The organism is Antiquaquibacter soli (genome assembly GCF_030580675.1).
Lineage (GTDB): Bacteria > Actinomycetota > Actinomycetes > Actinomycetales > Microbacteriaceae > Rhodoglobus > Rhodoglobus soli.
In genome coordinates this window covers 1,179,613-1,236,791 of the sequence record NZ_JAUQUB010000001.1, presented here as the reverse complement: position 1 = coordinate 1,236,791, position 57,179 = coordinate 1,179,613, and the positions used below count along the sequence as shown (strand labels likewise).

General features: G+C 67.2%; 53 protein-coding genes, 1 tRNA gene and 3 rRNA genes (2 of these 57 only partly in view). 7 read left to right on the top strand and 50 right to left on the bottom strand.

The window, feature by feature from the left end:
• The 5 genes from Q5716_RS06085 to Q5716_RS06065 all read right to left on the bottom strand — a co-directional run.
• Positions 1-772, bottom strand: the 5' portion of a protein-coding gene (locus Q5716_RS06085) for a CPBP family intramembrane glutamic endopeptidase (protein WP_305002193.1). It extends 125 nt beyond the left edge of the window; the window shows 772 of its 897 coding nt (coding positions 1-772); it begins with the start codon at positions 770-772; the stop codon falls past the left edge of the window.
• 203 nt (positions 773-975) lie between these two features.
• Positions 976-1,710: an anti-sigma factor gene (locus tag Q5716_RS06080; protein WP_305002192.1), complete on the bottom strand. Its 735-nt coding sequence runs from the start codon at positions 1,708-1,710 to the stop codon at positions 976-978.
• Positions 1,697-2,251: an RNA polymerase sigma factor gene (locus Q5716_RS06075; RefSeq protein WP_305002191.1), complete on the bottom strand. Its 555-nt coding sequence runs from the start codon at positions 2,249-2,251 to the stop codon at positions 1,697-1,699. The genes Q5716_RS06080 and Q5716_RS06075 overlap by 14 nt, the downstream gene beginning before the upstream one ends.
• A 44-nt stretch (positions 2,252-2,295) precedes the next feature.
• Positions 2,296-2,910 (bottom strand): class F sortase, encoded by a 615-nt coding sequence (locus tag Q5716_RS06070; protein ID WP_305002190.1) that lies wholly within the window; start codon positions 2,908-2,910, stop codon positions 2,296-2,298.
• A 44-nt stretch (positions 2,911-2,954) separates the two neighbouring features.
• Positions 2,955-3,773: a DUF4397 domain-containing protein gene (locus Q5716_RS06065; RefSeq protein ID WP_305002189.1), complete on the bottom strand. Its 819-nt coding sequence runs from the start codon at positions 3,771-3,773 to the stop codon at positions 2,955-2,957.
• Positions 3,774-3,912: 139 nt separating this feature from the next.
• Here Q5716_RS06065 and Q5716_RS06060 point away from each other — a divergent pair, with 139 nt between their 5' ends.
• Positions 3,913-4,932 carry an LLM class flavin-dependent oxidoreductase gene (locus tag Q5716_RS06060; protein ID WP_305002188.1) on the top strand — a complete coding sequence of 340 codons (1,020 nt, stop codon included), beginning with the start codon at positions 3,913-3,915 and terminating at the stop codon, positions 4,930-4,932.
• Positions 4,933-5,311: 379 nt separating this feature from the next.
• Here the strand turns inward: Q5716_RS06060 and Q5716_RS06055 are convergent, their stop codons facing one another.
• The 8 genes from Q5716_RS06055 to Q5716_RS06020 all read right to left on the bottom strand — a co-directional run bounded on the left by Q5716_RS06055 (position 5,312) and on the right by Q5716_RS06020 (position 12,876).
• Positions 5,312-7,675, bottom strand: a complete 2,364-nt coding sequence (locus Q5716_RS06055; protein WP_305002187.1) for a hypothetical protein — start codon at positions 7,673-7,675, stop codon at positions 5,312-5,314.
• 37 nt (positions 7,676-7,712) lie between these two features.
• The gene (locus Q5716_RS06050; protein WP_305002186.1) at positions 7,713-8,702 is read right to left on the bottom strand and encodes a hypothetical protein; all 990 of its coding nucleotides are present in this window, start codon (positions 8,700-8,702) and stop codon (positions 7,713-7,715) included.
• A 93-nt stretch (positions 8,703-8,795) separates the two neighbouring features.
• Positions 8,796-10,259 (bottom strand): hypothetical protein, encoded by a 1,464-nt coding sequence (locus Q5716_RS06045; RefSeq protein ID WP_305002185.1) that lies wholly within the window; start codon positions 10,257-10,259, stop codon positions 8,796-8,798.
• Positions 10,256-11,263, bottom strand: coding sequence for a hypothetical protein (locus tag Q5716_RS06040; protein WP_305002184.1), 1,008 nt, complete (start codon positions 11,261-11,263; stop codon positions 10,256-10,258). The genes Q5716_RS06045 and Q5716_RS06040 overlap by 4 nt, the downstream gene beginning before the upstream one ends.
• Positions 11,260-11,505, bottom strand: a complete 246-nt coding sequence (locus Q5716_RS06035) for a hypothetical protein (protein ID WP_305002183.1) — start codon at positions 11,503-11,505, stop codon at positions 11,260-11,262. The genes Q5716_RS06040 and Q5716_RS06035 overlap by 4 nt, the downstream gene beginning before the upstream one ends.
• 95 nt (positions 11,506-11,600) lie before the next feature.
• Complete coding sequence (locus Q5716_RS06030; protein ID WP_305002182.1) at positions 11,601-11,915, bottom strand: hypothetical protein; 315 nt, start codon at positions 11,913-11,915, stop codon at positions 11,601-11,603.
• 17 nt (positions 11,916-11,932) lie between these two features.
• On the bottom strand, positions 11,933-12,517 hold the full coding sequence (locus Q5716_RS06025) for a hypothetical protein (RefSeq protein ID WP_305002181.1): 585 nt from the start codon (positions 12,515-12,517) through the stop codon (positions 11,933-11,935).
• Positions 12,514-12,876 (bottom strand): hypothetical protein, encoded by a 363-nt coding sequence (locus tag Q5716_RS06020; protein WP_305002180.1) that lies wholly within the window; start codon positions 12,874-12,876, stop codon positions 12,514-12,516. Before Q5716_RS06020 ends, Q5716_RS06025 begins: the two co-directional genes overlap by 4 nt.
• 209 nt (positions 12,877-13,085) lie before the next feature.
• Here Q5716_RS06020 and Q5716_RS06015 point away from each other — a divergent pair, with 209 nt between their 5' ends.
• Positions 13,086-13,565: a hypothetical protein gene (locus tag Q5716_RS06015; protein WP_305002179.1), complete on the top strand. Its 480-nt coding sequence runs from the start codon at positions 13,086-13,088 to the stop codon at positions 13,563-13,565.
• A gap of 146 nt (positions 13,566-13,711) precedes the next feature.
• On the opposite strand, the gene Q5716_RS06010 is transcribed toward Q5716_RS06015, so the two are convergent.
• Entirely contained in the window at positions 13,712-15,019 is a 1,308-nt protein-coding gene (locus Q5716_RS06010) for an AAA family ATPase (protein WP_305002178.1), read from the bottom strand.
• Between the two features lie 392 nt (positions 15,020-15,411).
• On the bottom strand, positions 15,412-15,645 hold the full coding sequence (locus tag Q5716_RS06005) for a helix-turn-helix domain-containing protein (RefSeq protein ID WP_305002177.1): 234 nt from the start codon (positions 15,643-15,645) through the stop codon (positions 15,412-15,414).
• 82 nt (positions 15,646-15,727) lie between these two features.
• Here Q5716_RS06005 and Q5716_RS06000 point away from each other — a divergent pair, with 82 nt between their 5' ends.
• From Q5716_RS06000 to Q5716_RS05990, 3 genes are all read left to right on the top strand, one after another.
• Positions 15,728-16,294: a hypothetical protein gene (locus tag Q5716_RS06000; protein ID WP_305002176.1), complete on the top strand. Its 567-nt coding sequence runs from the start codon at positions 15,728-15,730 to the stop codon at positions 16,292-16,294.
• A gap of 29 nt (positions 16,295-16,323) precedes the next feature.
• Entirely contained in the window at positions 16,324-16,599 is a 276-nt protein-coding gene (locus Q5716_RS05995; protein ID WP_305002175.1) for a hypothetical protein, read from the top strand.
• 65 nt (positions 16,600-16,664) lie between these two features.
• Complete coding sequence (locus tag Q5716_RS05990; protein ID WP_305002173.1) at positions 16,665-17,930, top strand: tyrosine-type recombinase/integrase; 1,266 nt, start codon at positions 16,665-16,667, stop codon at positions 17,928-17,930.
• Between the two features lie 133 nt (positions 17,931-18,063).
• On the opposite strand, the gene Q5716_RS05985 is transcribed toward Q5716_RS05990, so the two are convergent.
• Positions 18,064-18,137, bottom strand: a tRNA-Pro gene (locus Q5716_RS05985).
• Positions 18,138-18,298: 161 nt separating this feature from the next.
• On the opposite strand from Q5716_RS05985, the gene Q5716_RS05980 reads away from it, so the two are divergent.
• On the top strand, positions 18,299-19,810 hold the full coding sequence (locus Q5716_RS05980; protein WP_434056589.1) for a DHA2 family efflux MFS transporter permease subunit: 1,512 nt from the start codon (positions 18,299-18,301) through the stop codon (positions 19,808-19,810).
• A gap of 18 nt (positions 19,811-19,828) precedes the next feature.
• Here Q5716_RS05980 and der read toward each other — a convergent pair whose 3' ends face one another.
• From der to argC, 29 genes are all read right to left on the bottom strand, one after another.
• Positions 19,829-21,343, bottom strand: a complete 1,515-nt coding sequence (der, locus tag Q5716_RS05975) for a ribosome biogenesis GTPase Der (RefSeq protein ID WP_305002172.1) — start codon at positions 21,341-21,343, stop codon at positions 19,829-19,831.
• 10 nt (positions 21,344-21,353) lie between these two features.
• Entirely contained in the window at positions 21,354-22,019 is a 666-nt protein-coding gene (gene cmk / locus Q5716_RS05970) for a (d)CMP kinase (RefSeq protein ID WP_305002171.1), read from the bottom strand.
• On the bottom strand, positions 22,016-23,107 hold the full coding sequence (locus Q5716_RS05965; protein ID WP_305002170.1) for a prephenate dehydrogenase: 1,092 nt from the start codon (positions 23,105-23,107) through the stop codon (positions 22,016-22,018). The genes cmk and Q5716_RS05965 overlap by 4 nt, the downstream gene beginning before the upstream one ends.
• The gene (locus Q5716_RS05960; RefSeq protein ID WP_305002169.1) at positions 23,100-23,885 is read right to left on the bottom strand and encodes a pseudouridine synthase; all 786 of its coding nucleotides are present in this window, start codon (positions 23,883-23,885) and stop codon (positions 23,100-23,102) included. Before Q5716_RS05960 ends, Q5716_RS05965 begins: the two co-directional genes overlap by 8 nt.
• A complete protein-coding gene (gene scpB, locus Q5716_RS05955; RefSeq protein WP_305002168.1) occupies positions 23,872-24,462 on the bottom strand; it encodes an SMC-Scp complex subunit ScpB in 591 nt (196 codons plus the stop codon). Before scpB ends, Q5716_RS05960 begins: the two co-directional genes overlap by 14 nt.
• Entirely contained in the window at positions 24,452-25,330 is an 879-nt protein-coding gene (locus Q5716_RS05950) for a segregation and condensation protein A (RefSeq protein ID WP_434056588.1), read from the bottom strand. Before Q5716_RS05950 ends, scpB begins: the two co-directional genes overlap by 11 nt.
• The gene (locus Q5716_RS05945; RefSeq protein WP_305002167.1) at positions 25,314-26,204 is read right to left on the bottom strand and encodes a ParA family protein; all 891 of its coding nucleotides are present in this window, start codon (positions 26,202-26,204) and stop codon (positions 25,314-25,316) included. Before Q5716_RS05945 ends, Q5716_RS05950 begins: the two co-directional genes overlap by 17 nt.
• Positions 26,205-26,291: 87 nt before the next feature.
• A complete protein-coding gene (gene xerD / locus Q5716_RS05940; protein ID WP_305002971.1) occupies positions 26,292-27,212 on the bottom strand; it encodes a site-specific tyrosine recombinase XerD in 921 nt (306 codons plus the stop codon).
• Positions 27,209-27,832: an NUDIX domain-containing protein gene (locus tag Q5716_RS05935; RefSeq protein ID WP_305002166.1), complete on the bottom strand. Its 624-nt coding sequence runs from the start codon at positions 27,830-27,832 to the stop codon at positions 27,209-27,211. The genes xerD and Q5716_RS05935 overlap by 4 nt, the downstream gene beginning before the upstream one ends.
• Positions 27,825-29,513, bottom strand: coding sequence for a CTP synthase (gene pyrG, locus Q5716_RS05930; protein WP_305002970.1), 1,689 nt, complete (start codon positions 29,511-29,513; stop codon positions 27,825-27,827). Before pyrG ends, Q5716_RS05935 begins: the two co-directional genes overlap by 8 nt.
• A gap of 78 nt (positions 29,514-29,591) precedes the next feature.
• Positions 29,592-31,292, bottom strand: coding sequence for a DNA repair protein RecN (recN, locus tag Q5716_RS05925; RefSeq protein WP_305002165.1), 1,701 nt, complete (start codon positions 31,290-31,292; stop codon positions 29,592-29,594).
• A complete protein-coding gene (locus tag Q5716_RS05920; RefSeq protein WP_305002164.1) occupies positions 31,289-32,215 on the bottom strand; it encodes an NAD kinase in 927 nt (308 codons plus the stop codon). The genes recN and Q5716_RS05920 overlap by 4 nt, the downstream gene beginning before the upstream one ends.
• A gap of 148 nt (positions 32,216-32,363) precedes the next feature.
• The gene (locus Q5716_RS05915; protein ID WP_434056587.1) at positions 32,364-33,158 is read right to left on the bottom strand and encodes a TlyA family RNA methyltransferase; all 795 of its coding nucleotides are present in this window, start codon (positions 33,156-33,158) and stop codon (positions 32,364-32,366) included.
• Positions 33,151-33,318 carry a hypothetical protein gene (locus tag Q5716_RS05910; RefSeq protein WP_305002162.1) on the bottom strand — a complete coding sequence of 56 codons (168 nt, stop codon included), beginning with the start codon at positions 33,316-33,318 and terminating at the stop codon, positions 33,151-33,153. The genes Q5716_RS05915 and Q5716_RS05910 overlap by 8 nt, the downstream gene beginning before the upstream one ends.
• A 19-nt stretch (positions 33,319-33,337) precedes the next feature.
• On the bottom strand, positions 33,338-34,336 hold the full coding sequence (locus Q5716_RS05905; RefSeq protein WP_305002161.1) for an HAD-IIA family hydrolase: 999 nt from the start codon (positions 34,334-34,336) through the stop codon (positions 33,338-33,340).
• The gene (locus tag Q5716_RS05900; protein ID WP_305002160.1) at positions 34,329-34,937 is read right to left on the bottom strand and encodes a hypothetical protein; all 609 of its coding nucleotides are present in this window, start codon (positions 34,935-34,937) and stop codon (positions 34,329-34,331) included. The genes Q5716_RS05905 and Q5716_RS05900 overlap by 8 nt, the downstream gene beginning before the upstream one ends.
• Before the next feature lie 580 nt (positions 34,938-35,517).
• Positions 35,518-35,634, bottom strand: a 5S ribosomal RNA gene (gene rrf, locus Q5716_RS05895).
• A 121-nt stretch (positions 35,635-35,755) separates the two neighbouring features.
• Positions 35,756-38,872 (bottom strand): 23S ribosomal RNA (locus Q5716_RS05890).
• 386 nt (positions 38,873-39,258) lie between these two features.
• Positions 39,259-40,783 (bottom strand): 16S ribosomal RNA (locus Q5716_RS05885).
• Together the 16S, 23S and 5S rRNA genes form the textbook arrangement of a ribosomal RNA operon.
• A 532-nt stretch (positions 40,784-41,315) precedes the next feature.
• On the bottom strand, positions 41,316-42,623 hold the full coding sequence (gene tyrS, locus Q5716_RS05880; RefSeq protein ID WP_434056586.1) for a tyrosine--tRNA ligase: 1,308 nt from the start codon (positions 42,621-42,623) through the stop codon (positions 41,316-41,318).
• A 44-nt stretch (positions 42,624-42,667) separates the two neighbouring features.
• Positions 42,668-43,549, bottom strand: coding sequence for a DUF817 domain-containing protein (locus Q5716_RS05875; RefSeq protein WP_305002158.1), 882 nt, complete (start codon positions 43,547-43,549; stop codon positions 42,668-42,670).
• Positions 43,546-44,136, bottom strand: coding sequence for a DNA-3-methyladenine glycosylase (locus Q5716_RS05870; RefSeq protein ID WP_305002157.1), 591 nt, complete (start codon positions 44,134-44,136; stop codon positions 43,546-43,548). Before Q5716_RS05870 ends, Q5716_RS05875 begins: the two co-directional genes overlap by 4 nt.
• Before the next feature lie 4 nt (positions 44,137-44,140).
• Positions 44,141-44,284: a hypothetical protein gene (locus tag Q5716_RS05865; protein WP_305002156.1), complete on the bottom strand. Its 144-nt coding sequence runs from the start codon at positions 44,282-44,284 to the stop codon at positions 44,141-44,143.
• Positions 44,281-45,708 (bottom strand): argininosuccinate lyase, encoded by a 1,428-nt coding sequence (gene argH / locus Q5716_RS05860; protein WP_305002155.1) that lies wholly within the window; start codon positions 45,706-45,708, stop codon positions 44,281-44,283. Before argH ends, Q5716_RS05865 begins: the two co-directional genes overlap by 4 nt.
• Before the next feature lie 10 nt (positions 45,709-45,718).
• Positions 45,719-46,645 carry an ornithine carbamoyltransferase gene (gene argF, locus Q5716_RS05855; protein ID WP_305002154.1) on the bottom strand — a complete coding sequence of 309 codons (927 nt, stop codon included), beginning with the start codon at positions 46,643-46,645 and terminating at the stop codon, positions 45,719-45,721.
• Positions 46,642-47,793: an acetylornithine transaminase gene (locus Q5716_RS05850; protein ID WP_305002153.1), complete on the bottom strand. Its 1,152-nt coding sequence runs from the start codon at positions 47,791-47,793 to the stop codon at positions 46,642-46,644. The genes argF and Q5716_RS05850 overlap by 4 nt, the downstream gene beginning before the upstream one ends.
• Positions 47,790-48,674, bottom strand: a complete 885-nt coding sequence (gene argB / locus Q5716_RS05845; protein ID WP_305002152.1) for an acetylglutamate kinase — start codon at positions 48,672-48,674, stop codon at positions 47,790-47,792. The genes Q5716_RS05850 and argB overlap by 4 nt, the downstream gene beginning before the upstream one ends.
• A complete protein-coding gene (gene argJ / locus Q5716_RS05840; RefSeq protein ID WP_305002151.1) occupies positions 48,674-49,822 on the bottom strand; it encodes a bifunctional glutamate N-acetyltransferase/amino-acid acetyltransferase ArgJ in 1,149 nt (382 codons plus the stop codon). The genes argB and argJ overlap by 1 nt, the downstream gene beginning before the upstream one ends.
• Positions 49,819-50,865, bottom strand: coding sequence for an N-acetyl-gamma-glutamyl-phosphate reductase (gene argC / locus Q5716_RS05835; protein WP_305002150.1), 1,047 nt, complete (start codon positions 50,863-50,865; stop codon positions 49,819-49,821). The genes argJ and argC overlap by 4 nt, the downstream gene beginning before the upstream one ends.
• A gap of 280 nt (positions 50,866-51,145) precedes the next feature.
• Between argC and Q5716_RS05830 the strand changes: the two genes are divergently transcribed.
• A complete protein-coding gene (locus Q5716_RS05830; protein ID WP_305002149.1) occupies positions 51,146-51,700 on the top strand; it encodes a DUF937 domain-containing protein in 555 nt (184 codons plus the stop codon).
• A gap of 59 nt (positions 51,701-51,759) precedes the next feature.
• Here the strand turns inward: Q5716_RS05830 and pheT are convergent, their stop codons facing one another.
• The 5 genes from pheT to Q5716_RS05805 all read right to left on the bottom strand — a co-directional run.
• On the bottom strand, positions 51,760-54,273 hold the full coding sequence (gene pheT, locus Q5716_RS05825) for a phenylalanine--tRNA ligase subunit beta (RefSeq protein WP_305002148.1): 2,514 nt from the start codon (positions 54,271-54,273) through the stop codon (positions 51,760-51,762).
• Entirely contained in the window at positions 54,273-55,313 is a 1,041-nt protein-coding gene (gene pheS, locus Q5716_RS05820) for a phenylalanine--tRNA ligase subunit alpha (protein ID WP_305002147.1), read from the bottom strand. Before pheS ends, pheT begins: the two co-directional genes overlap by 1 nt.
• A gap of 11 nt (positions 55,314-55,324) precedes the next feature.
• On the bottom strand, positions 55,325-56,248 hold the full coding sequence (locus tag Q5716_RS05815; protein WP_305002146.1) for an ABC transporter permease subunit: 924 nt from the start codon (positions 56,246-56,248) through the stop codon (positions 55,325-55,327).
• Positions 56,245-56,892: an amino acid ABC transporter permease gene (locus Q5716_RS05810; RefSeq protein WP_305002145.1), complete on the bottom strand. Its 648-nt coding sequence runs from the start codon at positions 56,890-56,892 to the stop codon at positions 56,245-56,247. The genes Q5716_RS05815 and Q5716_RS05810 overlap by 4 nt, the downstream gene beginning before the upstream one ends.
• 61 nt (positions 56,893-56,953) lie before the next feature.
• Positions 56,954-57,179 carry the 3' end of a glutamate ABC transporter substrate-binding protein gene (locus Q5716_RS05805; protein WP_305002144.1) on the bottom strand. 650 nt of this gene lie beyond the right edge of the window, so 226 of the gene's 876 nt are visible here — the last part of the coding sequence; its start codon lies off the right edge, out of view; it ends in the stop codon at positions 56,954-56,956.

The window sequence follows — 57,179 nt, the reverse complement described above, 5'->3', positions numbered from 1 at the left end:
CCTGCACCATGACGACCGCGCTGATCGTCGAGGCGACGAGACCCGCTGACTGATCGGCCGCCGTCAGCAGGTCGAAGCCGGCGTGCCACAGCAGGACCGGCAGGATGCTCCCCCGCGCGCCGATCGTCAGCCACGCCAGGAGGAACGAACCGCACACGAGGGCGAGCATCCAGCCGACGATCCCCGGGCCCATCTGCGTGTAGGTCGGGTTGAAGAAGAAGGCCGGCAGGTGCCACGCGATCCAGACACCGGCGACGACGAGGGCCGACCAGAAGCCGGACAGGCGACGCATCAGCGCGGGAAGCAGCCAGCCCCGCCAGCCCGCCTCCTCCCCCAGGCCGAAGGTGAGGACCCACACCCCAGCGACGGCGGGCCACGGCAGACCCGGGAGTTTCTCGGTGACGCCGAATCCGCCCTGCTCGGGCCAGGCTCCGGTGACGACGAGCGTCACGACCCACGCGATGAGAAGGTAGGCGACGGGCATCCCGATTCCGGCCACCCACCACACCCAGCGGAACCGCACCGAGAAGGTGCGGCGCGCCCACTCGGCGAGTCCGAGTGGGCCGCCCTCCCACAGCGACGCCGCGACCGAGCCGCACAGTGGTCCCACGGAGGCGAGGAAGAAGGTCCACGGCATCGCGGCAAGCCCGGTGCCCTGGGCGTGCACGAGGATCGGCGTCCACATCGCCCACGTCACCGCGAAGGCGACGACGAGGAAGACCGCGACGCCGCCGCGGCGCGCAGGTCGACTCGCGCGCGGGGCGACGCTCACGCCGACGCCGGGCGAAGACGGACCGGACGGGGATACCCGCCGACCGAACCGGCCAGCAGCTGAACGAGAGGCCACGAGAGCATGCCCCAGGATGACTCGTCCGCCCACCGTCACGGCAGGGCCAGAAGTCCCCCGGGGTGCTCCGTTCGGCGCGGGATCGAGCCCCTCGGAGAGTAGCCGGCGCCCATCGCGGCGAGGCTGGGTCAGCTCGGTCGGGATGAGCCCGACGAGGCCAGTGGGCCGCGTACGATCGAGTCGCCCGAGTGCCCGGGATCGCCGTCGGCCCGCTCGAGCGACACGTCCACGAGCGAAAACTCGCCGAGGTCGATCGCGCGGGGAACGACGAATGTCGCAGCCGAACCGTCGATCACCCCGAGACTCACGAGCTTGCTCCCGTCGGTCGAGATCAGCCACGCCTCCCGGTAGCCGTCAGCCTCCTCCGGGGCATCCAGGTCGACGTGGAGCTCTCGAGTGCCGTCGGGCAGCTCGAGCACGGTCGCCGTGCCGCTCGATGTCGGCCACGCGGGGAACGGCTCGAGGGTGGCGCTCGCCACCTGAACCGTCGGGAGAGGACGCAGTATCTGCCAGCCCACGACCGCCACGACCGCCACGACCGCCGCCGCCGACGCGCCGATGAGCACGGGCAGGATGCGTCGACGTCGTCGCAGGGGAACGACGGGAGCACTGGTCGGCTCGACGCCCGGCCGCCCCTCGCCGTCGAGGCCGAGCTCGTGGGCGATGCGGTCCCAGACCTCCGGTGAGGGAGACTCCACGCGGTCGACGACGACGGTGGATCGCCCTACGGACGCGGTCGCGGTGAGCATCGCGAGGTCGGCACGGCACTGGCCGCAGTGCGCAAGGTGCATCCGCTCAGCATCCGACGGCTGTCCCTCTCCGAGGGCGAGGAGCGCGATCACCTCCGGGTCAACGTGCGACATCGGGCACCTCCAGCCGGTTCCTCATCTTCTGCAGACTTCGACGGATATGGCTTTTGACCGTGCCCAGGGGCATGTCGAGCCGGCGCGAGATCTCATCGTGAGTGAGGTCATCGTAGAACGCCAGCGTCATGACGGCGCGCGCGGCGGGTTCGAGTCGTGAGAGCTCGTCGGCGATCAGCACGGTGTCGGCAAGGTCGGGTGCGTCGGCGACTTCATCCGGCAGCGCGGTCGCCACGATCGAGTCGTGAAGGCGACGCACTCGCGCTCTCGCCTCGTGCACATCGGCAATGCGGTTCTTCGCGATCGCGATCAGCCATGTGGACAGCCGGGCGCGGCTCGGGTCGAAGCGCTCCCGCGAAGTCCACGCGGATACGAACACGCGCTGGGTGACATCCTCGGCATCGCCGACGTCGCCGAGCGACCGGAGAGCGATCGTGTAGATCACCCCCGACCAGCGGTCGTAGGCGTCTCGGAGCGTGCGATCGTCGCCGCGGGCGAAGGATGCCTCGATGCGGGCATCCTCGATTGCCCGTTCATCCACGGGTGCCTCCCGAACCACTGCTGCAGGATAACCGGTCGTCGCCCTCACGGCAGTGGCTCCGCGATCACGACGATGTTGTCGGAGTAGGACAGGGTGGAGTAGTCGAACTGACCGCCGCACGTGATGAGCACGAGCCGGCGGGGGCCCACCCGGTCGAAGAGGTCGGCGACGGGCAGCTGCTGCTTCTGCACCGAACTCACCGATGTCACGCCGTAGCGGTGCAGGGTTCCCGAGCTGTCGGTGACCGTGATCTCGCTGCCCGCGACAAGGTTGCGAAGAGCGGCGAAGGGCCCGATACCGTACTCGAGCGAGTCGACGTGGGACGCGAGCACGGTCGTGCCGGACTCGGATCCCGGCGCCGGCCCGAAGCGATACCACCCCGCCACGGCAGTCTCCTCCGGCAGTTCCATGAGCCCGTCCGCCTGGACGCCGACGGCGCGGACGACCATGGAGATTCCCGCGCTCGGGATCTCGATGAGGGTCGGCTCGGCAATCGGCACTACCGGCACGAGCTCGGCGCTGTGGGCGTCGACCGCGCCCTCCCGTGGAGCTGACGGCGTCGGCTCCGGAGTAGCCTCCGGTGCCGACGCCGTCGCGGTGCAGGCCGCGAGGAGGAGGGCGGCCGCGATCGTCACGACCACCATGGTGACCTTCGCCATGCCGTCCTCCTCCTCGTCGGGTCCTGCTGCTGTGATGCGGCGGATCAGCGTGCTGAGCGGGCGGCGCGGACCCCGAGGCCGACAGCCGCGAGCAGCACGAGAGCGATCGCCGCAGCGATCGACCCCACCAGAGCCGGGTTCGGGTCGGCGACGAGGCCTGCCTGACCGGAGTTCACGCCGTCGGGAGTGGAGTGCAGGCCGCTGATGGTCTGCACGGCGAGCGCGAGGTTGTCGTCCTCGAGGCTTCCCCAGGCGTAGACGATCGTGTTGACGCCCTCCTGGATCGTGACGTCGGCCGGTCCGATCACCGGGTCGGTGGTGCCGGTCGCCGCGACGGCGGCGGAGATCGTACCGACCGGAAGGTCCGCCTTCACCTCGTTCGGGTTGGTGAGGTTCGAGAACGCGGCCGCTCCGTTGGCGAGGATGTCGACCGCCGGGGCGGCGGCCGTGTGACGAACGGTGAGCTTGCCCTGCCCAGCGGGGATGGTGCTCAGGTCGTTGGTGAAGAGCGTCGCCGTGGGGGCGCCCGACGCGTCCAGGTGCGCCACTGCGGTGTAGCTGTTGCCGGCCGCGAGCGGAAGCGTCGCGGGGCCGATGACCGGGGAGGTGATCGGGTCGTTCGGAAGGGTGATGACCACCTCGTAGTCGCCCGCGGGCAGGTCCAGAGGATCGGTCAGGGTGCCGGGAGCGAAGTCCGGGAGCAGGACCTCGCCATTGACCCAGACATCCACAGTGGTGTCGGGCACCGCGTGCAGGACGTACAGGTCGGCCGTGCTGGCGGAGATGGCGCTAGCCGGAGCCGCGAAACCCAGCGTCGCCACCGCGGCGACCGCGACGGTCGCGGCGATCTTCTTCGTGCGCATGATGTCCTCTCATTCGAGCGACCTTTTCGCTCGTCATGGAGTACTTCCCGCAGGGCACTCGGTTCGGATGCACCGTCCTGGAACTTTTTTTGAGCGTCGCCCCGGGAATGCCGCGGACCCATCGAGCGCTGATAGAGGCATGGCGAAACGGATCGGGTTCCTCACGTTCGGGCACTACCAGGCTGTGCCGGGGTCGCTCGTACGCGACGCCCGGGACGCGCTCCAGCAGACCGTCGAGCTCGCCGTCGCCGCCGAAGAGCTCGGTGCCCACGGCGCGTTCCTGCGCGTGCACCACTTCGCCCGGCAGCTCGCGTCGCCGTTCCCGCTTCTCGCCGCGATCGCGGCCCGAACATCGACCATCGAGATGGGCACCGCCGTCATCGACATGCGGTACGAGAACCCCCTCGCGATGGCGGAGAACGCCGCCGCGACAGACCTCATCAGCGACGGCCGCCTGCAGCTGGGACTGAGCCGGGGCTCGCCCGAGACGGCGCTGGCCGGCTACGAGTCCTTCGGCTTCGTCCCCGCCGAGGGACAGGATGACGCGGACATGGCGCGCCGCCACACCGCCGAGTTCCGGGAGGCGATCGCCGGGGCATCCATCGCCCGATCCGACCCCCGCATGACCGGGGTGTCCGGCGGGCTCGCGATCCAACCGCAGTCGCCCGGGCTCGCGGAGCGCATCTGGTGGGGCTCCGGCACCCGCGCGACCGCCGAGTGGACGGGCACCGAGGGAATGAACCTCATGAGCTCGACACTGCTCACCGAGGACACCGGCGTTCCCTTCGACGAGCTCCAAGCGGAGCAGATCGAGAGGTACCGCAGTGCGTGGGCGGCGGCGGGATGGCAGCACGAGCCGCGCGTGTCGGTGAGCCGCAGCATCCTGCCGATCATCGACGACGAGACGCGGTACTACTTCGGGCTGCGCGCTCAGGCCGACAGCAGCGACCAAGTGGGCGTGCTCGACGGGGCCCTCTCCCGCTTCGGCCGCAGCTACATCGGCGAGCCCGACCGGATCGCCGAGGAGCTCGCTCAGGATGCCGCGGTCGCCGCCGCCGACACCCTCCTCGTCACGGTGCCGAACAAGCTCGGCGTGGACCTGAACGCACGGATGCTCGGCAGCATCGTGCGGGACGTGCTGCCCGCACTCGGTGGTTGATCGTCGGGTACTGGGTCGGGCTGCGGGTCGGGCTGCGCCCCATCGGCACGGCCGTCACATCGCGGTCACGGGGAGGTGGCGGCTATCGGTGAGGGCGATGCGCCGGAACCGGCGCGATGGCGACCCCGCTGTCACTACGCCAGGAACGAGAAACGGACCGCCGGAGGGCGGTCCGTTTCTCGTTGAGTCGGGCTGACAGGATTTGAACCTGCGACCCCTTGACCCCCAGTGACGTCTAGCCTCGCGGTTTCCGGTTGTTTTGTGAGCTATCGTGCCGTCTCTTGCGGCACTTGGGAATGTGGTGCCGCGCAGGCTGTGCAACAACGGTGCATGGGTCGGAGGTGTTGCACCGCCTACATCGACTCTTGTCGAATCGCACTCAACGCCCGAGCGCGGCTAGAACTTCGGTGTGCAAGGGGAAGGGAGCGGACTTCGCTGCTTCCTTGGCGAGGTGCTCTACATCTCCGGGTTTCCAAGAATCTTGAAGCGTCGCAAGCACTATTCGATCTGCTCGGAGCACTTCTGCGATACGGAGCAGCTTCTTCACTTGGTCAACCCGCTTGCCTCGGGAAAACTCGTTCGAAGACTTCGCCTCAACCACGATCACCTCACCGTTGACGCTTGAGATGACGTCAATCTCCGCAACGGTCTTGCCACCATCCAGCTCAAAGAACTCAAGCTCGGGAGTATCCAAGTATCCGCGAGCTCTTTGGCTGAGTGCTGCTGAGGCGAGAATCGGCACATCACCGTGAGAGGCAAGCAGCTCACGGAAGGTTGCATAGAGATCGAAGAACCAACGCGGTTCGCTCCCTAGTCGCCAACGGTCAGAGGTCAAGGTGTTCATGGTGGCGCACTGTGGACACTCGTACTGCTGGCCCAGCCTGTCAGCGTCGAGGAACGAGGGACGACCGCACTCGGAGCAGTTCAGGATCAATCCACGCCGAAGCAGTCGCGCAGAGGTGAGTACGTCGATGACCTCGATCGTTCTCTCTTCCGAATCCAATAGCAGGTTCTTGATACCACCAAACGAAAGATATGGATCGAGTCCGAGTACGACGGTGTCCGGATCACGCGAGTCGGGCCGCCTCTCGTAGGGGATGAACGCTCTCAGCATCGACAGGCTGGGGCCCGCCACAAGGTCCAAGAGATCACGTCGTGAACCTATGCGCCTTCTGACAAGCTCAGCCTGTCGACCCGGCGTGGAGAGCCTCACCCCGAGTCCCTCGGCAGCCGCCATCCCCTCGACCCAAGCGCGCAACGATAGAGACCGAAGGCGTGGGCGGCCGATGCGTCCCGGAAGCAATGATCCCCCGGGGACAAAGCCCATCGAGGACGGATCGAAGGTTACGCCGTCAGCGCTCGCGCGTAGCTGGACCTCGGGAAAAGTTCCGCTTTCGATTGTGAGTCGACTCGCCGGAATGTCCCGCGCCCGCGGGGCATGATCGCCCGACATGCCGACCTCGACGTACCAATATGGGACCTTTCCTGAGCCAACGCTATACATCAGCTCGCTTGGTATCGGCGTTTCCAGCCCGGTGAGTGCGTTCAGCGTCCCATCTTCGTCTTGGGCCATCGGCAGAAAGACGGATGCACCGACGTGATCATCAACCACGTAGAACAACGGGCTTCGACCGGTGTCGGCGAATCGCAACTGGACGGTTTCTCTATCGACTTCAGTCTCGAAGCCGTACTCGTGCTTCTGAAGCGATTCGGATATCCGAGCAACTTTCCGTGCGGGTACTGAAGTTGAGCACACAACCAAGCTGGAAGCGTCTTGCTGTAGATCCGCAATCAGTGATTGCACTGCGGGTCGAACCTGGCGCCTCATGATGTCTGCGCTACCGAGGACGGCGGAGGGCAGCCAAACACCCCGCCCGAGAATCCGGTCATACGCGAGCGCCAGCGCGAAGTCAGTACCTGTGTCGCCGACTACTACCGATCCCTTGTCGCGAGTAAAGGACCGTGAGACTTGGATAAGCCCCTGGTTGGCGCGGAACCACCAATCAGGCTCATCAGTTGTCTGGCTCGGCTCCGCCGTGGTCCACAGGAGCGAGACAGGTGGTTCCCCAAAGGGCTTGGTCATCCAGCCGATGCTGTCGAGTTCTGGCTCGCCGCGTTCAGTCGATTCGGAGTCGGCAACACCCACCTTCGCGGCAGCTGCGAGCCCGACGTCCGAGCGCCAGCTTGCAGACGCGGCGACTCTGGATGTCGATGAAGGCAGGGGCGCGACAGTTAGCCCGCGACGGTACCGGTCCGATCGGTCCGCGCGCCCAAGCTTGGTGATTGTCTCGCGCTGCCGGGTATCCGCATCGCGGGTCAAGCGAATGGACCGAAATGGTGAGCACCAAGAAGCGACAAGGCTTCTCGCGCGAAGTCCGTTGGCGTCATCCACCCCGCCGTGGATTGTTCGAACAAGGCGGGCATGTTCGGCCTCGTCCTTGACTCCCGAAATCTGGATGTATCCCGGATACCACTCATCCATCTGTGTCGCCCCGACTTCAAGCGTGACGATGTGATCCGGGTCATAGGAACGCACTACTTCGCGGAAGTGGGGCGAGGGCTCTCCACTTGCACGATCGTAGGGAACGAGAATGAAGCCGCCACCACCCCAATAGTCGGACGCTGTCGCAAGCGCCAACATCGCCCAGTCTCGCCAGTGGTCATCGTCTGCAAACATGATCACTACCCGAGGAGGGCGTAGCACCAGCCTCGCGGAAGCAAAACTAACCTCGAGTGACGTCATTCGTCTCCCCTGCCCTCAGCGTCAAGCTCCACTGTGCCTACCATTCGAAGGACCGCAGCCACCAAACTGCCTCGTTGTCGCCCTCAAAGGTTCTTTCGAAGCCAACTGAGCTGAGCATCGCCGGGGCGAGTCGAGAAAGTGTTCGAATGATCTCGATGATCTCAGTCCGAGCCATCGGTTGGGTGGCAGGTAACGCCGCCCCGTAAGCTGCCACCCAAGATTCCCAAGTCGGGGCGACGAATCGATTCCACCGCTCTAGATCGGCCCCCACCAGCGTCGGTACGGGGTCAACGCACTCTGCTGCAAGGTAGGCGAGAACGCGAGTTAGGTCGACCATGGCCTTGAGCATGACCTCCCGCCCCTCAACGAACCGGCCTTCGGCTCCTACACGTTGCGACCTCGACCGTTCGGCGTCGAATAGAGCAAGATCCTCGCTGATCATCGAGACTCGCGGGATCTGGTTTGGAGCCAACGAGTGAAGCGCGAGCTCAATTCGGTAGTCCTCAAGCATGAATCCGAGGTGTCTTGCCCACTCGACGGAGGCTCGGTCAAGGCCGTCGACGTCATCGATCAAGTCGAGCGCGTCCTCTCCCCTTGCGTCGATGGCAACATGGCCGGCCTCGTGCATCAGCGTGTGCCGCAGAGTCAACGCCATTTCTTGAACGGAGTGGTCTATGTCTTCGCTAACTGCGACATTCCAGACGTCGAATGAAACAACGACGTCAAAGGACCCGTCGGGTTGCTTGATCGTCTTGCCCGCAACCACGTTCGCGCCCCGGTCGAGAGTGTAGGTCTCACCTTCGCTAGTCCCGTTCAGTTCAGCGACGCTCGTTACCATGTCCCCCGTGAAGTGGATTCGCCAAACCACGCCGGGAGGTACAAGCGCGTCGGCATCCGATAGAGCCCAAACAAGGATCTCCCGAAAGAGTCCGCCCTCGATCAAGGCAGGTCCGATTCCAGTTTCCTCGTAGTAGCTCAAACTCACTGCGCCGGAGGTTCGGGAAATGCCGGGCACTTCTGTAGGCATTGTGGGGCTCCTTCCTTCGAAGCGAACACTACTCAGGTCAGGAGACACTCGGGCTCGGGGCGCGCCCCGCGCGGGGCATCATCAACGAACGCGCTATCTGCGCCCCAATTGTTGTTGCCGCGGAATCCTAGATGAGTACGGCGTTTGCACGTCCTGTCGATGGGCCCTGATGTTCAGGATGCCCATCGACGCGGCGACCGCGTTGATGTCGCTGAACCCGCCGAGGTCAGACACCGTGCGCTCGGTCAGCGCGAGCGCTGCCAGCCCGAGACTGACGGCGCGGTCGTCATGCTGACCTGCGTCGTGGTCGAGTCGGTAGACGCCCGGGGCTGACTCGCGGAGACGCACCGTCATCAGCTCGTCGAGAAGTTCTTGGTCGTCGGGCAGCGCGAGCCTGTGGTCGCGCAGCAGCAGGTGGAGTGTCTGGCCCAGCCTGCCGACGGACTGAGCGGAGAACGTCCACTCCTCCACCGTCACCCCTCGCTCTCGGAGCCGTTGTGCGAGGCCGACGGCCTGCCACGGGTCTAGCCTGACGCGAGCGTGACCATACGACCGGCTCGCTTCGAGCGTCAGCCGCTCCACGTCGTCCAGCTGCACCGGGCGATTCTTGGTGCCCTGCAGCACCGCGATCCGGTCGAGCACCACTCGTGGGGCTCCGCCGTCGCGGCGCTCGGAGTGCGCAATAGAGAGGACCGTCCTGTCGTTCTTAAGTCCGAGGTCAAGCCCGATCACGTACCGGTGCGCAGGGTCGTGGTCGAGTGGCCCGTCGAGGGTGACGCACGCGCGAAGGTCGTCGAGACTCACGAGCCTGTCCTCGGCAGCAGTCCAGCGGTTGAGGTGCAACCGAGCGAAGGCAGACTCGGGCAGCAGCCGTCGTTGCTCCGCGAGGTCGTGAGGGTCCGCCCACGGGAGCGGTCCGGGCACCTCCGAGACACGCCACCGGTCGGACTGACGCGCGCCGCCGATCACACGACCAGCCCAGTGCGCCGGGTCGCCTGCCGTGGTCAGCACCACGAGGCGTGAGTCCCTTCGCTTCGGCAGTCCCGAGGTGAGCGCTTCCCAGAGCGTCCGAGCTTGCCGGGTAGTGGGCCACTGCGCCACCTCGTCCACGACGACGAAGTACGGGATGCGGCCAAATGCGCTCCCCGCGTCTGCCGACTCGACGCGCAGCCTCGCGCCGCTCGCCTTCACGGTCACAGTCGCGACCCCAATATCGAGCAGCAATGCGAGACCGGACCGCTCGGCGAGCGCACGTAGCGCGTCGAGAAGCAGGCCTGCTTGGTCCTGATCGCGGGCGTAGGCGTGACTGGTTGACCGACGCGGCGCTTGGGTGAGCAGCACGACGAGCAGCACAGCGGCGAGGTCGGTGGTCTTGCTGCCACCGCGCGGGCGCGTGAGGAAGTGCAGCCGCCTGTCCTCGGGCGCGACACCGGCGAGGATCGCTGAGGCGTCGTCTCGTTGGAACTGCTCCGCGATGTCGCCCCACCGCGTCCCCTGGTCATCGAGCACCAGCCCCGCGAGCAGCGCCGACGGGTCGAGGGGTGGTCGTGCGTTCACGCCCGGGCCACCTTGACGATGAACCCCCGCCGCTCTAGGTCGAGCAGCTGCTCCTTCATGCTCGGCCCCATGTGGGCCCACGGAGTGCGGTTCGCGGGTGTCCCCGACTTGAGCGCGACCCATGCGCGGAGGCTGCCGTGGAAGTCGAGTGCGCGGCCCAACGTCACGGTGTAGCCGAAGTGACGGAGCAGCGCCCGCTGCACCGCCGGGATGCCCATTGCTCCGACCTGCTCGACTGCGCGGCGGCAGGGAGGGCAGAGGTGTCCGGCGATTGGCTGCGGGCGGTGTCGGCCCCCGAGCACGCTCGGATCGACGCGGCGCTGCTCACCCCACGCCGCGAGCGCTTCGCTCTCCCTCACCATCAGGGTGCCGACGCCGCAGAACATGCACCCTGCGCACTCCCCCGCGTCGGCCCCAGGGGGAGTGAAGGGGAAAGGGAACTCAACGAGTCTGCGCACGAGCCGCGTCTGCTCGGCGCGAACATCTGCGAGGAGGTCTGCGCGAACATGCGCCCACCGCTTCGTCGCGCCCTCCAGTTGACCGCGCGAGGACCACGACGCCAAGGCACCGAGCGCTGCCATTCGGAGGATCAGCTCTGCGAGGTCGTCGTCGGTCGCGGTGAGGTCGTTGACGAGGCGACCACGACGAAGCACTCCGCCCACGTCGAGGGCCGCGAGCGCGGCGTCGAGCCGGTCGAGCGCGACACTGCCGTGCGCGCGCTGCACTCTCGGGTGCTGCGCCAACAGGGACGCTGCGAGCCTGCGCCGGTCGGCGCACTCGTCGCACCTCGTAGCTGCGACCTCCGCGGGCGAGGCGGGGACGCCGCGTGCCTGCGCGGAGCGGAACTCGGGACCGTACACGAGCACGGTCTCGGCCCGCGAGGGGTCGGGACGCTTGACGATCTTGCCGCAGACCCGGCATACGGTTGCGGCGACGGTGACCGGCGCGGGTCGGCGCTTACGAGGCGCGCCAGCAGTCGCGGCGGGGGTGAGGGCGTCGGTCATCGGTCTCTCCTATTGGTTGTGGGCCCGCCGTTGAACTCGTCAACGAGCCGGTCGAGTTGGAATTCGGCGATCTCGCGGATCGCGTCGGCGCGGTCGCGCCTGCGGTCCTTGGTCCTGCTCGCGCCGAAGGCAAGCAGGTCCAGCTCTTGGCGCTCCGCCGCGTTGAGGCCGTCGGCATCCGAGGGCACCCGTCCGCCGTGCGCTTCCCGACGCACGACGGACGAGGCCTCTCCCCTCGTCACGTTTGGATGCCTCGGAGGAAGGACCGTGACGAGAGGCTTGCCCGACTTCTCAGTTCGGGCGGTCTTGGGAGCAGGTAGGCGAACGATCGTGTACTTCATCGCGCGGCTCCGGTACGGATAGGGGTCATGGGGTGGCGGTTGGGGTGCCGGAAGTCGAGGCGCGTCGGCGCGCTCTGGGCAGCGGTGCGCGGCGGCGCAGCTTGGGCGCTCGGCGCGTGCAGCGCGTGGGAGTAGCGAGAGGCGCAGACACCACGAACGCCGCTGAGGCGAGAGCCCCAGCAGTACGCCCCGGGGGCGGCCTCATGCTCGGAGCATGGTCTTGCGAGGGCTGCTGCAACCCGCGAGCGCGAGGTCTCGATGACGGCGAGCGTGCGCAGCAGGTCGTACGCGTCGGGCTGGGGCGTGGTCATGATTGGTCGTCCTTCCTCTAGGAACCGGGAGCGTTCGGCTCGCTGTCGAGCACTACGCGGTCGGCGGGGAGGGGTGCACTCTGGGCCTTGGTCGCCCGCCCCTGCTTCATCAGCTCCCCCAGCACGTCCACCGTGTTCGACGCCGCCACCGCACGGTCGCGGGCGACTTGCGCCTCGCTCTGCGGGGTCATCCCCAGCGACGAGCGCAGCTTGGCTCCGGTGTTCTCCGCGGTGAAGTACCGTTCCAGCAGCGAGGTGCGGAACTGCCCCTTCTTGTCGTAGGCACCGTTGGTCACGATGTCCGAGAAGAGCAGCCGGGTGATGCCCTCGACCCGCGCCAGCGCAGTCAGCGTCTCGGGGTATTCGGCAACCACGGGGAAGCGTTCGAGCAGTTCGTCGCTGACCTTCCTCGCGATCTCCTCGACCTTGCGCTGAGAGTGCGCCCCGCTCTTGACCGCCGCACTGTTGCCGGGTTCGAAGGGCGGGCGCTGCCCATCGAACTCCGGCTCCCACGTCGTCTCGGGCGCACTCTGGGGCGTGCGACCCTGTGGGCCGGTGTGCGGCGCGATGTCGGGTGCTTCGGCGGTTGCGTCCGCGCTCATCCGTCTTCGCCTTCCTCCATCGCGGGCAGGGTCGCGCCCTCGGCGTTCGGGTCGAGCGCGTCTGCGATCTCGCGCAGCGCTGCCGCCACATCGACCGCGCGCCAGTCCGCCCACAGGGCACCGGCCCCAGCTGCGACCCGCGGAGCCTCGGCCACGTAGCCGCCAGCGCTGGGCGTCCACTCCTGCTCGACGCACACCACGATCAGCGGCTCCGCGCCGCGGTGCATGCTGGGGATCGTCCAGCCGCGAGTGAAGCGCAGCCCGCCGCCCGCCTCGAGGTCGGCGCAGGTCGCCCACCGGGGCGCGCCCTGCGGCCAGTCGTCAGAGTCGCGGGTGATCGTGCGTGTGTGGTCGGTCATGAGCTCGGCCTTTCGGTGCGGTGGTGGGGGCGCGGTGCACTGATTGGTGCAACGCGAGTGCGGAAACGGGGCGACTCCCCCGGAAGCTCGCGGCGGCTGGCCGGCGAGACACTTGACGACAGGTGAAGTCGGCGGCGTGTCACGCGCGCGCGGCGTTTTGAGGAGCGCGAGGTGGGCGGTTTGGCGCGGCGCGCGGTACCCTCTGACCCATGACAGTCGAGCCCGCCGCAGTTGCGGTCGCCTCTATCGATCCCCTGCTGTCGTTGCTCGTCGGCGCACTTGGCGCCGCGCTCATCGGACTTCTCGGCGCGTGGATTCAGTCGAGACGCGAGCACTTCCGTTGGGTACGGGAAGTTCGAATGGATGCGTACCGCGGCTATCTCAGTTGGGCGGAGCGAATGCCACGCGACGAGGTCACCGAGGAGGAGTACGCGGACTACCTGCAGGATCTTGCGGCTGCGCTCAGCGCCGTGCTTCTTGTCGGTCCCAAGACCGTAGCGGAGGCAGCAACCCACCACATGCACGCAACTTTTGACATCGAGCACCCCACCACGCTCACCCGTGAAGATCAGACCGATGCAGAGTGGGACGTCCGGCTTGAAGCGGCGCGGAAGTCCATCGACGACCTGATCGATGCGCGAAACGCCCTGATCCTTGAAGCTCGAAAGCACCTCCGCATCAAGAGCTAGCCTCGACCGCAGCATGTCGGGCGCTCCGGGTGCTACTGCGCTACTACCCCCTAGGGGTGTAGTAGCACTAGTAGCACTCGTCCGGGCTTGCCGTGCTGCTACTGAGTAGCACCCCAGTAGCACCCAGTAGCACGAGTAGCAGTCGCTCATGATGCGCTCCCCTGCTGCCGCGCCCGCCACTCCTGCAGCGCTTCCATCGAGCGCTTCGCTCCCCAGCTCATGCGGGCCTGCACGTCGCGCTGCGATTTCGGGGGCGGGGTGAGCCGGTCGAGGTCGGCCACGTCGAGGTCAATGGCGGCGGCGGCCTTCGCGTCGCGGTCGGCCTTGATCTGATCCGACGACTTGCCCGGGCCGAACACCACCGACAGCTGCTCCCCCAGGGAGATGTCGATCGTCCCGTCCGCCGACGTCGAAACCGTCTGCGGGTGCTGGAACTGGACATAGCTAGCGACGCTGCGAGCCTCACGCGCCCCGTGGCGGTCCTTGGCCACGCGGAGGGTGACCATGCCGTTGGCCGTGCGGCTGAATGGCTGGGCGATCTCGGCCACATACTGAGCCCCGGTGATCGCGGCGCGCTTGCGCTGGGAGCCGATCGGCCAGAGCCCCCCGTCGTCGCTCTTGACCATGTGGTCGAGCAGGAGCACCGTCGCGCCCCCGTGGTCGGCGAGTGGGTGCGCGAGCGACTGGAACCAGCGGGCGACTTCTTCGTCGTGATTCTGGTTGAGACCTGCTGACGCGATGCTCTCGCCGGTGGAGTCGATCACGACGAACGCGCTGCGCTCGTCGGCGACCCGGCTCACCAGATCGGCGATGCCCTCGTCGTCGTGCCGCGCAGGGTGGAGGTAGTGGAACCGGGAGCGCAGGAGGTCGGGTTCGGCTCCGAGCACGTGCACGAGCCGCAGCAGGGCGAGTGCAGGGCTGTCCTCGAAGTCGAGGTAGAAGAAGTGTCGGCCCGCGGTCATCTGCTCGATGCCGACGGTGAGCGCGATCCAGCCCTTGCCCGCCCCTGACTCCCCCGCTAGCCCGTTCACCCGGCCCGGGTAGAAGAGTCCTGACGAGGCATCGGCGAGCATCCCTACCGTCGGGGTCGGGAGCTGAAGGGTGCCTGCGGCGAGCGCGTCGAGCAGGCCGTCGAGGGGCACGTCGCCCCACCCCGAGCGCTGGGCGTCGGCGTGTCGGCCTTGCGGCTCGTGTTGCCTCTCCCACTCGTCCACTAAACCCAGTCGGCGGCGAGCCTCGGCGCGACCGATGCCGTCCTCTGCCGCCCAGCTTTCGCGAGCACTCGCGCTCAGGGTTCCGAGGTCAGGATCGCTGGCCACCTGCAAGGGCTCGGCGTCCTCAACTTCCGCTTCTTCGCGCGCGTCTGCGAGCACGAGCGCCCATGCGGCGTCGAGGTCGGTTGGCTCCGTGTACTTGGTGAGGTCGATCGTCATCACCTCGTCCTCATCGCTCATGCGGCACAGTCCCAACATCGGCGGAGGTCGAGAGTGAACGAGCCGTCAGGGTTGGCCGTGATGATGGGGCGTTCCCGGACAGCCCTGCGGCGCTCGTACACCGCGCACCGGGTCGAGCAGAAGAAGCGCCCCCGTCCCAGTCGGCGTAGCCTCCCGTCACTGTCAATGACTCGTCGGGGCGCGAAGGCCGCGAGACAGAACCAGCAGGTGCGCAGCCCGCGCGAGGCGTTGTCGGCTCGCACTGCGCGAGCTAGCGAGCCGGGAGTGAATGGCCCGTAGGCCTGAGCCAGCATCTCGTCGTACCTCTCGGCGTATCCTGTGGTCATCGGTCCTCCCTGAGTGAGGGTCGGAACGGCTCGCCCTCGTCCGGCGGGCCGTTCGTGCTTGGTAGGTCAGTTGTTTCCTGCGCCGCCGATGCTGGCCACGAGCGCCGCGGGTCGTGGAGCACGGCCCGCTTGGTAGTCGCGCAGCGCCCAGCCCGGGACGCGGTAGATCGGCTTGGGCCCAACTGCAACGGCGTGGAGTCGCTGACCGTGGATCTCGTTCAGCACCGTGCGGTAGTTGACACCGATGAGGTCGGCGACCTCCGTGACTGGGTAGAAGCGGTCGTCTTGGATGCTTGCCACGCTTGCCTGCCTTTCTCGCGTTCTGTTGCTGTTGAGGCTGCCTTGTTGCATTGCAACGCAACAAGTGTCTACAGTTACGCACATGAACGACATGAGACTTCGCTGGTCGGTGTTCCCTTGGACCCGCCACTTCGACGAGGATCGGGATCCTGTCATCGGGGCAGCGATTCACGACAGCCGCCGACAGGTCACCTACCGAGCGACCGTGAATGAGCAAGGGCACCTCGACCATCTGGAGATCGAGATGGACGGCTACATCGACGACGCCCGCCTCGCCCGCCTTCGGAGCATCCCGCGCGAGCGAATCGAGTCCGTCGTCGCAGCGTGGGTGCGTGACTACGACCCTGATGCCCTGCAGTTCATCCCCGAGGGCGGGCTACTCACCGACGACGGTGACGGGGCTGGGAAGACCCCGACGCTCGAACGAGTGGCCGAGCTCATGACACGCCGTGGTTGGGGTCGGGCAGAGCTAGCCATCTACTTCGACGCGAAGGAGCGAACGGTGGATGGCTGGATCGCGCGGGCACGCGCGAAGCGACGCGAGGCAGAAGAGGAAGCCGCGCGGAGTGGCGGCCCAGTGAACTTCCCCGAGGTTCCGAGCCCCGCGACCGGCAAGGGCTATCGCGCGAAGACCACCGACGACAAGTAGCCGTCGGTTCACCAGAGAAGGAGACAAACATGCAACCCCTGAACACGGATCGAGTCCGCGAGCTGTACGCCGAGGCCGACCACTACACAGAAGGGCACGCGCGGCAGGACCTTCAAGTCGAAGAGTTCAATGCTTGGTTGGCCAAGAACGACGCCGACCTAGAACTTCGAGTAGTCGAGGAGCTAATGGCACTCATCGAATCGACCGACAAGAACATCTGGAGTCGAAACGCTGACCTGTGGACGAAGTTCAACACGCGCCTCGAAGCTGCGCACGCTGCAGCGGGAGTTGAGGTCAAAAGGTGACTCAGCCGAACCCGAAGTCATGCGGATCCTGCGCGAGGCCCCGGGCGAACCAGCGCGCAGGCTGGGTGCCGATCACCCGTGACGAAGCCGTTGTCGGCTACACCTGCCCAGAGTGCCCGACCGCCGTCGAGCCCATCCGCCGAGTCGAGACCAAGCCGGGGCGGGTCGTCTACCGCGCTCGCGTGGACAGCGCGCGCCCGACCCCGGGTCGGCCACGCCAGCAGGGGAGTGCATCGTTCCCGACTCTCGACGGCGCGCGTTCATGGGTGGCGGAGGTTCGGTCTGCTGTGGCCGCGAGCGGGCTCTACGGGGCAGCTGCACGGGCCGCGTCAGAAACGGTCGGGCACCTCTGCGAGCGCTGGATCGAGACGCGAGTCGATGTTCGACGTGTCACTCGCGAGGGCTACCGCAACTGGCTCGCCCCGGTGTTCAGGCACGACCTCGCACTGACGCCGGTGACCGAGTTGGGCGTCGCTGAGGTGCAGTCGTTCGTCGCATGGCTCGCGCGAGAGGGAATGCGACCTCGGAAGGGGCGCGAGATCGGCACGCCGCTGTCCGCGTCGTCCATGCGCTCCGTGAAGATCGCGCTCCAGCAGGCGCTCGACCTCGCGGTGGCCGAGGGGACGATCCAGCGAAACGTCGTGAAGCTCGCTCGCTGGCCCAAGGCTCGGACCGTCAGGGGTCAGGACCTGCGCCACTGGCAGCCCGTCGAGTTGGTGCAGTTCCGCGACCACGCGGATGCGGACCGTCTGGCCGGTGCATGGCGGCTCACCCTCTCGGGCATGACGCGCGCCGACATCATGGGACTCCGATGGGGTGACGTTGACCTCGACGGCGGCATCGCGTCTGTCTCGGTCGGGCGAGTCGCGCTCGATGATGGCTCGACGGAGGAGAACGACCCGAAGAGTGCGCAGCGCGTTCGGTCAGTTCCCTTCGAGGCCATCCACCCTGGGACTGTGGCGCTACTCAAGCGGATGAAGGCACAACAGGCTGCCGACAGGCTGGCCGCTGGGGCAGCGTGGCGCGACTGCGGCCTCGTGGTCGTGGACGAGCTGGGCGACCCGCTCGCGCCGCAGGTCTACTCCGACCGATTCAGGCGACTGTGCGCGCTCGCTGGCGTGCCCGTGATCAAGCTACACAACGTGAGGCACAGCATCGCCTTCTGGCTCCACCAGCTGGAAGTCGCGCCCGCAGATGCGGCAGCGCTTCTGGGTCACAGCGTCGAGGTACACCTCACGACGTACCTACCGCACTCTGGGTCGGCGGGCATTCGCGCAGCCGCGCGAGCACTCGGCGAGGGCATGCAGAAGGCGGTCGCGTCGGGGGTCTAGCCGAACGCGGCGCGCGCTGTGCAACGCCTTGTGCAACGGCTCGTGCGGGAACGAAGAAAGGCCCCGTCTCCGGTCTAGTGGAGACGGGGCCTTTCGCTTGAGTTTCCGCGGAAGTACGATCCCCCGTGGCTTGTCGGGCTGACAGGATTTGAACCTGCGACCCCTTGACCCCCAGTCAAGTGCGCTACCAAGCTGCGCCACAGCCCGTGACAACTCGAATAGCTTACCGTGTTCGCGAGGCGCGAACGTCCAATCGGGGAGAACGGCCACGCAATGTCGGCGGCGTGCGGCAGGATGTTCACAACGTAAACTTTCGCGGGCCGGTTCGCCCGTACCTTCACCACAGCTCCACGATCGACAGGATCCCCGTGACCGACCGCGCCCTTTCCACCGACGACCCCGCGACCGACGGCATCCGGCTGCCGACTGCTGCGGATGCGCAGCCCGACCACTCGCGGCGCAACCGAGTCGTCATCGCGCTCATGCTGGCCGCGACCTTCGTCGTCTTCCTCAACGAGACCATCATCGGCAACGCGCTGCCCGACCTCATGCGCGAGCTCGAGATCACGGCCTCGACGGCCCAGTGGCTCTCGACAGCGTTCATGCTCACGATGGCAATCGTCATCCCCGTCACGGGCTTCCTCATGACGAGGCTGACGACGCGCACCGTGTTCATCCTCGCCATGTCATTGTTCAGCGCGGGCACCGCGCTCGCCGCGGTCGCCCCGGGATTCGAGATCCTGCTCGCGGGCCGCGTCGTGCAGGCGAGCGGCACGGCCATCATGATGCCCCTGCTCATGACGACCGTCATGACGCTCGTCCCGCCGCACGAGCGCGGCAAGACGATGGGCAACATCTCGATCGTCATGTCCGTGGCGCCCGCGGCCGGACCGGCGATCTCGGGCGTGATCCTCAGCGTGTTCGACTGGCGGTGGATCTTCATCCTCGTGCTGCCGATCGCCCTCGGCGCCCTCGCCCTCGGCGCGAGCCGCGTGCAGAACGTCACCGAACCGCGCAAGGTCCCCGTCGATGTGCTGTCGGTCGTGCTGTCGGCCTTCGCCTTCGGCGGCCTGATCTACGGCCTGTCGAGCCTGGGCGAGGCCGCGCGCGGCGAGACCTTTGTGGCCCCCTGGATCCCGATCCTCGTGGGGCTCGTCGCGCTCGGCGCGTTCGTCTGGCGCCAGCTGTCCCTCGAGAAGGCCGACAAGGCATTGCTCGACCTGCGCACGTTCGCGTCCCGTGGATTCACCATCTCGATCGTGATCATGATGGTGATGATGGCCGCGCTCTTCGGCACGATCATCCTGCTGCCCATCTACACGCAAGACGTGTTAGGCCTCGACGTACTGGGTTCCGGACTCATGCTCGTGCCGGGTAGCCTCCTGATGGGGTTCGCCGGCCCCTTCGTCGGTCGGCTCTATGACCGCGTCGGCCCGCGGCCGCTGATCCTCCCCGGCGCGATCTGGGTGAGCGTCGTGTTGTGGTCCATGGCGATGCTCCTGAACGCCACCAGTCCCGTCTGGCTCGTGCTCGCGTTGCACATCGCCCTCTGCGTGGGCCTCGCGTTCATGTTCACACCGCTCTTCACGTCCGCTCTCGGTTCGCTGCGCCCGCAGCTGTACTCGCACGGCAGCGCGACGATCGGTACGGTCCAGCAGCTCGCGGGCGCAGCCGGGACCGCCCTGTTCATCGCCCTGCTCACCGTCGGCTCGGTTGCAGGCGAGGCGGCTGGAGCGAGCGAGATCGACGCCCTCGCGAGCGGAATCCACACCGCGTTCCTCGCGGGCGCCATCATCTCTCTCTTCGCGATCGTCGCGGCCGCGTTCGTACCCAAGCCCGACCCCGAGCTCGTGGGCGCCGGGATGCACGGGGGGCACTAGGCCGGTTGCGCGTGCGGGTCAGCGCTTCCGGCGCTCCCGCACGCGCATGTTCACGGTGATCGGGCTGCCCTCGAAGCCGAAGATCTCCCGGAGCCGCCGCGTGATGAAGCGCCGGTACTGGGGGTCGAGGAACCCCGTGGTGAACAGCACGAACGTCGGCGGCCTCGACGAGGCCTGAGTGCCGAACAGGATGCGCGGCTGCTTGCCACCGCGAACCGGGTGCGGATGCTCCGCCGTCAGCTCGGCCAGCAGCGCGTTGAACTTTCCAGTCGGGATGCGGGTGTCCCACGATTCCAGCGCGAGCTCGAGAGCCGGCACCAGCTTCTCCAGGTGGCGACCCGTCTTTGCGGAGATGTTGACGCGGGGCGCCCAGTCCACGTGCGAGAGATCCTGCTCGATCTCGCGCTCGAGGTAGATGCGGCGCTCGTCATCCAGCAGGTCCCACTTGTTGTACGCGAGCACGAGGGCGCGGCCCGACTCGAGGACCAGGTCGATGATCTTGAGGTCCTGGATGCTGATGGGGGCCGTCACGTCGATGACGACGACAGCGACCTCCGCGCGTTCCAGCGCTGCCGAGGTGCGCAGCGTCGCGTAGAAGTCCGCGCCCTGAGTGAGATTGACGCGACGACGGATGCCCGCTGTGTCGATGAACCGCCAGAACTTGCCTCCGAGCTCGATCTGCTCGTCGACGGGGTCGCGAGTCGTTCCTGCCATCTCGTTGACGACGACGCGCTCCTCCCCCGCCGTCTTGTTGAGCAGGCTCGACTTGCCGACGTTGGGGCGGCCGAGGATCGCCACGCGTCGCGGACCCCCCACCTCTTCCTTAGCGACTGCAGAGACCTCGGGGAGCACGGTGAGCACTTTGTCGAGGAGGTCCGCGACACCGCGACCGTGGAGAGCAGAGACCGCCCACGGCTCACCGAGACCGAGCGACCACAGCGCGGCCGCCTCGGGCTCCTGGTAGGCGTCATCCACCTTGTTGGCGACGAGGATCACCGGCTTCTTGGTCTGGCGGAGCATGCGCACGACATGCTCGTCGGTGGAGGTCGCGCCGACGGTGGCATCCACCACGAACAGCACCGCGTCGGCGAGGTCGATCGCAACCTCGGCCTGAGCCGCGACCGCGGCGTTGATCCCCTTCGCGTCCGGTTCCCACCCGCCGGTGTCGACGAGGGTGAACTTGCGGGTGTTCCACTCGGCCTTGTAGTTGACGCGGTCGCGCGTCACCCCCGGCGTGTCCTCGACGACCGCCTCGCGTCGGCCCAGGATGCGGTTCACGAGCGCCGACTTGCCGACGTTCGGCCGACCGACGATCGCGAGCACCGGTAGCGCTGGAAGGTAGGTGATCGCGTCGACGTCCTCGCCGGCAGCGTCGAGGAGGTCGAGATCCTCCTCGTCGAGTTCGTAGTCGTCGAGGCCCGCGCGCAGAGCGTTCGCGCGCTGGACCGCTTCCGCCTCGTCGAGCGAACCGAGGCGCTCAACGAGCGCCGCATCCAGCTCGGGGAAGTCGTCGTGCTCGTCGAGATCGGCCATGGTTGGTTCCTTACGCTTGAGTGCGCTCCCGCACGAGGGTGACGACCGCATGGACGGTCGAATCGAAGTCCAGATCGGTGGAGTCGACGGTGACGACCCCTTCCGCGGCATTCATGAAGTCGACCACCTTCGCATCCTTCGCGTCGCGGGAGCTCAGCTCCCGAGCAGTCGCCTCGGCCGACTCTCCTGAGAGCTCGGCAGAACGCCTCCTCATCCTAACTTCCTCGGAAGCGGTGAGCAGAATCCGCACTTCGGCGTCGGGAGCCACGACCGTCGTGATGTCCCTGCCCTCCACGACGATCCCCGGCTTGACCGTGCCCGCGATGATCGAGCGGAACAGCGCCGTGAGGTGCGCGCGCACCTCCGGGATGCGAGCGACCGAGCTGACCGTCGACGAAATGCGCGGCTCCCGGATGTCCGCCGTGACGTCCTCGGATCCCACGCGCACGAAGTACCCGTCCGGGTCGGTGCCGATGGCGTACTCGAACGACGGAAGCGACTCGATAACGTCTCGAGGGCCGTGCGTGTCGATGCCCTCCTCGAGACAGCGCCACGCGAACGCCCGGTACGCCGCCCCGGTGTCCAGGTAGTCGAAGCCGAGGGCCCGGGCCGCCGCGCGTGAGACGCTCGACTTGCCGCTCCCCGCCGGTCCGTCGACGGCGACGACGATGGTCACAAGGACACCTCCGAGATCCTCCAGCCGCGCGCGACGAGTTCGCCGGCGAGCCGCTCCTCCGCCTCCGGCAGCACCGAGATCTCCGCGAGCCCGATCTGGGCGCCCGGAGAGTGCTCGAGCCGGAGGTCTTCCATGTTGATCCCTGCCTCGCCGATGTCGGTGAGGAGCCGGGCGAGCTGGCCAGGTCTGTCGTCGACGATGACGACGAGCTGACTGAACTGCGCCGACTGACCGTGCTTGCCCGGGATGCGCGCCACTCCCGCATTGCCTCCGGCGAGTGACTCGGCGATCGTGCGGCGAGCGCCGCGGGCATCCGGCGCGTCGAGCGCGGCGATCATCGCGTCGAGGTCGTCGCGGAACTCCCGCAGGATGTCGACGACGGGGGACGCATTCGCGCTGAGGATCTGCACCCAGAGCTCCGGATCGCTCGACGCGATTCGAGTCGTGTCCCGCAGCCCCTGACCGGCGAGCGACACCGCCGAGTCTGGCGCAGCTCCCAGTCGGCGGGCGAGAAGGCTGGAGACCACCTGCGGCACGTGCGACACGAGGGCGACGTTGCGGTCGTGCTCCTCCGCCGTCATCTCGATCGGAATGGCGCCGAGGTCGAGAGCGAGCTGCTCCACAGCGGCGGCGCGCCGGTAGGTGATGCCGTCGTGGCCGGCGATAACCCACGGGCGCCCGATGAACAGGTCCGCCCGCGCGGAGATCGCGCCGCTGCGCTCCCGGCCCGCCATCGGGTGCGATCCGATGTAGCGCGACACGTCGGCGCCGAGCGAGAGAAGCTCCGCGAGCGGACCCACCTTCACGCTCGCGACGTCGGTGACGAGGGCGCCCGGATGCGCGGCCAGCTCGCTCGCGACAAGAGCCGCCGTGACATCCGGCGGCACACAGACGACGACAAGCTCGGGCTCGTCGCCCGCCTCGGCCCGCCGCCCGGCGCCGTAGTCCACGGCGAGGGCCACGCTCGCCGGGGACACGTCAGCGAGGATCACGTCGACCCCGCGAGCCGTGAGCGCGAGCCCGATGCTCGTGCCGAGCAGCCCGGTGCCGACGATGCGCACTGGCCCGGCGAGTCGGCGATCAGCCACGGGAGTCCTTCGAGTCGGGGGCCGGCCGCCCGCCCGATCGGGACAAGGTCAGCAGCTGGCCGAGTTCCACCTTAGTGAGATCACGGGACCGCCCCACCGGCAGGGAGCCGAGGTGCAGCGGGCCGAACTGGCGCCGCACCAGGTCGATGACCGGATGCCCGACCGCCGCCATCATCCGCCGCACGATGCGATTGCGCCCGGAGTGCAGCTCGAGCTCGACGAGGGACTCCCGCACGGTTCCGCCGGGAAGCGCTCGAGCCCGGTCGGCCGCAATCGGCCCGTCGTCGAGCTCGACGCCCGAGAGAAGCCGGCTGATGGTCTGAGCCGAGACGGCGCCCTCCACCTTCGCGATGTACGTCTTGGACACACCGAACGAGGGGTGCGCTAGCACGTGAGCGAGTTCGCCGTCGTTGGTAAGGACGAGGAGACCGGAGGTCGCGGCATCCAGTCGCCCGACGTTGAAGAGTCGCTCCTCGTAGTCACGGGTGAAGGTCCGCAGGTCGGGTCGCCCGCTCTCGTCCGCCATCGAGCTCACCACGCCGACGGGCTTGTTCAGCATCACGTACCGCTTGGAGACGTCCAGCTGGATCGCCGTGCCATCGACGGTGACGCGGTCGGTCGGGAGCACGCGACGCCCCGGCTCGCGAACCGTCTCCCCGTTGACCGTCACGCGACCCTGGGCGATGAGCTCCTCGGAGGCGCGACGCGACGCGACTCCCGCCGCCGCCATCACCTTCTGGAGTCGCTCGCCCTCGGCGGGCGGCTCAGCGCTGCTCATCGAACCCGGCCGACCCGTCGTCGAGGAGCGGCGAGATGGGCGGCAGCTCCTCGATCGAGTTGATGCCGAGCTGGCTGAGCAAGAGCGGGGTCGTCTCGTAGTGGATGGCCCCCGTCTCGTTGTCGGTGAAGGCCTCGGTGATGAGACCCCGGCCGAGGAGGGTGCGCACGACGGAGTCGACGTTGACCGCACGGATCGACGCGATGGCGCCGCGGCTGATCGGCTGTTTGTAGGCGATCACCGCAAGGGTCTCGAGCGCCGCCTGGCTGAGCTTGGTCGGATTCTGCGTCAGGACGAAGTCGCGCACGACGGCGTCGTGCTCCGGCCGCACGTAGATGCGCCAGCCACCGCCGACCTCCCGCAGCTCGAAGCCGCGGCGGACTCCCCCGGACTCCCCGTCGTAGTCGGCGACAAGGCGCTCGATCGACTGGCGGACGGCGGGGACGGGATGCCCGACCGCCGTCGCCAGGTGCACGAGGCTCTGCGGCTCGTCGGCGACCATGAGGATCGCCTCGATCGCCCGCTCGACATCGCCCACGCGCGGCGCGGACTCCTCGACGAGTTCGTCAGTTTCCATAGTCTGCTCCGAGGTTGGCAAGGCTGTCGTCCGACCAGTGCTCGGCGGACCAGTGAATGGTGAGCTCCCCCAGCGGCTCGAGCTGCTCGAAACCGATGAAGGCGCCCCGGTAAAGCTCGAGCACCGCGAGGAACCGGGCGATGACGACGCCCTTCTGGTCGGCTCCGGCGATGAGCTGGCGGAACGTCATCGGTTCGCCCCGGCGGAGCAGCGCGACGACGTGAGCCGCCTGCTCGCGGATGCTCACGAGGGGCGCGTGCAAGTGGTCGAGGCCGACGCTCGGAATCTCGCGCGGGGTGAAGGCGAGGGTGGCGAGCGCGGCGAAGTCCTCGAGGGAGAGGGTCCACACGAGCTCCGGGGTCTGCTTGCGGTACTTCTCCTCAAGCCGCACCGATCGGAAGTGACGACCCGACTCGGCGTCGAGCCGGTCGGAGAACCAGCGCGCCGCCTCTTTGAAGGCGCGGTACTGCAACAGTCGGGCGAAGAGCAGGTCGCGCGCCTCGAGGAGGGCGACATCCTCGGCGTCCACGAGCTCACCCTGCGGCAGAAGCCCGGCGACCTTGAGGTCGAGGAGCGTCGCGGCGACGACGAGGAACTCGCTCGCGCGGTCGAGCTCCTCCTCGGAATCGACCCCGCGCAAGTAGGAGATGAACTCGTCGGTGATCGCGGAGAGCGCGATCTCCGTGATGTCGAGCTCGTGCTTGGCGATCAGTGAGAGCAGCAGGTCGAACGGGCCGTCGAAGTTGGCCAGTGAGACGCGGAAGACGGTGGGATCGGTGGTCGACTCCTCGGCCGCGGCGCCCGCGTCGGGCTCAGCCCCGCCGGCGAGCTCCTCCGCGTCCGCGACCTCGCTAGGCGACGGCGCCACGGGAGATCAACTCTCGGGCGAGCTGGCGGTACGCGTCCGCAGCCGAGTGGTCGGGGGCGAAGCTCGTGATGGGCGCCCCAGCGACCGAGGCATCCGGGAACTTGACGGTGCGTCCGATGACGGTCTCCAGCACCGTATCGCCGAACGTCTCGACGACGCGCTCGAGCACCTCGCGCGAGTGCAGGGTGCGGGCGTCGTACATGGTGGCGAGGATACCGTCCAACTCGATCGCCGGATTGAGCCGATCACGGACCTTGTCGATCGTCTCGACGAGCAGAGCGACCCCGCGCAGGGCGAAGAACTCGCACTCGAGGGGGATGAGCACCCCGTGGGCCGCCGTGAGCGCATTGACCGTCAGGAGCCCGAGCGAGGGCTGACAGTCGATGAGGATCACGTCGTAGTGGTCGCTCACCTTGCGCAGCACTCGCGCGAGGATGGTCTCGCGGGCGACCTCATTGACGAGATGGACCTCCGCCGCAGAGAGGTCGATGTTCGCGGGGATGACGTCGAGATTAGGATGCCCGGAGTTGATGATCGCCTCGGCCGGGTTCTTGACCGTCCCGAGGAGCAGGTCATAGATCGTGGCGACGTCGTGGGTGGGAACGCCGAGGCCCGCGGAGAGCGCCCCCTGCGGGTCGAAGTCGACGACGAGGACCTTACGGCCGTACTCGGCCAGGGATGCCCCGAGGTTGATCGTCGTGGTGGTCTTCCCCACCCCGCCCTTCTGGTTGCACAGGGCGATCACGCGGGCCGGGCCGTGCTCGCGCAGCGGCGCGGGCGTCGGGAACTCGGTCTGCGGGCGACCAGTGGGGCCGATGGCGGAGACCACTTCGAGGCCCGGCAGAACCGCCGAGTCATCCTGGTGCACCGTCATTGTGCCAGTGTACGTCGGCCCGCCGAGTGGCCCCGCTCGGCGCGCGCCCGCCGCCGCAGGGTCACTTCGACCAGAGGTTGAAGGTTCTCAGCGCGCCCTGGGGTGGGCCGTCGTGTACATGTCGCGGAGGGTGTCCGCCGTCACCATGGTGTAAAGCTGGGTCGTCGCGACCGAGGAGTGCCCGAGAAGCTCCTGCACTACGCGAACGTCGGCCCCACCCGCGAGAAGGTGTGTCGCGAAGGAATGGCGGAGCGTGTGCGGGGACACCTCCACCCCCAACTGGGCGCGCTCGGCGGCGGCTCGGATGATCAGCCACGCGTTCTGGCGGGATACGCGGGCACCGCGCATCCCGAGGAACAGGGCGCCCGTCGCCGCACCCCGCACGGACAGGATGGGGCGGGCGCGGACGAGATAGGCGTCGAGCGCTGCGCGAGCGTAGCTGCCAACGGGGACGATCCTCTGCTTTCCGCCCTTGCCGAAGAGCCGGACCACGTCGCCCTCGATGACGTCGTCGACGTCGAGGGACACGGCCTCCGACACCCGCGCACCCGTCGCGTAGAGGAGCTCGAGGAGCGCCTTGTCGCGCAGCGACTGGGTGTCGTCGCCGTCGGTCGCGGCGAGGAGCGCCTCGACCTGCTCGATCGACAGCGCCTTCGGCAGCCGCAGGCCGAGCTTCGGGGGTGCGGTGTCGGCCGCGGCGTCAGTGTCGACGAGGCCCTCGAGCAGCAGGAAGCGGTGGAACCCCCGAACGGACGAGAGCATCCGCGCCATGGAGGCAGCCGTGAGCGGGTTCTCCGGTCGCGTTCGCAGTGCCGTCGCGAAGGCGGCGACGTCGGCTTCGCTGATGGCTCGCGGTGAGCCGACGCCGCGGGAGCCCAGAAGGTCCACGTACGCCGCGAGGTCTCTGCGGTAGGCCTGAAGAGTGTTCGCGGACAGGCCCCGCTCGATGGCGACATGGCGCAAGTACCGGTCCACGGCGACCGGGAGGGCGATGTCGCCCGTCGTCATCGCCCCTGACCGCGATGCTGCGGCCACGGCGAGTCCGCTGGCGCGAGCGTCGACCATCCGCGCGACCGGCCGGCGTGGGCGGCGAGTAGGGCGATGCACAGCAGTGAGTTCTGGAGCTCTCGCGCGAGGACTGCGTCGACCGCCTCGTCGAGGTCGACCCAGCGCAGGACGATCTCGGCCTCCTCCTCGGTCCGCTCGAAGACCGCGGGAGCGGCGCTCACTCCGCGCGCGAGGTAGATGCGGATCGTCTCCGTGCTCCCGCCCGGCGATACCAGGATGTCGCTGAGCACGTTCCACTGCTCCGCCACGAGATCCGCTTCCTCGGCGAGCTCTCGCTGAGCGGCGGCGAGGTAGTCCTCCCCCGCCATGTCGAGGAGACCCGCGGGCAGCTCCCAGTCCCTCGAGCGCACCGGGTGACGGTACTGCTGGATCAGCAGAACGCGGTCGCGCTCGTCGAGGGCGAGCACGGCGACTGCACCCGTGTGGTCGACGAAGTCACGGACGACCTCCGTGCCCGCGATGCGGAAGCGCTCGCGGCGGATGTCCCACACGCGACCCTCGAACTCGAGAGTCGACTCCAGCACGTCCACCGAGGTGGGCTCATCGCGGAGCTCAGGCATCGGCGGGCTCGGGCACCTCGAAGAGTCGCGACGCCTGCTGACGCTCGAGCGCGGCGCCCACCAGCCCGCGGAAGAGCGGGTGCGCGCGATTCGGCCGCGACCGCAGCTCCGGGTGGGCCTGGGTGCCGACGTAGAACGGGTGGACCTCGCGCGGCAACTCGACGAACTCGACGAGCGTGCGGTCGGGCGAGATCCCGGAGAACACGAGCCCCGCATCCGCGATCTGCTGACGGTAGGCGTTGTTGACCTCGTAGCGGTGGCGGTGACGCTCGGCGATCGTCGGCGCGCCGTAGAGTTCCTCCACGATCGAGCCGGGCTCGAGCGCGGCCTCATAGAGGCCGAGGCGCATGGTGCCGCCCATGTCGCCGTGGTCGATGATGTCGACCTGCTCGGCCATGGTCGCGATGACCGGGAACTCGGTCTCCGGATCGAACTCCGACGAGGATGCTCCGGCGAGCCCCGCCTCGTTGCGCGCGTACTCGATCACCATGCACTGCAGGCCCAGGCAGAGCCCGAGAGCCGGAATGCCGTTCTCCCTCGCGAAGCGGAGCGCCCCGAGCTTTCCCTCGATGCCCCTCACCCCGAAGCCTCCCGGCACGAGGATGCCATCGACATCGGCGAGCATGCGGGCGGCGCCGTCCGGCGTCTCGCACTCGTCAGACGGGACCCAGCGGATCGCGACCTTGGTCTGGTGGGCGAATCCGCCCGCCTTGAGCGCCTCGGTCACCGAGAGGTAGGCGTCCGGGAGGTCGATGTACTTGCCGACGAGGCCGATAGTGACCTCGTGCTTCGGGTCGTGGACGGTCTTGAGGAGTTCCCCCCAGCCATCCCAGTTGACGGGGCCCGCGGCGAGCCCGAGCTGATCGATGATGTACGCGTCGAGGCCCTGATCATGGAGCATCGTCGGGATGTCGTAGATGCTCGGCACGTCGATCGCGTTGACGACGGCCTGCTCGTCCACGTCGCACATGAGGGCGATCTTGCGCTTGTTGCTCTCGGAGACCGGCCGGTCGCTGCGCAAGACGAGGGCGTCGGGCTGGATACCGATCGATCGCAGGGCGGCGACCGAGTGCTGCGTCGGCTTGGTCTTCTGCTCCCCTGACGCTCCCATGAACGGAACGAGCGAGACATGCACGAAGAACACGTTCTTGCGGCCGAGCTCGTGGCGCACCTGACGGGCGGACTCGATGAAGGGCTGGCTCTCGATGTCGCCGACCGTTCCGCCGATCTCGGTGATGATGACGTCGGGTGCTGGCTCGCCGGCCGGTCCGGGCTGCGCTTGCAGGCGCATCCGTCGCTTGATCTCATCCGTGATGTGCGGGATGACCTGCACGGTGTCGCCGAGGTACTCGCCGCGCCGCTCACGGGCGATGACCTGCGAGTAGATCTGGCCGGTGGTCACGTTGGCGGCCTGGCTGAGGTTGATGTCGAGGAAGCGCTCGTAGTGGCCGATGTCGAGGTCGGTCTCGGCACCGTCATCCGTCACGAACACTTCGCCGTGCTGGAACGGGTTCATCGTTCCCGGATCGACATTCAGGTACGGGTCGAGCTTCTGCATGACGACGCGGAGTCCGCGCGCGGTGAGGAGATTGCCGAGGCTGGCGGCGGTGAGGCCCTTGCCCAGCGAGGAGACGACGCCCCCGGTGACGAAGATGTGCTTGGTAACGGCCGCTTCAGAAATGTTCACCACGGGTTTTCATCGTATCCCACCCCGGCTCAGCATTCGCCCGACGCGCGGAGCCCCGATCGCGACGGGCGCTCAGCCAGCCGACTGCGCCCGCGCGAGGTCGATGAGTTCGCGCGCGTGAGCGAGCCCGCTCTCGGAGTCGGGGAGCCCCGACAGCAGTCGCGCCATCTCGGCGACCCGAGCATCACCGACGAGCTGCTCGACGCTCGACGCGGTCACTGCACCGTCGCTGTCCTTCGTCACGCGCAAGTGGTTGGTGGCGAACGCGGCGACCTGCGCCAGGTGGGTCACCACGATGACCTGGGCAGAGCGGCTCAATCGAGCGAGACGCTTGCCCACCTCGATCGCCGAGGCTCCACCGACGCCCGCGTCCACCTCGTCGAAGATGAAGGTCGGGACCGGGTCGGTGTCGGCGACGACGACCTCGATCGCGAGCATCACGCGCGAGAGCTCGCCCCCTGAGGCGCCGCGTCCGAGCGGCCGGGGTTCGGCGCCCGAGTGCGGCTGGAGCAGGAACGAGACCTGATCCTTGCCCGAGGTCGAGTACTCGGGTCGGTCCTCGACGGTGATCGTGAAGGTCGCGTTCGCCATGGCGAGCGCGGCGAGCTCCTCGGTCACGCGCCGGCCGAGCTCCTCGGCAGCAGCTGCCCGCAGCGCCGTGAGCTCAGTCGCGAGGGAGACGACCTCCGCCTGATCCGTCTCGACCTGTACCTGCAGGGACTCGATTCGCGTCGAGTCGTTGTCGAGCTCGAGCAGCCGAGCGCTGCCGGTATCGAGGAAGTCGATCGCGTCGTCGAGGGTCGGGCCGTACTTGCGCACGAGCGCCGAGAGATGAGCCCGCCGCTCCTGCACGATCTCCAGCTCCCGCGCGCCGTCCGAGTCGAGTGATCCGAGATAGCCCGCGAGCTGCGTCGCCGCCTCGCTGAGTCCGAAGGATGCCGCGGCAATCGCCTCGGCGATGGGCGCGAGCGCCGCGTCGTGCGCCGACACCCGATCGAGCTGGCGCCGCGCGGCCGCGATCAGGCCGAGAGCGTCCTGGCCGTCGTCCGGCGACTCCGATGAGATGAGCTCGTGTGCTGCCGCGGCCGCGAATCGGAGGTCCTCGAGGTTCGTGAGCCGGTCGGCGCGCTCGGCGAGGTCGTCGTCCTCGCCCCGCTGCGGAGCGATCTCCTCGATCTCCTCGATAGCCAGCCGGAGTTCTTCCGCCTCGCTCGCGCGGCGATCCCGCTCGGCAATGAGCACATCGAGTTCTCCGCGATTCGCCTGCCACCGGGAGAAGGCGGTGCCGTAGCGCGCCAGGACATCGGCCAGCTGCTGGCCCCCGAACCGGTCGAGTGCCTCGCGCTGAGCCGTCGCCGAGCGCAGCCGGATCTGATCGGACTGCCCGTGCACGACGACGAGTTGCTCGCCGATCTCGTTGAGCACGCCCACGGGAGCGCTGCGCCCCCCGACGAACGCACGACTGCGCCCCTCGGCCGAGACCGAGCGGCCGAGGATGAGCTCGCCCGTGTCGAGCTCGCCGCCGGCATCGCGGACGCGGTCGGCAACAGCGCCGTCCTCGGGAACGATCCAGCGCCCTTCGACGAAGGCCTGCGTGCTCCCCGCCCGGATGGCCGCGCTGTCCGCGCGTTCGCCGAGCAACAGGCCGAGGGCGGTGACGACCATGGTCTTACCCGCGCCGGTCTCACCCGTGAGGGCGGTGAATCCAGGGCCGAGCGGAAGCCGGGCCTCCCCGATCACTCCCAGGTCGCGGATGGAGATCTCCTCGATCACGCGCGCGCTCCCTCCTCGCCGACGGGACCGCGCCAGCCGGACACCGGAAGGTTGAACTTGTTGACCAGCCGGTCGGTGAAAGGCCCCGGAGAAAGCCGTGCAAGTCGCACGGGGACGGGAGAGCGCCGGACGACCACGCGCGCCCCTGCCGGGAGATCGTGCATCCGCCGGCCGTCGCACCACAGCACCGCGCTACCGGGCGTGCGCTGGAGTATTTCGACGGCGAGCGAGGAGTCGGGGCCGACGACGAGCGGCCGGGCGAACAGCGCGTGCGGGCTCAGCGGCACGAGGAGCATGGCGTCGAGGCTCGGCCACACCACCGGCCCCCCGGCCGAGAAGGAGTAGGCGGTGGACCCGGTCGGAGTGGACATCACGACTCCATCGCAGCCGAAGCTCGACAGCGGGCGACCGTCCACTTCGATGACGACCTCGAGCATCCGCTCCCTGCTCGCCTTCTCGACCGTCGCCTCGTTGAGCGCCCAGGTCTCGTAGACGACCTCTGAGTCGACCTTCACCCTCACCGAGAGCGTCATGCGCTCCTCGACGAGGTAGTCCCTCGCGAGGACGCGCGCGACCGTCTCCCCCAGGTCCTCCCGCTCGGACTCGGCGAGGAAACCGACGTGGCCGAGGTTCACCCCCAGCAGCGGCGCAGAACAGCCCCGTGCGAGCTCGGCCGCCCTCAGGATCGTGCCATCGCCGCCGAGCACGATCACGAGCTCGAGGTCGCCGATCTGTACGGAGTCCCCCAGCAGCGCTGCTCCCGACAGATCGGGAGCGTGCGCGAGGACCTGGGAGTGCTCGTCCGGTGGCAGAACCGGCACGAGCCCGTCGGCGGCGAGCTGTCGACAGACCTCGACGGCGGCCTCGAGCGAGTCTTCGCGACCGGTGTGGGCGACGACGAGGATGTGCCGTTCGGTAGTCACTGTCGTCGCCTCCACGAGATCGTGCCCGTCCGCCCCACGGAGCGGAAACGGCTGCACTCCATTCTGGCGGATGCCTCCCCCATTTTTCTGAGCGCCGCCACGATCGGCGCACATGGCGCTGTCCACAAGCGCTGCGCGGAGTGGATGCTCAGGCGGTCAGCCTCGCGATGGTGTCGCGCCAGCTCCCCGGATCGTCGCCCACAGCCGCCGAGAGATGCACGAGGTACTCGCGGTTGCCGGAACCGCCGGCGATCGGTGACGCGATGACGCCCGCGGTGCGCAGGCCGAGGTCCCACGCCGCCCACAAGACCGCGGACACGGCATCCTCTCGTAGTCCGGGGTCACGGACGATCCCCTCCCGAACGCCAGACCTCCCCACCTCGAACTGCGGCTTCACGAGAAGGACGAAATCGCTGCCCTCGAGCGAAGTCGCGACGAGTGCGGGGAGAACGATCCCCAGAGGGATGAATGACAGGTCGGCGACGACCAGGTCGGGTCGCTCGGGCACGCCGGATGCTTCGGCAAGAGCGTCCGCGTCGAGGTACCGGGCGTTGCAGCCCTCCACGACGACGACACGTCGGTCGGCGCGGAGTTCCTCGACGAGCTGGCCGTGGCCGACATCAAGGGAGATCACGAGCCGGGCATCCCGCTCCAGGAGCACCTGCGTGAAGCCCCCTGTCGACGCACCGACGTCGAGGGCGAGCCGCCCGGCTACCGGCACCTCGAAGGCGTCAAGACCCGCGATGAGCTTGTGGGCGGCTCGGCTCACGTAGTGGTCCTGCCCCGCGACCTCGACCGACTGGTCTGCCGCCACCGGGATCGAGGGCTTCACCACCGGAACCCCGTCGACGGTCACCAGTCCCTCGGCGATCAGCTTGGCCGCGTGCGTTCGCGACCGGGCCAGCCCCCGCGCTGCGAGCGCGGAGTCCACCCGCTCAGTCACGCGACGGAGCGTCGCCGCCCTCGAGACGGGCGCGCAACTCGTCATGGATCTGCGCGAAGGATGCGGCGCGAGCGTCGAGCGGCTGGTCCTCGATGAGGCGCAGTCGCGGCACGAGAGCCGCCTCGACCTCCGAGGCCTCGGTGTAGTCCGTATCAGTCATCGGGTCGAGACTACCGCCATCACTCGTAGAGCGCCGCGGGCACGTCGAGGCCGTAGATCGCCATCCCCGAGTTCCAAATGGCGGCAGCACCCGCGCGCAGGAGGTCGATACCGCTTCCGCTCTCGACGAGGAGCCGGTTGGCCGAACGACGCACTCGTGCATCGCCGACGACCGTGACGACGTCCGAGCCGTCGTCCAGCGAGAGCACGTCGGGATAGGGTTCGTGCAACTGACGGAGATCCTCGAACAGATAGGTCGGCCGCTGGTCGGGCACGGCTGCGAGAACCTGTTTGGCGCGGTCGATGCCGGTGAGCACGAGAGCGGAGCGGATGCCCGCGCGATTCGCCCCCAGGATGTCGGTGTCGAGCCGGTCGCCGATCATCAGCGCGCGACGGGACCCGAAACGGCGGAACGCTTCCTCGAAAATCGCCACCTCGGGCTTGCCCGCGACGATCGGCAGCCTGCCGACCGCAGTATGGACGGCAGAGACCAGTGTGCCGTTGCCGGGCGCCGTGCCGCGAGCTTGCGGGATCGTCCAGTCTGTGTTCGTCGCGACCCAGGGGATGTCGGCGCCGCCAGGCCCGTTCAGCAGGAACGCCGCCTCGGCGAGATGCACCCATCCCACGCTCGGGTCGAAGCCCTGGACCACCGCTGCCGGTGAATCCTCAGCCGACCGGGTCGCGACGAAACCCCGGCGCGCCAGTTCGACGGTGAGACCTTCGCCCCCGATGACGAGGATCGTAGATCCGGCAGGAACGAGGTCCTCCAGTAGCGACATCGCGGCCTGCGGAGACGTCACGACGTCGTCCGGCCCCACATGGAGGCCCAACTCGGTCAGGTGCGCGGCGACCGTCACATCCGAGCGGGAGGCGTTGTTGGTGAGGTACCCGACCCGGATTCCCGACCCCAGGGCGTTTATGCTCTCAACGGCATATGGCACGGACGAGGGGCCGCGATAGACGACACCGTCGAGATCGGCGAGGAGGACGTCGATCTCCTCGATCGGGGTTCTAGTCATTGCTCTGCGCTCCGGGGCCCGGGTGCGCCTCAGTGTCGTCGAGATCGACGTCCTCCTCGACCACTTCGATGAGGTCGTCTTCCGTATCCACGCCGAGCGCCTGAGCGGCGACATCCGCTCGGGCGAACCACTCCTGGGCCTCGGACTCTCGCCCGAGATCCTCGAGCACTGTCGCGTACGCGGAGAAGAGCGCGGGGCTGTACGAGTACGCGGTAGCCGGGTCGAGTTGGGGGATGCGTAGCTCGTCGAGGGCGAGCTCAGGCGACCCCTGGTCCAGCCGGGCACCGGACATCGCGATCGCCAACTCGACCTGCACGGACACTGGCAGGGAAGCGCGCGGGACCGATCGTCCGAGTTCGAGAGCGCGATCGGGGCGGCCGAGCCCTCGCTCGCTGTCGACCATCATCGGCAGCTGGTCGTCGCGGCCCGTGATCCGGCGGTACGTGCGAAGCTCGCGCAGGGCCAGGGCGTAGTCCCCTGTCGCGTAGGCGGTAATCGCAAGCGTCTCCCGCACGACCCCGATGCGGCCACCGCGCCGCGCCGCGGACGTCGCGTGGCGATGCGCCAGCTCGGGATCATCGTCGATCAGAATCGCAGCCATCGCGAGATGCCGGGCGACGAACTCCTGGTTCTCCTTCGTCAGAGTCTTGAGCTCATTCCGCGCGACACGGTCCAAGCTGTCCGGAGTCACCGAGGCCGGAATGTCCGGGTCGTCGTGGCGAGGTCGAACAGAGCGCGTGTTGAACGGATCCCGGTCGACCTCGGGCTCGCGGACTCGAGCGTCCCGGTCCCCCCTAGCCGGCTTCCCGTCGCGGGTCCACAGTCGCTGCTCCCCGGAGGCTGAACCGCGCCCGCGACCGACGGGGGCGCCATCGCGACCCCGACCGCCACCGGAGCCCTGACCGCCGGAGCCCTGACCGCCGGAGCGCTGTCCGCCTGAGCGCCCGGCGTCCGACTGCTGGTCGCTCGCCCGATCGCCGCGCTGCCCCCTCGCGCCAGAAAATCCCGCCGGAGATCCCGCGCGGCCACCCTCGCGCCGCCCGGGCCGGCCACCCGTGCCCTTGCCGCGCTCGCTCGAGGCACGGCTGTCCCGCTGGGGGGTGTCGCTCACTGGGTCCTCCTGTGCATGTGGCTTAACGCAAAATGGCCACCCTGATTCAGGGTGGCCATTTCACAAAGAAGTCCGGCGGTGTCCTACTCTCCCACAAAGTCGCCCTTGCAGTACCATCGGCGCAGAGAGTCTTAGCTTCCGGGTTCGGAATGTGACCGGGCGTTTCCCTCTCGCTATGGCCGCCGAAACACTATTGATTTATGTATCAGTTCGTGGCCAGAACGTCTTGTTCTGGGCGCGATTCCCGACCGTAAATCGGGAACCACAAAGTGGACGCAAGCATCTCCTCATTCTCACTGAAGAGAGGTGTTATCAATTTGTCGGCTTATTAGTACGGGTCAGCTCCACGAGTCTTTAGTCCTCGCTTCCACATCCCGCCTATCAACCCAGTAGTCTAGCTGGGAGCCTCTCGACCGAAGTCATGGAAATCTCATCTTGAAGCCGGCTTCCCGCTTAGATGCTTTCAGCGGTTATCCGTTCCGAACGTAGCTAATCAGCGGTGCTCCTGGCGGAACAACTGACACACCAGAGGTTCGTCCATCCCGGTCCTCTCGTACTAGGGATAGCCCTTCTCAAATTTCCTGCGCGCGCAGAGGATAGGGACCGAACTGTCTCACGACGTTCTAAACCCAGCTCGCGTACCGCTTTAATGGGCGAACAGCCCAACCCTTGGGACCTACTCCAGCCCCAGGATGCGACGAGCCGACATCGAGGTGCCAAACCATGCCGTCGATATGGACTCTTGGGCAAGATCAGCCTGTTATCCCCGAGGTACCTTTTATCCGTTGAGCGACAGCGCTTCCACAAGCCACTGCCGGATCACTAGTCCCGACTTTCGTCCCTGCTCGACTTGTCAGTCTCACAGTCAAGCTCCCTTGTGCACTTACACTCGACACCTGATTGCCAACCAGGTTGAGGGAACCTTTGGGCGCCTCCGTTACTTTTTGGGAGGCAACCGCCCCAGTTAAACTACCCACCATGCACTGTCCCTGAACCGGATCACGGTTCGAAGTTAGATATCCAGAGTGACCAGAGTGGTATTTCAACAATGACTCCACCTGAACTAGCGTCCAAGCTTCACAGTCTCCCACCTATCCTACACAAGCCACACCGAACACCAATACAAAGCTATAGTAAAGGTCACGGGGTCTTTCCGTCCTTCTGCGCGTAACGAGCATCTTTACTCGTAGTGCAATTTCGCCGAGTTCGCGGTTGAGACAGCTGGGAAGTCGTTACGCCATTCGTGCAGGTCGGAACTTACCCGACAAGGAATTTCGCTACCTTAGGATGGTTATAGTTACCACCGCCGTTTACTGGGGCTTAAATTCGCAGCTTCGCCTTGCGACTAACCGCTCCTCTTAACCTTCCAGCACCGGGCAGGCGTCAGTCCGTATACATCGTCTTGCGACTTAGCACGGACCTGTGTTTTTAGTAAACAGTCGCTTCCCACTGGTCTCTGCGGCCGTCAAACGCTTCAGGAGTAAATCCCTACACGCCTCAGGCCCCCCTTCTCCCGAAGTTACGGGGGCATTTTGCCGAGTTCCTTAACCACGATTCTCTCGATCTCCTTGGTATTCTCTACCTGACCACCTGAGTCGGTTTGGGGTACGGGCGGCTGGAACCTCGCGTCGATGCTTTTCTTGGCAGCATAGGATCACCGAATTCCCCCGTGAGGGGTATGCATCAGATCTCAGGCTATGTGAGAGACGGATTTGCCTATCTCTCGCCCTACGTCCTTACACCGGGACAACCATCGCCCGGTACGGCTACCTTCCTGCGTCACACCTGTTAATACGCTAACCGCACCAGCACGGGGTCGAGCGTTAGGCCGGAAGCTTCACCCCGAAGGGATCCGTCATCCGGATTAGGACTCTTAGCACTACTGGATTGATTGGGGCGGTTCTTCGCCGGTACGGGAATATCAACCCGTTGTCCATCGACTACGCCTGTCGGCCTCGCCTTAGGTCCCGACTTACCCAGGGCGGATTAACCTGGCCCTGGAACCCTTGGTCTTTCGGAGGACGGGTTTCTCACCCGTCTTTCGCTACTCATGCCTGCATTCTCACTCGTGTGGCGTCCACGGCTGGATTACTCCGCCGCTTCACTCGCCACACGACGCTCTCCTACCACTCCGTGCGCCTGGACACTAGGTGCCTGGCAAATGCACGAAATCTACAACTTCGGTGGTGTGCTTGAGCCCCGTTACATTGTCGGCGCGGAATCACTTGACCAGTGAGCTATTACGCACTCTTTCAAGGGTGGCTGCTTCTAAGCCAACCTCCTGGTTGTCTCTGCAACTCCACATCCTTTCCCACTTAGCACACGCTTGGGGACCTTAGTTGGTAGTCTGGGTTGTTTCCCTCTCGACGATGAAGCTTATCCCCCACCGTCTCACTGCTGCGCTCTCACTTACCGGCATTCGGAGTTTGGCTAACGTCAGTAACCTTTTGGGGCCCATCAGCTATCCAGTAGCTCTACCTCCGGCAAGAAACACGCAACGCTGCACCTAAATGCATTTCGGAGAGAACCAGCTATCACGAAGTTTGATTGGCCTTTCACCCCTATCCACAGCTCATCCCCTCCATTTTCAACTGAAGTGGGTTCGGCCCTCCACGACGTCTTACCGTCGCTTCAGCCTGGCCATGGATAGATCACTTCGCTTCGGGTCTAGGACCAGCGACTCAATCGCCCTATTAAGACTCGCTTTCGCTACGGCTACCCCTCTCGGGTTAACCTCGCCACTGATCGCTAACTCGCAGGCTCATTCTTCAAAAGGCACGCTGTCACCCCTACTAAGGAGGCTCCAACGGTTTGTAAGCAGACGGTTTCAGGTACTATTTCACTCCCCTCCCGGGGTACTTTTCACCTTTCCCTCACGGTACTTGTCCGCTATCGGTCATCTGGGAGTATTTAGGCTTACCAGGTGGTCCTGGCAGATTCACACGGGATTTCTCGGGCCCCGTGCTACTTGGGATACTTCTCGCGCCATTGAGACATTTCGACTACGGGGTTGGCACCCTCTGTGACTGGCCTTTCAATGCCATTCGTCTATATCTCGTTGTAACGCTTGCGGTACGGCAGTTCCGCTGAAAAGTCCCGCTACCCCGACCATGCAACGCCTGCCGGCTATCACACATGATCGGTTTGGCCTGTTCCGGTTTCGCTCGCCACTACTAACGGAATCACGGTTGTTTTCTCTTCCTGTGGGTACTGAGATGTTTCACTTCCCCACGTTCCCTCTACCCGCCCTATATATTCAGGCGGGAGTCACTAGGTCGTCTTGCAACGCCTAGCGGGGTTTCCCCATTCGGAAATCCTCGGATCAAAGTTCTGTTATCAACTCCCCGAGGCTTATCGCAGATTCATACGTCCTTCTTCGGCTCCAGATGCCAAGGCATCCACCGTCTGCTCTTAGAAAATTGATATCACATGAGTTTTTAGGAATCTTCAGTGACCGAAGTCACTGACAGACCATAAAAGTGATAAAGATCTATCGATCAATATCTAAGATGCTCGCGTCCACTGTGTAGTTCTCAAAATACGGGCGGTACCCCGTGGGCCGGCCTACTGGCCGAACCCATCAAGGTCCAGAGGTTCGTTTCCCGCTCGAGCGAGCGGGGCCCGGTCCCTCAGGACCCAACAGCGTGCAAAGACCAGGTCGATCATCCGGATCCGTTCCAGCTCGCAAGGAGCGTACTGAGATCCAGGTTCTCTTCCTGGTCACAATGTCAATGTTCCACCCATGAGCTCCGGCCGAGATCATTCGTCTCGGATCCGGCTCTGTCACTCCGAAGAGTGCAGTGCTCCTTAGAAAGGAGGTGATCCAGCCGCACCTTCCGGTACGGCTACCTTGTTACGACTTAGTCCTAATCACCGATCCCACCTTCGACAGCTCCCTCCTTGCGGTTGGGCCACTGGCTTCGGGTGTTACCGACTTTCATGACTTGACGGGCGGTGTGTACAAGGCCCGGGAACGTATTCACCGCAGCGTTGCTGATCTGCGATTACTAGCGACTCCGACTTCATGAGGTCGAGTTGCAGACCTCAATCCGAACTGAGACCGACTTTTTGGGATTCGCTCCACCTTACGGTATTGCAGCCCTTTGTATCGGCCATTGTAGCATGCGTGAAGCCCAAGACATAAGGGGCATGATGATTTGACGTCATCCCCACCTTCCTCCGAGTTGACCCCGGCAGTCTCCTATGAGTTCCCACCATGACGTGCTGGCAACATAGAACGAGGGTTGCGCTCGTTGCGGGACTTAACCCAACATCTCACGACACGAGCTGACGACAACCATGCACCACCTGTTCACGAGTGTCCAAAGAGTTGACCATTTCTGGCCCGTTCTCGTGTATGTCAAGCCTTGGTAAGGTTCTTCGCGTTGCATCGAATTAATCCGCATGCTCCGCCGCTTGTGCGGGCCCCCGTCAATTCCTTTGAGTTTTAGCCTTGCGGCCGTACTCCCCAGGCGGGGAACTTAATGCGTTAGCTGCGACACAGAAACCGTGGAATGGTCCCTACATCTAGTTCCCAACGTTTACGGCGTGGACTACCAGGGTATCTAATCCTGTTCGCTCCCCACGCTTTCGCTCCTCAGCGTCAGTTACGGCCCAGAGATCTGCCTTCGCCATCGGTGTTCCTCCTGATATCTGCGCATTCCACCGCTACACCAGGAATTCCAATCTCCCCTACCGCACTCTAGTCTGCCCGTACCCACTGCAGGCTGGAGGTTGAGCCTCCAGTTTTCACAGCAGACGTGACAAACCGCCTACGAGCTCTTTACGCCCAATAATTCCGGATAACGCTTGCACCCTACGTATTACCGCGGCTGCTGGCACGTAGTTAGCCGGTGCTTTTTCTGCAGGTACCGTCACTTTCGCTTCTTCCCTACTAAAAGAGGTTTACAACCCGAAGGCCGTCGTCCCTCACGCGGCGTTGCTGCATCAGGCTTGCGCCCATTGTGCAATATTCCCCACTGCTGCCTCCCGTAGGAGTCTGGGCCGTGTCTCAGTCCCAGTGTGGCCGGTCACCCTCTCAGGCCGGCTACCCGTCGTCGCCTTGGTGAGCCGTTACCTCACCAACTAGCTGATAGGCCGCGAGCTCATCCCGAACCGAAATTCTTTCCACGCGCAGAAGATGCCTTCGCGCGTCGTATCCGGTATTAGACGCCGTTTCCAGCGCTTATCCCAGAGTTCGGGGCAGATTGCTCACGTGTTACTCACCCGTTCGCCACTGATCCGGAGGGAGCAAGCTCCCTCGTTCACCGTTCGACTTGCATGTGTTAAGCACGCCGCCAGCGTTCATCCTGAGCCAGGATCAAACTCTCCATAAATGTTTATGCACCACCGTCGCCTCCGGAATAGGAGGACAGACAATGGCAAGTTTGAAACTGACAGAACAAATCAATACTGACTTGCTTTGTTGTTCATATCTTTTTCCAAAGGAATCCGTAGCTGACCGAAGTCAGCCAACGGGTTTTTGGCATTTGACATTGTGCACGCTGTTGAGTTCTCAAGGATCGGGCGCTCCTGCCGCTCCACCTTTCGGCTTCGCTTCAGGGCAACTGCTCTAACCTACCACCAGGAGTGAGACTGTCAAACTGACACGCCGAGATTCGAAATCTCGGGTTCACTCACCGAGTGGGTTTTTCATCCTAAACCTGGAAGCCGGAGCTCACAAGGAGCTACTACTTGCTTGGAGGATTTAGTCCCGCTTGAGGCCGGGAAGCTCTTCCGCTTCTCCGCACCTTTGGGGTGACGAGTAAGAACATTACGTGGATGTTCGGCGTCCTGCAAATTACCGTGCATCCCGGGCGTGTCGCGGCGGCGTCCCCCGGAATTCCGGTCATTGCCGCCCGCCCCGAGCTACTCGACGAAGACGCCGGCGAAGGACTTCTTCCCGCGTCGGAGCACGGCCATGCCGTGCAGGAGCGCCGCGTCATCCAGTACGGCCGACTCGTCGTCGACCTTCGCGTTGTTGACGGACACCCCGCCCTGCGCGATGGCACGCCGCGACTCCCCCAGGCTCGACGTGAGTCCGGTGTCGACGAGGAGTTGGGCGATGCCCGACCCCGGCGTCGTCGTCGTGTGGGGAAGCTCGCGAAGCGCCGACTCGAGGACGTCCGCCGGCAGTGCCGACAGGTCGCCCTGCCCGAAGAGCGCCTCCGAGGCCGCGATCGCCCCGCTCGCGGCGTCGGCGCCGTGCACGATCGAGGTGACCTCCCACGCGAGAACCCTCTGGGCCTCGCGACGGAACGGCTCATCCGCGACCGCTCTCTCGAGCCGCTCGATCTCGGCGCGCGAGAGGAATGTGAAGACCTTGAGCCGCGCGATGACATCCGCGTCGTCGGTGTTCAGCCAGAACTGGTAGAACGCGTAGGGGCTCGTCATCGTCGGGTCGAGCCAGACCGCGTTGCCCTCGCTCTTGCCGAACTTGGTTCCGTCGGAGTTGGTGATGAGAGGCGTGCCGATCGCGTGCGCGGAGACCCCCTCCGTGCGGTGGATGAAGTCGATGCCGCTCGTGAGATTGCCCCACTGGTCGCTGCCGCCGGTCTGCAGGATGCACCCGTACTCCCGGTACAACTGAGCGAAATCCATGCCCTGGAGGATCTGGTAGCTGAACTCGGTGTAGCTGATTCCGGCCTCGGAGTTGAGGCGCGCGCTCACGGCATCCTTCTTCAGCATCGTCCCGACGCGGAAGTGCTTGCCGACATCGCGGAGGAACTCGATCGCCGACAGCGGCGCGGTCCAGTCGAGGTTGTTCACCAATCGCGCGGCATTCTCCCCCTCGAAGCTGAGGAAGCGGGCGACCTGAGCCTGGAGGTAGCCCACCCACTCCGCCACGACGGCGGCGTCGTTCAGCGTGCGCTCGGCCGTCGGGCGCGGATCGCCGATCAACCCGGTCGATCCCCCGACGAGACCGAGCGGACGGTGGCCGGCGAGCTGCAGTCTCCGCATGAGCAGCAGCTGCACGAGATTGCCCAGGTGCAGGCTCGGCGCCGTCGGGTCGAACCCGCAGTAATACACGATCGGAGGCCCCGAGAGCAGTTCGCGCAGCTCATCCTCGTTCGTCGAGACGTGGACGAGCCCGCGCCAGACGATCTCCTCCCACACGGAGGGAAACGACGGATCGATGGCCGGGGCGGTTGCTGCAGGGGCTGACACGACAACCACCGTAGCCCAGTCATACGGATCGCTCGTCCCGTCCCGCGGAGAGCTCAGCTCCCGCGGGGCAGGACGGGGCGCTCGAGCCCGTCCGGCGGCCTCGGCGGGTACACCCACGCGACGAGGACCACGGAGATGATCATCAGGAGGAACCACGACCCGAGCTTTGCGAGCGAGACGATCTCCCAGCCCGACTCCTGGTGCGGATACTGCCAGGCGTTCGCCCACGTTCCGATGTTCTCGGCGACCCAGATGAAGAAGGCGACCCCGACGAACGACAAGAGGATCGGCAGTTGCACGGTCGCGCGGTAGATGCGCACGTACATGGTGCAGAATCCGAAGATCACGAACGTTGCGGCGAACAGCACCACGCGGAAATCCCAGATCCAGTGGTGCGAGAAGAAGTTCGCGTAGATCAGTGCGGCGAGCACCGCGGTGATCCACCGCCGCGGATAGCGGTCGAACCGCAGATCGAAGAGCCGGTAGACGCGCACCATGTACGAGCCGATCGCGGCATACATGAACCCGCTGTACAGCGGGACGCCGGCGATGTGGAGGACGCCGTCGCCCGTATAGACCCACGAGCCCACGTCGGTCTTGAAGATCTCCATCGCTGTTCCGACGACGTGGAACATCAGGATCACGGATGCCTCGCGCACCGTCTCCAGCCGGAAGACGAGCATGGCGAACTGGATGCCGACGGCCGCGAGCACGAGCGCGTCGTTGCGGGCGAGGGCCGCGTCATCGGGGTACCAGAGCTTGGCGGCGACGATCGCGGCCAGCAGTGCTGCACCGAAGATGCAGGCCCACGCCTGCTTGAGCACGAACACGACGAACTCGACGGCGCGAGCCCGCCAGCCGTGCTCGGGGACGCCCCCCAACCGTCTGTGCGCCCACGCGTCGATGCGCTCCTCGACGCTCGTGAGGCGCATCACCCGGTCCTGCGCTTCGGTACGTGCGCCTTGTACGGCGAGACGGTCGGGTCGCCCGGGATGAAGTAGCGCCACGGGAAATCGGCCGAACCGCCGGGCCCGGAGACACCCGTGCGCGGCCCCTGGGCGATGAGCGGCGATTGCTCCCCCAGCCGCAGCCGGACCCGCCCTGTCCGCAGATCGGTGCCGTTGTCGCCGAGCTCGATTCCCAACGCGACGCAGAGGCGGGCGGGGCCCTGGGCGAGATCCGTGTCGCGCTTGCTCGACGAGCGCCGGGCGCGGGCGAGCTCGATGCCCTCCACGACCTCGCCCGCGCGCAGGAGCACTCCGGACGCAGTGCCCTCGGGCGAGCACACGACGTTCGCGCAGACGTGCATCCCGTAGGTGAAGTAGACGTACAGGTGCCCGGGCGGGCCGTACATGACGGCGTTGCGCCGACCGGGACCGCGGAAGGCGTGCGAACCGGGGTCCGCCTCCCCCAGGTAAGCCTCGACCTCCGTAATGCGCAGCGCCACCGGACCGACCTCGAGGATCGAGCCGAGCAGTCGCGGCGCGACCTCCGTCGCGGGCCGGGAGAGGAGCTCGATCACGCGATCAGAAGAGCGGGATGCCCGCGACCGCCATGATCACGAAGGCGCCGACGATCGCGGCGATGGCCACCGAGAGGACGATGATCTGCGCCCGCTTCGTCATGCCGCGGCGCCACCACCCCGGGTCCTGGTCCTTCTGCAGGGTCATGCGGTGCTCCTTGCGGTGAGGGCGCGCACGCGCGCGGTGAGGGAGGCGAGCTGCTCGGCAACGCGCGCCGGGGCGGTGCCGCCGGCTCCGGACCGGCTGGCGACGGAGCCCTCGACGGTGAGCACCGACCGAACCTCGGGAGTGAGGTGCGGGGAGACGGTCGCGTACTGCTCGTCGGTCGGCTCGTCGAGGTCCAGGCCGTTCTCCTCGCAGTAGCGAACCAGGGCGCCGCTGATCTCGTGCGCCTCGCGGAACGGCACGCGTTGGCGGACGAGCCAATCCGCGACGTCGGTCGCGAGCGAGAAGCCCTGCGGCGCGAGCTCGGCCATCCGATCGGTGTCGAAGTGCAGGGTGGCGATCATCCCGGTGAACGCCGGCAGCAGAAGCTCGATCGTCTCGACCGAGTCGAACACCGGCTCCTTGTCCTCCTGGAGGTCGCGGTTGTACGCGAGCGGCAGCGCCTTGAGAGTGGCGAGCAGTCCCGTCAGATTGCCGATGAGCCGCCCTGACTTGCCGCGGGCGAGCTCGGCGATGTCGGGATTCTTCTTCTGGGGCATGATCGACGAACCGGTCGAGTACCCGTCATCCAGTCGCACGAACCCGAACTCGCGGGTGTTCCACACGATGACGTCCTCCGCGAGGCGCGAGACATCGATGCCGAGCTGGGCGAGCACGAACGCGAACTCGGCGACCACGTCGCGGCTGGCCGTCGCATCCATCGAGTTCTCCGCGGGCCCGGAGAGACCGAGCTCCGCGGCGACGAGACCCGGGTCGAGCCCGAGGGAGCTGCCCGCGAGCGCGCCCGCTCCGTACGGGCTCGTGGATGCCCGCACGCGCCAATCTCGGATGCGCTCGAGCGTGCGCACGAGCGGCCACGCGTGCGCGAGCAGGTGGTGCGCGAGCAGCACCGGCTGCGCGTGCTGCAAGTGCGTGCGACCCGGCATCACGGCATCGCCGTGCCTCTCGGCCTGCGCCGCGATCGCGTCGACGAGGTCGACGACGAGTGCCTCGATCACGCCCGAATGGTCGAGCAGGTAGAGCCGGATGAGCGTCGCGATCTGGTCGTTGCGGCTGCGCCCTGCGCGGAGGCGACCACCCAGGTCCGATCCCACGATCGTGATGAGCGCGGCTTCGAGGGCGCCGTGGACGTCCTCGTCCGCCTCCGCGGCGACGAGCTCTCCGGAGACGACTCGGCGCTCGAGCTCGTCGAGGCCCGCGAGCATGGCGGCGAGCTGGTCGGCGTCGAGATAGTCGGCTGCCGCGAGCGCCTTCGCGTGGGCTCGGGACCCGGCGATGTCGTAGCCCGCGAGCTGCCAGTCGAAGTGCGTGGACTTGCTCAGCCGGGCGAGCTCGGGCGACGGTCCGCTCGCGAAGCGGCCGCCCCAGAGCGATCCTTCACCGGTGGTTCCTGCGGAGTTGGCCATCGCTGGAAGTCTACGCAGCCTGCTCGAGGAGCCAGACGAGAAGAGCCTTCTGCGCGTGCAGCCGGTTCTCCGCCTCATCCCAGATCACGCTCTGCGGGCCGTCGATGACCTCCGACGTGACCTCGTAGCCGCGGTCGGCGGGAAGGCAGTGCAGGAAGATGGCGTCCGGCTTCGCGAGCGCCATCATCTCCGCGTCGACCTTGTAGGCGGAGAGCGAGGCGACGCGGGCCGCCTTCTCCTCCTCCTTGCCCATCGACACCCACGTGTCCGTCACGACGACGTCGGCCCCGGCGACCGCCTCGAGCGGATCCGAGTAGATCGTGATCGAGCCACCGGTCGTCACGGCGATGGCATCGGCATCCGCGACCACCCGCTCGTCCGGCTGGTAGTCGGCGGGACACGCGACACGGACGTGCATGCCGGCCGTGGCCCCCGCCAGCAGGTACGAGTGCACCATGTTGTCCGCGCCGTCGCCGAGGAAGGTCACCGTGAGACCCGCGAGCGTGCCCTTGTGCTCGCGGATCGTCAGCAGATCCGCGAGCAACTGGCAGGGGTGGAACTCGTCGCTCAGAGCGTTGACCACCGGGACTGTCGTGTTGGTCGCCATCTCGACGAGACCCGCCTGCGCGTAGGTGCGCCACACGATCGCGGCGACCTGGCGCTCAAGCACCCGTGCAGTGTCGGACGGGCTCTCCTTGCCGCCGAGCTGGCTGTTCGCAGTGGAGATGATGAGGGGCTGGCCGCCGAGGTCGGCGATCCCTACCGCGAACGACACCCTCGTGCGCGTCGACGACTTGTCGAAGATCACCGCGACCGTCTGCGGCCCGGCGAGAGGCTTGCGCCCCCAGCGGTCCTTCTTGATCGCCTCGGCGAGGTCGAGGACGGCGGTCTGCTCTGCCTGAGTGAGGTCGTCGTCGCGGAGGAAGTGCCGGGTCATGCTGTCGTCTCCAGTGCTGTCGTGAACTTCTCGGTGAACTCGTCGATCTCGGCATCGCCGATGATGAGCGGCGGCGCGAGGCGGATGGTGGTGTCGTTGGGTGCGTTGACGATCAGGCCGAGCTCGAGGCCCGCCGCGTACACCGCGGTCGCACGAGGCGCATCGAGGCCGACCCCGAGGAGCAACCCCGATCCGCGGACCTCGGCGACTCCGGGCATCCCGGAGATCGCGTCCCGCAGCTGCTCGCCGCGCAGCCGGGCGTTCTCGACGAGCCCCGCTCGCTCGATCTCGGCGAGCACGGCGTTCGCCGTCGCGGTCGCGAGCGGGTTGCCTCCGTAGGTGCTCCCGTGCTGGCCCGCCGTGAGCAGGTCGGCCGCGGCACCGAACGCGACGAGCGCGCCGATCGGGATGCCTCCGCCGATCCCCTTCGCAAGCGCGACCGCATCCGGAACGATCCCGTACTGCTGGAACGCGAACCACGAGCCCGTTCGCCCCGCTCCCGTCTGGATCTCGTCGAGGATGAGGAGCACCCCGTGCCGCGTCGTGAGCTCGCGCGCCGCCTCGAGGTAGCCCTCGGGGAGGGGCACGACGCCCGCTTCGCCCTTGATCGGCTCGACCACGAGCGCGGCGACATCGTCGGCGATCGCCGCCTCGAGCGCCTCGATCGTCGACTCGAGGTGCTCGACGTTCGGCAGCAGCGGCTCGAACGGCTCGCGCAAGACGGGCTTGCCCGTGAGCGAGAGCGACCCCATCGTGCGGCCGTGGAACGAGTTCTGCAGGGCGAGGATTCGCGGCCGCCCCGTGCGGCGGGCGAGCTTGATCGCCGCCTCGATCGCCTCGGCGCCGGAGTTCGCGAAGTAGACGCGGTCACCCCCGGAGAGCCGCAGCAGCCGCCCGGCGAGCTCGAGCTGCGGCGGGGTGGCGAAGTAGTTCGAGACGTGCGCGAGAGTCGCCGCCTGGGTAGACACCGCCTCGACGAAAGCGGGGTGCGCATGCCCGAGGGCGTTGACCGCGATCCCCGCGAGGAAGTCGAGGTACTCGCGACCCTCGGAGTCCCACACTCGAGCCCCCGCACCGCGCACGAGCTGCACGGCGGGCACCGGTGCGGACTTCATGATCCGCCCCGCGTAGTCGTCCTGCCACGTCATGACGGCACCACCTCCGTACCGATGCCCTGCGTCGTGAAGACCTCGAGAAGGATCGAGTGCTGCTGCCGGCCGTCGATGATCGCCGCCTTCGGTACTCCCCCGGCGACCGCATCGAGGCACGCCGTCATCTTCGGGATCATGCCGGACTCGAGGCTCGGCAGGAGTTCGGCCAGCTCGTCGGTCGTGATCACCGAGACGAGCGAGTCACGGTCCGGCCAGTCGCGATACAGTCCCGCGACGTCCGTCAGGACGACGAGCTTCGCTGCTCCGAGGGCAATGGCGAGGGATGCGGCGGCGGAGTCCGCATTGACGTTCAGCAGACCGTCATCCGTGCCCGTCTCGATCGCGACAGTGGAGACGACGGGGATGCGCCCGGCCTCGACCGCGAGCCGGACGGCGGCGGGATCCACAGCGGTGACCTCCCCCACGAGGCCCAGGTCGACTTCCTCGCCGTCGACGACGGTGCCCTTGCGCACGCCCGTGAACAGACCGTACTCGTCGCCGGAGATGCCCTCGGCGAAGTGGCCGTGCTCGTTGATGAGACCCACCAGCTCGCCGCCGACCTGCTCGGCGAGCACCTGCCGCACGACGCCGATCGACTCCTCCGTCGTCACGCGGTAACCTCCCCGGAACTCGCTCGGGATGCCCCGACGGGTGAGCTCTGCAGTGATCTGCGGGCCGCCACCGTGGACGACGACGGGATGCAGCCCCACGAGCCGCAGGTACACCATGTCCTCGGCGAACGCGCGCTTGAGCTCGTCGTCGACCATCGCGTTGCCGCCGAACTTGACGACGATCGTCTCACCGCGGAACCGCTTGAGCCACGGCAGCGATTCGATGAGCACTCCGGCCTTCGCGGCCGCCTGATCCTGGCTGACCATCAGCTCGAGTACGCGCTGTTCTCGTGCACGTAGTCGTGCGTGAGGTCGTTGGTCAGGATCGTCGCGGCCGCCTGGCCCACGTTCAGCGCGATGTGGACGTCGACCCGGCGCGGCGAGAGGTCGACGTCCGAGCGGGGCCGGTCGGGGGCGCCCGCGTGGCAGACGCGCACTCCGTTCATCGAGACGTCCACGTCGTAGGGGTCGAACTCGGCCGACGTGGTGCCGATCGCGGCGAGCACCCGTCCCCAGTTCGGGTCGTTGCCGAACACCGCGGCCTTGAAGAGGTTGTTACGCGCGACAGAGCGGCCGACCTCGACCGCGTCGTCCTCGCTCGCCGCGCCGGTGACCTCGATCCGGATGTCGTGGCTCGCCCCTTCGGCGTCGCCCTGCAGCTGCTCGGCGAGGTCGAGGCACACCGCGGTGAGCACCGCCGTGAACTCGTCGACGGACGGTACGACCCCGGATGCTCCGCTCGCGAGCAGAGACACCTGGTCGTTCGTCGACATGCAGCCGTCGGAGTCGAGCCGGTCGAAGCTCACGCGCGTCGCTGCCCGCAAGGCGGAGTCGAGCACCGCCGACGGGAGGTCGGCGTCGGTCGTAATGACCACGAGCATCGTCGCGAGCCCGGGAGCGAGCATCCCCGCGCCCTTTGCCATGCCGCCGACCGTGTAGCCGGTGCCCTCACGCACGGAGCGCTTGGGCTTCGAGTCGGTGGTCATGATCGCCAGCGAGGCGTCCTCGCCACGGTCTCCGAGGGCGGCGGCCGCGGATGCCACACCCGCGAGAACCTTGTCGAGCGGCAGCTGGTCTCCGATCAGCCCCGTGGAGCACACGAGCACGTCGCCCGCGGAGACGCCGAGGGCCTCGGCAACAGCCTCCGCGGTGGAGTGGGTGACCTGGAAGCCCTGGGGCCCGGTGAAGCAGTTCGCCCCACCCGAGTTGAGGACGATCGCCGAGACCTCGCCGTCGGCGATCACCTGCTGGGACCAGATGATCGGATTCGCCTTCGCGCGGTTGCTCGTGAAGACCGCTGCCGCCGCGCTCAACGGTCCGCGGTTGACGACGAGCGCGAGGTCGAGACCGCCGCTCGACTTGAGCCCCGCGGCCACTCCGGCCGCCTCGAATCCCTTCGCCGCCGTCACGCTCACGGGGCCACTCCATTCGTCGTCAGTGCGGTGGTCTCGGGAAGCCCCAGGGCGATGTTGGCCGACTGGATGGCGGCGCCCGCCGTCCCCTTGACGAGGTTGTCGAGCGCGCTCACGACGACGACCCGCCCTGCCGCCTCATCCACGGCGAGCCCGATCAGGCACGTGTTCGCGCCGACCGTGTCGGCCGTGCGCGGGAACTGCCCGGCGGGCAGCAGTTGCACGAACGGCTCGCCCGCGTAGGCCTCCTCCCACGCGGCGCGGACCTGCTCAGCCGTCACACCCGGAGAGAGCCGGGCTGTGGAGGTGGCCAGGATGCCGCGGCTCATGGGCACGAGGACCGGCGTGAACGACACGCTCACGCCCTCGCCGCCGGCCACGGTGAGATTCTGGATGATCTCCGGCGTGTGCCGGTGCACCCCGCCGACCGCGTACGCGGACGCCGAGCCGAGGAGCTCCGACGCGAGAAGATCGGTGCGCAGGGTCTTCCCAGCCCCGGAGGGCCCGACGGCGAGCACCGCGACAAGATCGCCGGGCTCGATCAGGCCGGCGCGGATGCCCGGCTGCAGGCCGAGCGTGATCGCGGTGACATTGCATCCCGGCACTGCGATGCGGCGGGACGCGGCGAGCACCGCGCGCTGGCCGTCGCCCGCGGAGTGCAGCAGCTCGGGCATCCCGTAGTCCCAGGCTCCGAAGAACTCGCCGCCGTAGAAGCGGGCCCAGTCGTCCTCGCTCGTGAGCCGGTGGTCCGCGCCGCAGTCGACGACGAGGGTCGACTCCGGCAGGTGCTCGGACAGCTCGCCCGACTTGCCGTGGGGAAGGGCCACGAACACCACGTCGTGGCCCGCGAGCACCTCGGGCTCGGTGGGCTGCAGCTCGAGGTGGGCGAGCGAGCGCAGGTGCGGCTGCACCGCGCCGAGTTGCTGCCCGGCGTTCTGGTGGGCGGTCACCGTAGTGACCTCGAGCTCGGGGTGGGCGGCGAGGAGCCTCAGCAACTCGCCGCCGGCGTAGCCGCTCGCTCCCGCGACGGCGACGGAGTAAGTCATGGATCAACCTTATTGACGACGGGACTCGCGCGGAGTCAGGACGAGGATCAGGAAACGGCGACGACCCTGCGGCCCGATGGCCGCGCGAACCGGGCGTCGCCTAGCGTCGCTCGTCGGAGCCGCGTCGGCGCAGCACGACGACCAGCTCGAGGCTGGTCGAGGCGGCGCTCAGAACGGTCACGAGTGGCAGCGTACTCCCCTCCCGCCGCCGGGGTCGAATCGGTAGCCTTGTCGACGGATGCTCGACCGGGGGTCCACCGCACAACTCAAGGAGAAGTCCATGTCCGACCTCGATGGCCTCATCAACTCCATTCCGATCGGCGACATCGCCAAGAAGCTCGGCATCGACGAGTCCACCGCGCGCGCCGCGATCGAGGTCGCCGTTCCCGCGGTCGTCGGCGGCATGCAGGCGAACGCGAAGGCGGGCGGAGCGGACTCGCTCAAGAACGCCGCGCAGAAGCACTCGGGCAAGTCGACAAAGCTTGCCGACATCGACGAGGCCGACGGCAAGAAGATCGTGAAGAACGTGTTCGGCACGAACACGGACGACGTCGTCAAGGCGGTGGCCGCGAAGGCCGACGAGAAGGAGGGCGTCGACTTCGGCGCGATCGTGCAGCAGATCCTCCCGATCATCGCGCCGATCATCCTCGCCTACCTCGCGAGCCAGATGGGCGGCAGCGCGAAGAAGGAGGAGCCGAAGGCGGAGGAGCCGAAGGCGGAGGAGCCGAGCGGCGGCGACATCGGATCGATCCTCGGCGGCCTCCTCGGCAGCAAGGAGGGGCAGGACATCGTCGGCGGACTCCTCGGCGGACTCCTGGGCGGCGGCCGCAAGTAGGTGCGAACGACGACGGGGCTCCCGGAGATCCCGGGGGCCCCGTCGTCATTCTCGGCGCGCTACTCCCGCAGAGTCGCTCCCACGCGGGAGGCCGCGAGCGCGACCGCCGCGTTCTTCGCCTCGGTCGCCTCAGCCGCGGTGAGCGTGCGATCGGTCGCGCGGAAGCGCATCGCGAACGTCAGGGCCTTGCTGCCGTCCGGGATCCCCGTGCCGCGGTAGTCATCGATGAGGGTCACGTGCTCGAGGAGCTCGCCCGCGCCCTCCACGATGAGCGAGACGAGTTCACCGGCGGGCACGGACTCGCTCACGACGAGCGTGAGGTCCTGGGTCGCGGCAGGGAACGATGCGATCGGGGCCGCCGAGATCTCCGTGGAACCCAGGTCGACGAGCACATCGAGGTCGAGCTCGACGACCGCGACGACTCGCGGCAGGTCGAGTTCGAGGGCGAGGGCGGGCAGCAGCTCGCCGGCGTAGCCGACGACACGGCCCCCCGCGCGGAGGACCGCGGTCCGGCCAGGGTGCATCGCCTGGTGGTGCCCCGCCTCGACCGTGACCGGGCTCGAGAGCACGGTGCCGAGCTGGTGCGCGACCCCGAGGGCGTCAGCGAGCCCGCTCGCGACGGCCGCCTGGCCGGGCTGCTTGCGGACGGCGTCACCCACGAAGAGCGCCGCGACGTGCCAGGGCTGCGGCGGGATGCTCGAGCGCAGCGCGCCGAGCACCTCCTCCGACGGGAGCGAGTCTCCGGCCGGCAGGGCATCGCTGCCGTATTGGACACCGGGCTCGGGGCGGAAGACTGTGCCGAGCTCGAACAGTGCGAGGTCGGTCAGACCGCGGGAGAGGTTGCGGCGGGCGGTCGCGATGAGGCCCGGGATCAGGCTCGTGCGCATCCACGCCGCATCCGGGTCGATCGGGTTGGCGAGCTTCATGGCGGGGACCGGACCGGCCTCAGGAGCCCCGAACCAGTCGTTCGACTGCTCCGAGACGAAGGGGTAGCTGAGCACCTCGGTGAGCCCGCCGGCGGCGAGTGCGCCTGCTGCCGAACGCCGGAGCCGCTGCGATCGAGAGAGCCCTCGACCGGGCGGTGCGACCGGCAACTCGCTGGGTACGCGGTCGTAGCCGACGATACGGGCGACCTCCTCGGTGAGCGTCCAGCGATCGGTGAGGTCGGGGCGCCACGTGGGCGGGGTGACCGACCAGCCGGTCGCCGTGGACTCGACGGCGGCTCCGATCGCGGTCAGGGAGCCGGTGATCTCGTCGGCGGAATACGCGACACCGGTGATCGACTGCGCGAAGCCCTCCGGCAACTCGATAACGGGCGGCGGCACCGACTCATCGAGGTAGTAGCCCTGGGCGTCGATGGTTCCGCCGGCGAGCTCCGCGATGAGCGCCATCACCCGGGCGGCCGCCGCGGACGAGGCTGCCGGATCCACCCCGCGCTCGTAGCGCTTCGCAGCCTCGCTCGGCAGCTTGTGGCGACGGACGCTGCGCGAGATCGTCACCGGATCCCAGATGGCCGCCTCGACGAGCACGTCGGTCGTCGTGTCGGAGATCTCCGTGTCGGCGCCTCCCATCACGCCGGCGAGGCCGACGGGCACCGACTCGTCGGCGACGACCAGGTCCTCGGCGGACAGGATGCGCTCCTTGCCGTCGAGGGTAGTGAGCCTCTCCCCCTCGGTCGCGCGCCGCACGACGAGCCCGCCGGAGACCTTCGCGAGGTCGTAGGCGTGGGAGGGCTGACCCAGCTCGAGCATCACGTAGTTGGAGATGTCGACGATGAGCGAGATCGACCGGATGCCGGCGAGCAGGAGCCGCGCGACCATCCACGGCGGCGTCGGGACGGAGCCGTCGACGCCGCGCACGACGCCGGCGGTGAATACCGAGCAACCCGGGCGCCCCCGCACGGGGGCGTCGTCGGCGAGCGTCACCGGGTAGCCGGTCGCCGCGCGCCGTGCGGCGGCGGCCTCGACGAGCGCCGGATCGAGCAGCGGGTCGCGGAAGGCGGCACCTGTGGAATTGGAGTACTCCCGCGCGATACCGCGGATGGAGAAGGCGTAGCCGCGGTCCGGCGTGACGTTGACCTCGACCGCCGCGTCATCCAGTCCCAGCAGGGCGATTGCGTCGGTGCCTGGCGCCGGGTCGAGTCCGAGGTCGGCGAGGCGCAGGATGCCCGAGTGCTCGTCGCCGAGCCCGAGTTCGCGCGCGGAGGCGATCATGCCGTCGGACACGTGCCCGTAGGTCTTGCGGGCCGAGATGGGGAACGGTCCGGGCAGCACCGCGCCGGGGAGGGACACCACGACCTTGTCGCCCGGGCCGAAGTTGTGGGCGCCGCAGACGATGCCTCGAGGCTCCGCCTCACCCACGTCGACCTGGCACCAGTTGATCGTCTTGCCATTGGACTGCGGCTCGGGCTCCGCCGAGATGACCTGGCCCACGACGACGGGACCGGTGATCTCGAACGTGTGGATGTCCTCCTCCTCGAGACCCACCCGCACGAGCGCGGCGTGCACGTCCTCGGGCGTCGCGTCGGCGGGGACGTCGACGAATTCGCGGAGCCAGCTGATCGGGACGCGCATCAGACCACCATTCCGAACTGCTGCGAGAAGCGGATATCGCCCTCGACCATGTCGCGCATGTCGTTCAAGTCATTGCGGAACTGCAGCGTGCGCTCGATGCCCATGCCGAAGGCGAATCCCTGATACTCCTCGGCGTCGATTCCCGCCGCGCGGAGCACGTTCGGATTCACCATCCCGCAGCCGCCCCATTCGACCCAGCGCGCGCCGCCCTTGGCGTTGGGCTGCCAGACATCCATCTCGGCGCTCGGTTCGGTGAACGGGAAGTAGTTGGGACGCAGCCGGATGCGCGCCTCCTCGCCGAACATCGCGCGAGCAAGGTGCTCGAGCGTGCCCTTCAGGTGAGCCATCGTGAGGCCCTTGTCGATCGCGATGCCCTCGATCTGGTGGAACACGGGCGTGTGCGTGGCGTCCAGCTCGTCCGTACGGAAGACGCGACCGGGCGCGACGACGTAGACGGGAAGCGGTCGGTCGAGGAGCGAGCGGATCTGCACGGGGCTCGTGTGGGTGCGCAGCACGAGGTGGCGGGAGACGGGGTCGATGAAGAACGTGTCCTGCATCGCGCGCGCGGGGTGGTCCTCGTCGAAGTTCAGGGCGTCGAAGTTGAACCACTCGTTCTCGAGCTCGGGTCCCTCCGCGACCTCCCACCCCATGCCCACGAAGATGTCGGACATGTGCTCCATGAGCAGGCTGAGCGGGTGCCGGGCGCCCGCTCGCCAGCGCAGGGGGACGGCCGTAACATCCACCGCCTCCGATGCCAATCTCGCGGCCTCCTCCGCTACCGCGAGCTCGGCCTCGCGCTCGGCGATGGCCTGAGATGCCCGGGCCCGAGCCTGGCCGACGAGCTTGCCGGCGGCAGCGCGCTGATCGGCGGGGACGTCCTTCAGGCTCGCGTTGAATCGCGCGAGCGGCGAGGTCTCCCCCAAATGAGCGGATCGGGCGGCACGGAGCTCGGCGACACTGCCCGCGGCCGCAAAGGCCGTGAGCGCGGCATCCGCTGCGGCCGCGACATCGCTCTCGGTGATCGGGGTGGTCTCTGACACAAGTGTCGAGTTTAGTGGCCGGATGACCCCCGCTCGTCCGGTCCGCGAGCGCCCTCGACGCCTGCACCCCCCAGCTGTGCGAGCACCCGCGCGGTGCGACGCGCCCGGCGCGCGGAACCGTGAGCCGCGGAAGTGCGGCGGGCCACGAAGCGCGCAAGCCACGACAGGAGCAGGTTGACGCCGAGGTAGACCGCCCACACCACGAAGAAGAAGGTGAAGAAGAACTGGCTGCCGAACGTCGTGGGACCCTGTCGCAAGACGATGTTGAGCAGCTCCGGGTAGCCGATGATGTAGGCGAGAGAGGTGTCCTTCAGCAGCACGACGAGCTGCGCGAGGATGATCGGCAGCATCTGCCGGAACGCCTGCGGGTACTCGATGGCGAATCGCACCTGGAGCGGCGTGAGTCCGATCGCGAGCCCGGACTCCCGCTGCCCGCGCGGCAGCGACGCGATACCGGATCGCAGCGCCTCGCCGATCACGGCTCCGTTGTAGAGAGCCAGCGCCCAGACACCGGCCCAGTAGGCGCCGCTCGAGAAGACCAGCAGGATGAACAGCATGAGCAGGAGCACGGGCATGCCGCGGAAGAACTCGACGACGACGATCGCCGGGACCCGGACGAACGGCGATCTCGCCGTGCGGGCGAGCGAGAGCAGGACGCCGAATGCCAGGGCGAGCACCGCGCCCGCTGCGGCCATCTGCAGCGTCGCCGTGAGACCCCGCGCGACTGCTCTCCAGAAGGCGCGGTCGTTGAGGATGACCCATCGACTCGGGTCGAGCATCCCGGGCTGCTCCACTCCCCCCGCGTTCTCCCGGGGCGCGGCGAGGAAGAGGACGAGCGCGACGAGGCCGGCGACGATGAGGGCTCCCGCGACGAGCGACAGGACGAGCGAGAGTCGCCGCGAGCGCGGACCGGGGACGTCATAGAGGACACTCATCGCTGCACCGCGACCCTCTTCTCCAGGCGCAGCGCGAGCTGACCCAGAGGCACCGTGACGACGAGGTAGAACACGGCGACGGCGACCAGAATGGCGATGGTCGCGTTGCCGTTGAGCTGGATGACCTGCCGCGACACTGCGACGAGTTCGAGCACAGAGAAGCCCGCAGCGACGGACGTGTTCTTCGTGAGCGCGATGAGGACGTTGATGAGCGGGGGGATGACCATCCGAATCGCCTGCGGCAGAACGACGATGCCGACGGTCTGAGCGAAACCGAAACCGAGTGCTCGCGCCGCCTCGGCCTGCCCCACCGCCACGCCGTTGACGCCCGAGCGGATGGCCTCCGCGACGAAGGGCGACGTGTAGAGCGTGAGCCCGATGAGGGCGAAGGCGACGAAGTCGAGGCGAATGCCCAGGTACGGCAGCACGAAGGCGCAGAAGAACAGGACGAGAGTCAGGGGGGTATTGCGCAGCACCTCCGTGTACACCGTCGCGAAGCCCCGCAGCGCCGGTATCGGCGAGATGCGCATGGCGGCCACCAGAGTGCCGATCGCGAGAGCGCCGGTCCCGGAGACCACGAGGAGCCGCACAGTCATGAGGAAGCCGTCGACGAATCGCGGCAGGTTCTCGATGATCGCGTCCACGCGCCTCCGTTCGGCGGAAGGATGGGTGGCCCGCCCGCGACGAGCGGACCACCCGTATCGGTCAGTAGCGGTCGATGGTCGGGGGCTCGGGGAGCGGAAGCACGGTGCCTGCCGTCTTCTCCCACGCCGCTTCCCAACGGCCGTCCTCGAAGGCCTCCTCGAGGACGTCGTTGATGAACATCCGGAAGTCGGTGTCGTCGAGCGCAAGGCCGATGCCGTACGGCTCCTCGGTGAACGGGTTGCCGATGACCTCGAACTCACCACCCGAGCCATCCGCGAGCCCCGCG

Coding starts and splice junctions, on each gene's coding strand:
- Q5716_RS06080 (WP_305002192.1), bottom strand. CDS start 1,710: ATGTCGCACGTTGACCCGGAGGTGATCGCGCTCCTCGCCCTCGGAGAG.
- Q5716_RS06070 (WP_305002190.1), bottom strand. CDS start 2,910: ATGGCGAAGGTCACCATGGTGGTCGTGACGATCGCGGCCGCCCTCCTC.
- Q5716_RS06065 (WP_305002189.1), bottom strand. CDS start 3,773: ATGCGCACGAAGAAGATCGCCGCGACCGTCGCGGTCGCCGCGGTGGCG.
- Q5716_RS06060 (WP_305002188.1), top strand. CDS start 3,913: ATGGCGAAACGGATCGGGTTCCTCACGTTCGGGCACTACCAGGCTGTG.
- Q5716_RS06055 (WP_305002187.1), bottom strand. CDS start 7,675: ATGACGTCACTCGAGGTTAGTTTTGCTTCCGCGAGGCTGGTGCTACGC.
- Q5716_RS06050 (WP_305002186.1), bottom strand. CDS start 8,702: ATGCCTACAGAAGTGCCCGGCATTTCCCGAACCTCCGGCGCAGTGAGT.
- Q5716_RS06040 (WP_305002184.1), bottom strand. CDS start 11,263: ATGACCGACGCCCTCACCCCCGCCGCGACTGCTGGCGCGCCTCGTAAG.
- Q5716_RS06030 (WP_305002182.1), bottom strand. CDS start 11,915: ATGACCACGCCCCAGCCCGACGCGTACGACCTGCTGCGCACGCTCGCC.
- Q5716_RS06025 (WP_305002181.1), bottom strand. CDS start 12,517: ATGAGCGCGGACGCAACCGCCGAAGCACCCGACATCGCGCCGCACACC.
- Q5716_RS06020 (WP_305002180.1), bottom strand. CDS start 12,876: ATGACCGACCACACACGCACGATCACCCGCGACTCTGACGACTGGCCG.
- Q5716_RS06015 (WP_305002179.1), top strand. CDS start 13,086: ATGACAGTCGAGCCCGCCGCAGTTGCGGTCGCCTCTATCGATCCCCTG.
- Q5716_RS06010 (WP_305002178.1), bottom strand. CDS start 15,019: ATGAGCGATGAGGACGAGGTGATGACGATCGACCTCACCAAGTACACG.
- Q5716_RS06000 (WP_305002176.1), top strand. CDS start 15,728: ATGAACGACATGAGACTTCGCTGGTCGGTGTTCCCTTGGACCCGCCAC.
- Q5716_RS05995 (WP_305002175.1), top strand. CDS start 16,324: ATGCAACCCCTGAACACGGATCGAGTCCGCGAGCTGTACGCCGAGGCC.
- der (WP_305002172.1), bottom strand. CDS start 21,343: ATGGCCGATCTCGACGAGCACGACGACTTCCCCGAGCTGGATGCGGCG.
- Q5716_RS05960 (WP_305002169.1), bottom strand. CDS start 23,885: ATGAGCAGCGCTGAGCCGCCCGCCGAGGGCGAGCGACTCCAGAAGGTG.
- scpB (WP_305002168.1), bottom strand. CDS start 24,462: ATGGAAACTGACGAACTCGTCGAGGAGTCCGCGCCGCGCGTGGGCGAT.
- Q5716_RS05945 (WP_305002167.1), bottom strand. CDS start 26,204: ATGACGGTGCACCAGGATGACTCGGCGGTTCTGCCGGGCCTCGAAGTG.
- xerD (WP_305002971.1), bottom strand. CDS start 27,212: ATGACGACGGGCGACATCGCCCTCCCGGTCGCCGTGGACCGGTACTTG.
- Q5716_RS05935 (WP_305002166.1), bottom strand. CDS start 27,832: ATGCCTGAGCTCCGCGATGAGCCCACCTCGGTGGACGTGCTGGAGTCG.
- Q5716_RS05910 (WP_305002162.1), bottom strand. CDS start 33,318: ATGACTGATACGGACTACACCGAGGCCTCGGAGGTCGAGGCGGCTCTC.
- Q5716_RS05905 (WP_305002161.1), bottom strand. CDS start 34,336: ATGACTAGAACCCCGATCGAGGAGATCGACGTCCTCCTCGCCGATCTC.
- Q5716_RS05900 (WP_305002160.1), bottom strand. CDS start 34,937: ATGGCTGCGATTCTGATCGACGATGATCCCGAGCTGGCGCATCGCCAC.
- Q5716_RS05865 (WP_305002156.1), bottom strand. CDS start 44,284: ATGACCCTGCAGAAGGACCAGGACCCGGGGTGGTGGCGCCGCGGCATG.
- argH (WP_305002155.1), bottom strand. CDS start 45,708: ATGGCCAACTCCGCAGGAACCACCGGTGAAGGATCGCTCTGGGGCGGC.
- argF (WP_305002154.1), bottom strand. CDS start 46,645: ATGACCCGGCACTTCCTCCGCGACGACGACCTCACTCAGGCAGAGCAG.
- Q5716_RS05850 (WP_305002153.1), bottom strand. CDS start 47,793: ATGACGTGGCAGGACGACTACGCGGGGCGGATCATGAAGTCCGCACCG.
- argB (WP_305002152.1), bottom strand. CDS start 48,674: ATGGTCAGCCAGGATCAGGCGGCCGCGAAGGCCGGAGTGCTCATCGAA.
- argC (WP_305002150.1), bottom strand. CDS start 50,865: ATGACTTACTCCGTCGCCGTCGCGGGAGCGAGCGGCTACGCCGGCGGC.
- Q5716_RS05830 (WP_305002149.1), top strand. CDS start 51,146: ATGTCCGACCTCGATGGCCTCATCAACTCCATTCCGATCGGCGACATC.
- pheT (WP_305002148.1), bottom strand. CDS start 54,273: ATGCGCGTCCCGATCAGCTGGCTCCGCGAATTCGTCGACGTCCCCGCC.
- Q5716_RS05815 (WP_305002146.1), bottom strand. CDS start 56,248: ATGAGTGTCCTCTATGACGTCCCCGGTCCGCGCTCGCGGCGACTCTCG.